Annotated in this window: 56 protein-coding genes and 1 other annotated feature (2 of these 57 running past the window's edge); of the genes, 27 read left to right on the top strand and 29 right to left on the bottom strand. The window is 54.3% G+C overall.

Annotated features, from left to right (window positions below):
• The 4 genes in view from FGI04_RS09330 to FGI04_RS09315 are tightly spaced (each overlapping or abutting the next) and all read left to right on the top strand, a layout consistent with a single transcriptional unit that may run on beyond the window.
• On the top strand, positions 1–838 hold the 3' portion of the coding sequence (locus tag FGI04_RS09330) for a baseplate assembly protein (RefSeq protein WP_407336612.1). 59 nt of this gene lie to the left of the window's left edge; only the last 838 of its 897 coding nucleotides appear in the window; the start codon falls outside the window, past its left edge; its stop codon occupies positions 836–838.
• Positions 831–1439: a phage tail protein I gene (locus FGI04_RS09325; RefSeq protein ID WP_407336611.1), complete on the top strand. Its 609-nt coding sequence runs from the start codon at positions 831–833 to the stop codon at positions 1437–1439. Before FGI04_RS09330 ends, FGI04_RS09325 begins: the two co-directional genes overlap by 8 nt.
• Positions 1436–3160, top strand: coding sequence for a phage tail-collar fiber domain-containing protein (locus FGI04_RS09320; protein ID WP_407336609.1), 1725 nt, complete (start codon positions 1436–1438; stop codon positions 3158–3160). Before FGI04_RS09325 ends, FGI04_RS09320 begins: the two co-directional genes overlap by 4 nt.
• A complete protein-coding gene (locus tag FGI04_RS09315) occupies positions 3160–3783 on the top strand; it encodes a tail fiber assembly protein (protein WP_407336608.1) in 624 nt (207 codons plus the stop codon). The genes FGI04_RS09320 and FGI04_RS09315 overlap by 1 nt, the downstream gene beginning before the upstream one ends.
• Positions 3784–3811: 28 nt before the next feature.
• Here the strand turns inward: FGI04_RS09315 and FGI04_RS09310 are convergent, their stop codons facing one another.
• From FGI04_RS09310 to FGI04_RS09285, 6 genes are read right to left on the bottom strand one after another with little or no spacing between them, the layout of a single operon-like run.
• Positions 3812–4321: a phage tail protein gene (locus tag FGI04_RS09310; RefSeq protein WP_042871410.1), complete on the bottom strand. Its 510-nt coding sequence runs from the start codon at positions 4319–4321 to the stop codon at positions 3812–3814.
• A gap of 12 nt (positions 4322–4333) precedes the next feature.
• On the bottom strand, positions 4334–7309 hold the full coding sequence (locus FGI04_RS09305) for a phage tail tape measure protein (protein ID WP_407336607.1): 2976 nt from the start codon (positions 7307–7309) through the stop codon (positions 4334–4336).
• Positions 7296–7454 carry a GpE family phage tail protein gene (locus FGI04_RS09300; RefSeq protein ID WP_016940976.1) on the bottom strand — a complete coding sequence of 53 codons (159 nt, stop codon included), beginning with the start codon at positions 7452–7454 and terminating at the stop codon, positions 7296–7298. The genes FGI04_RS09305 and FGI04_RS09300 overlap by 14 nt, the downstream gene beginning before the upstream one ends.
• 5 nt (positions 7455–7459) lie before the next feature.
• Positions 7460–7777 carry a phage tail assembly protein gene (locus tag FGI04_RS09295; protein ID WP_407336605.1) on the bottom strand — a complete coding sequence of 106 codons (318 nt, stop codon included), beginning with the start codon at positions 7775–7777 and terminating at the stop codon, positions 7460–7462.
• Between the two features lie 47 nt (positions 7778–7824).
• A complete protein-coding gene (locus FGI04_RS09290) occupies positions 7825–8340 on the bottom strand; it encodes a phage major tail tube protein (RefSeq protein WP_350312929.1) in 516 nt (171 codons plus the stop codon).
• Entirely contained in the window at positions 8341–9519 is a 1179-nt protein-coding gene (locus tag FGI04_RS09285; RefSeq protein ID WP_216284212.1) for a phage tail sheath subtilisin-like domain-containing protein, read from the bottom strand.
• Positions 9520–9672: 153 nt separating this feature from the next.
• Between FGI04_RS09285 and FGI04_RS09280 the strand changes: the two genes are divergently transcribed.
• Positions 9673–10812 carry a phage late control D family tail protein gene (locus FGI04_RS09280; RefSeq protein WP_407336604.1) on the top strand — a complete coding sequence of 380 codons (1140 nt, stop codon included), beginning with the start codon at positions 9673–9675 and terminating at the stop codon, positions 10810–10812.
• Between the two features lie 36 nt (positions 10813–10848).
• On the top strand, positions 10849–11097 hold the full coding sequence (locus tag FGI04_RS09275; RefSeq protein WP_026357823.1) for an ogr/Delta-like zinc finger family protein: 249 nt from the start codon (positions 10849–10851) through the stop codon (positions 11095–11097).
• Between the two features lie 46 nt (positions 11098–11143).
• Here FGI04_RS09275 and yidD read toward each other — a convergent pair whose 3' ends face one another.
• From yidD to ycaO, 6 genes are all read right to left on the bottom strand, one after another.
• Complete coding sequence (yidD, locus tag FGI04_RS09270; RefSeq protein WP_193744846.1) at positions 11144–11356, bottom strand: membrane protein insertion efficiency factor YidD; 213 nt, start codon at positions 11354–11356, stop codon at positions 11144–11146.
• A gap of 1 nt (position 11357) precedes the next feature.
• Positions 11358–11603, bottom strand: coding sequence for a hypothetical protein (locus FGI04_RS09265; RefSeq protein WP_038904544.1), 246 nt, complete (start codon positions 11601–11603; stop codon positions 11358–11360).
• 287 nt (positions 11604–11890) lie between these two features.
• Positions 11891–12280 carry a hypothetical protein gene (locus FGI04_RS09260; RefSeq protein WP_220177877.1) on the bottom strand — a complete coding sequence of 130 codons (390 nt, stop codon included), beginning with the start codon at positions 12278–12280 and terminating at the stop codon, positions 11891–11893.
• 508 nt (positions 12281–12788) lie between these two features.
• Positions 12789–15071 (bottom strand): formate C-acetyltransferase, encoded by a 2283-nt coding sequence (gene pflB / locus FGI04_RS09255; RefSeq protein WP_342700643.1) that lies wholly within the window; start codon positions 15069–15071, stop codon positions 12789–12791.
• A gap of 56 nt (positions 15072–15127) precedes the next feature.
• Positions 15128–15985 (bottom strand): formate transporter FocA, encoded by an 858-nt coding sequence (gene focA / locus FGI04_RS09250; protein ID WP_342700644.1) that lies wholly within the window; start codon positions 15983–15985, stop codon positions 15128–15130.
• A 635-nt stretch (positions 15986–16620) separates the two neighbouring features.
• Positions 16621–18384, bottom strand: a complete 1764-nt coding sequence (gene ycaO / locus FGI04_RS09245) for a 30S ribosomal protein S12 methylthiotransferase accessory factor YcaO (RefSeq protein ID WP_342700645.1) — start codon at positions 18382–18384, stop codon at positions 16621–16623.
• A gap of 264 nt (positions 18385–18648) precedes the next feature.
• Between ycaO and serC the strand changes: the two genes are divergently transcribed.
• The 5 genes from serC to ihfB all read left to right on the top strand — a co-directional run bounded on the left by serC (position 18649) and on the right by ihfB (position 24175).
• Positions 18649–19734, top strand: a complete 1086-nt coding sequence (gene serC, locus FGI04_RS09240) for a 3-phosphoserine/phosphohydroxythreonine transaminase (RefSeq protein ID WP_407336603.1) — start codon at positions 18649–18651, stop codon at positions 19732–19734.
• A gap of 99 nt (positions 19735–19833) precedes the next feature.
• Positions 19834–21123: a 3-phosphoshikimate 1-carboxyvinyltransferase gene (gene aroA / locus FGI04_RS09235; protein WP_407273539.1), complete on the top strand. Its 1290-nt coding sequence runs from the start codon at positions 19834–19836 to the stop codon at positions 21121–21123.
• A 213-nt stretch (positions 21124–21336) separates the two neighbouring features.
• On the top strand, positions 21337–22023 hold the full coding sequence (cmk, locus tag FGI04_RS09230) for a (d)CMP kinase (RefSeq protein WP_342700648.1): 687 nt from the start codon (positions 21337–21339) through the stop codon (positions 22021–22023).
• 68 nt (positions 22024–22091) lie between these two features.
• On the top strand, positions 22092–23801 hold the full coding sequence (rpsA, locus tag FGI04_RS09225; RefSeq protein ID WP_019846574.1) for a 30S ribosomal protein S1: 1710 nt from the start codon (positions 22092–22094) through the stop codon (positions 23799–23801).
• An 89-nt stretch (positions 23802–23890) separates the two neighbouring features.
• A complete protein-coding gene (gene ihfB / locus FGI04_RS09220; RefSeq protein WP_012884945.1) occupies positions 23891–24175 on the top strand; it encodes an integration host factor subunit beta in 285 nt (94 codons plus the stop codon).
• A gap of 188 nt (positions 24176–24363) precedes the next feature.
• On the opposite strand, the gene FGI04_RS09215 is transcribed toward ihfB, so the two are convergent.
• From FGI04_RS09215 to hisL, 10 genes are all read right to left on the bottom strand, one after another.
• Complete coding sequence (locus tag FGI04_RS09215; RefSeq protein WP_407336601.1) at positions 24364–25014, bottom strand: hypothetical protein; 651 nt, start codon at positions 25012–25014, stop codon at positions 24364–24366.
• Positions 25015–25230: 216 nt separating this feature from the next.
• Complete coding sequence (gene hisIE, locus FGI04_RS09210) at positions 25231–25845, bottom strand: bifunctional phosphoribosyl-AMP cyclohydrolase/phosphoribosyl-ATP diphosphatase HisIE (protein WP_342700650.1); 615 nt, start codon at positions 25843–25845, stop codon at positions 25231–25233.
• A complete protein-coding gene (gene hisF / locus FGI04_RS09205) occupies positions 25839–26615 on the bottom strand; it encodes an imidazole glycerol phosphate synthase subunit HisF (RefSeq protein ID WP_342700651.1) in 777 nt (258 codons plus the stop codon). Before hisF ends, hisIE begins: the two co-directional genes overlap by 7 nt.
• Positions 26597–27334, bottom strand: coding sequence for a 1-(5-phosphoribosyl)-5-[(5-phosphoribosylamino)methylideneamino]imidazole-4-carboxamide isomerase (hisA, locus tag FGI04_RS09200; RefSeq protein WP_342700652.1), 738 nt, complete (start codon positions 27332–27334; stop codon positions 26597–26599). The genes hisF and hisA overlap by 19 nt, the downstream gene beginning before the upstream one ends.
• Positions 27335–27340: 6 nt before the next feature.
• Positions 27341–27931 carry an imidazole glycerol phosphate synthase subunit HisH gene (gene hisH / locus FGI04_RS09195; RefSeq protein WP_342700653.1) on the bottom strand — a complete coding sequence of 197 codons (591 nt, stop codon included), beginning with the start codon at positions 27929–27931 and terminating at the stop codon, positions 27341–27343.
• Entirely contained in the window at positions 27931–28998 is a 1068-nt protein-coding gene (gene hisB, locus FGI04_RS09190; RefSeq protein ID WP_038926416.1) for a bifunctional histidinol-phosphatase/imidazoleglycerol-phosphate dehydratase HisB, read from the bottom strand. The genes hisH and hisB overlap by 1 nt, the downstream gene beginning before the upstream one ends.
• Before the next feature lie 14 nt (positions 28999–29012).
• Positions 29013–30083, bottom strand: a complete 1071-nt coding sequence (gene hisC / locus FGI04_RS09185) for a histidinol-phosphate transaminase (protein WP_407321336.1) — start codon at positions 30081–30083, stop codon at positions 29013–29015.
• Entirely contained in the window at positions 30080–31390 is a 1311-nt protein-coding gene (gene hisD, locus FGI04_RS09180) for a histidinol dehydrogenase (RefSeq protein ID WP_407273536.1), read from the bottom strand. The genes hisC and hisD overlap by 4 nt, the downstream gene beginning before the upstream one ends.
• 4 nt (positions 31391–31394) lie before the next feature.
• Complete coding sequence (gene hisG / locus FGI04_RS09175; RefSeq protein ID WP_407336600.1) at positions 31395–32294, bottom strand: ATP phosphoribosyltransferase; 900 nt, start codon at positions 32292–32294, stop codon at positions 31395–31397.
• Between the two features lie 63 nt (positions 32295–32357).
• Positions 32358–32478 (bottom strand) — a sequence feature (His leader region).
• On the bottom strand, positions 32454–32501 hold the full coding sequence (gene hisL / locus FGI04_RS09170; RefSeq protein ID WP_107768459.1) for a his operon leader peptide: 48 nt from the start codon (positions 32499–32501) through the stop codon (positions 32454–32456). (Overlaps the previous feature by 25 nt.)
• Before the next feature lie 195 nt (positions 32502–32696).
• Here hisL and FGI04_RS09165 point away from each other — a divergent pair, with 195 nt between their 5' ends.
• Complete coding sequence (locus FGI04_RS09165; RefSeq protein ID WP_342700670.1) at positions 32697–33518, top strand: SDR family oxidoreductase; 822 nt, start codon at positions 32697–32699, stop codon at positions 33516–33518.
• Positions 33519–33658: 140 nt separating this feature from the next.
• Here the strand turns inward: FGI04_RS09165 and FGI04_RS09160 are convergent, their stop codons facing one another.
• From FGI04_RS09160 to FGI04_RS09145, 4 genes are all read right to left on the bottom strand, one after another.
• The gene (locus FGI04_RS09160; protein ID WP_342700656.1) at positions 33659–35620 is read right to left on the bottom strand and encodes a methyl-accepting chemotaxis protein; all 1962 of its coding nucleotides are present in this window, start codon (positions 35618–35620) and stop codon (positions 33659–33661) included.
• 319 nt (positions 35621–35939) lie between these two features.
• Entirely contained in the window at positions 35940–36062 is a 123-nt protein-coding gene (locus FGI04_RS09155; RefSeq protein WP_434964885.1) for a hypothetical protein, read from the bottom strand.
• Between the two features lie 16 nt (positions 36063–36078).
• A complete protein-coding gene (locus FGI04_RS09150; RefSeq protein ID WP_342700658.1) occupies positions 36079–36804 on the bottom strand; it encodes a response regulator in 726 nt (241 codons plus the stop codon).
• A gap of 18 nt (positions 36805–36822) precedes the next feature.
• The gene (locus tag FGI04_RS09145) at positions 36823–38424 is read right to left on the bottom strand and encodes an ATP-binding protein (RefSeq protein WP_342700659.1); all 1602 of its coding nucleotides are present in this window, start codon (positions 38422–38424) and stop codon (positions 36823–36825) included.
• Positions 38425–38850: 426 nt separating this feature from the next.
• On the opposite strand from FGI04_RS09145, the gene FGI04_RS09140 reads away from it, so the two are divergent.
• From FGI04_RS09140 to FGI04_RS09090, 11 genes are all read left to right on the top strand, one after another.
• Complete coding sequence (locus tag FGI04_RS09140) at positions 38851–40218, top strand: 2-hydroxycarboxylate transporter family protein (RefSeq protein ID WP_342700660.1); 1368 nt, start codon at positions 38851–38853, stop codon at positions 40216–40218.
• 65 nt (positions 40219–40283) lie between these two features.
• On the top strand, positions 40284–41168 hold the full coding sequence (locus tag FGI04_RS09135) for a fumarylacetoacetate hydrolase family protein (RefSeq protein WP_012885224.1): 885 nt from the start codon (positions 40284–40286) through the stop codon (positions 41166–41168).
• A 75-nt stretch (positions 41169–41243) separates the two neighbouring features.
• Positions 41244–42293: a [citrate (pro-3S)-lyase] ligase gene (citC, locus tag FGI04_RS09130; protein ID WP_407273534.1), complete on the top strand. Its 1050-nt coding sequence runs from the start codon at positions 41244–41246 to the stop codon at positions 42291–42293.
• 33 nt (positions 42294–42326) lie between these two features.
• Positions 42327–42617 (top strand): citrate lyase acyl carrier protein, encoded by a 291-nt coding sequence (gene citD / locus FGI04_RS09125; protein ID WP_342701320.1) that lies wholly within the window; start codon positions 42327–42329, stop codon positions 42615–42617.
• A complete protein-coding gene (citE, locus tag FGI04_RS09120) occupies positions 42617–43507 on the top strand; it encodes a citrate (pro-3S)-lyase subunit beta (protein WP_407273533.1) in 891 nt (296 codons plus the stop codon). The genes citD and citE overlap by 1 nt, the downstream gene beginning before the upstream one ends.
• A gap of 88 nt (positions 43508–43595) precedes the next feature.
• Complete coding sequence (gene citF, locus FGI04_RS09115) at positions 43596–45125, top strand: citrate lyase subunit alpha (RefSeq protein WP_407321226.1); 1530 nt, start codon at positions 43596–43598, stop codon at positions 45123–45125.
• Positions 45122–45664 (top strand): citrate lyase holo-[acyl-carrier protein] synthase, encoded by a 543-nt coding sequence (gene citX / locus FGI04_RS09110; protein ID WP_407336598.1) that lies wholly within the window; start codon positions 45122–45124, stop codon positions 45662–45664. Before citF ends, citX begins: the two co-directional genes overlap by 4 nt.
• The gene (gene citG, locus FGI04_RS09105) at positions 45642–46571 is read left to right on the top strand and encodes a triphosphoribosyl-dephospho-CoA synthase CitG (RefSeq protein WP_407273530.1); all 930 of its coding nucleotides are present in this window, start codon (positions 45642–45644) and stop codon (positions 46569–46571) included. The genes citX and citG overlap by 23 nt, the downstream gene beginning before the upstream one ends.
• A gap of 334 nt (positions 46572–46905) precedes the next feature.
• Complete coding sequence (locus FGI04_RS09100) at positions 46906–47736, top strand: flagellar regulator YcgR PilZN domain-containing protein (protein WP_496111673.1); 831 nt, start codon at positions 46906–46908, stop codon at positions 47734–47736.
• A gap of 231 nt (positions 47737–47967) precedes the next feature.
• Positions 47968–48216: a hypothetical protein gene (locus FGI04_RS09095; RefSeq protein WP_407336597.1), complete on the top strand. Its 249-nt coding sequence runs from the start codon at positions 47968–47970 to the stop codon at positions 48214–48216.
• The gene (locus FGI04_RS09090) at positions 48206–49567 is read left to right on the top strand and encodes an APC family permease (protein WP_012884921.1); all 1362 of its coding nucleotides are present in this window, start codon (positions 48206–48208) and stop codon (positions 49565–49567) included. The genes FGI04_RS09095 and FGI04_RS09090 overlap by 11 nt, the downstream gene beginning before the upstream one ends.
• Before the next feature lie 63 nt (positions 49568–49630).
• Here the strand turns inward: FGI04_RS09090 and FGI04_RS09085 are convergent, their stop codons facing one another.
• Positions 49631–50227, bottom strand: a complete 597-nt coding sequence (locus tag FGI04_RS09085) for a hypothetical protein (RefSeq protein WP_342700704.1) — start codon at positions 50225–50227, stop codon at positions 49631–49633.
• Between the two features lie 21 nt (positions 50228–50248).
• A complete protein-coding gene (gene sbcB / locus FGI04_RS09080) occupies positions 50249–51679 on the bottom strand; it encodes an exodeoxyribonuclease I (RefSeq protein ID WP_407321342.1) in 1431 nt (476 codons plus the stop codon).
• A gap of 403 nt (positions 51680–52082) precedes the next feature.
• Between sbcB and FGI04_RS09075 the strand changes: the two genes are divergently transcribed.
• Positions 52083–52421, top strand: coding sequence for a DUF496 family protein (locus tag FGI04_RS09075; RefSeq protein WP_012884919.1), 339 nt, complete (start codon positions 52083–52085; stop codon positions 52419–52421).
• Between the two features lie 82 nt (positions 52422–52503).
• On the opposite strand, the gene FGI04_RS09070 is transcribed toward FGI04_RS09075, so the two are convergent.
• Positions 52504–52881: a hypothetical protein gene (locus tag FGI04_RS09070; protein ID WP_407336596.1), complete on the bottom strand. Its 378-nt coding sequence runs from the start codon at positions 52879–52881 to the stop codon at positions 52504–52506.
• Positions 52882–53301: 420 nt separating this feature from the next.
• Here FGI04_RS09070 and FGI04_RS09065 point away from each other — a divergent pair, with 420 nt between their 5' ends.
• The 3 genes in view from FGI04_RS09065 to lpxK are tightly spaced (at most 38 nt apart) and all read left to right on the top strand, a layout consistent with a single transcriptional unit that may run on beyond the window.
• Positions 53302–55497, top strand: a complete 2196-nt coding sequence (locus tag FGI04_RS09065) for a ComEC family protein (protein ID WP_407337403.1) — start codon at positions 53302–53304, stop codon at positions 55495–55497.
• Between the two features lie 38 nt (positions 55498–55535).
• Positions 55536–57284 carry a lipid A ABC transporter ATP-binding protein/permease MsbA gene (msbA, locus tag FGI04_RS09060; RefSeq protein WP_342700707.1) on the top strand — a complete coding sequence of 583 codons (1749 nt, stop codon included), beginning with the start codon at positions 55536–55538 and terminating at the stop codon, positions 57282–57284.
• On the top strand, positions 57281–57671 hold the 5' portion of the coding sequence (gene lpxK, locus FGI04_RS09055; protein WP_407336595.1) for a tetraacyldisaccharide 4'-kinase. 626 nt of this gene lie beyond the right edge of the window; only the first 391 of its 1017 coding nucleotides appear in the window; the start codon lies at positions 57281–57283; its stop codon lies off the right edge, out of view. Before msbA ends, lpxK begins: the two co-directional genes overlap by 4 nt.

Raw genomic sequence — 57671 nt, 5'->3', positions numbered from 1 at the left:
CGAAGTCATCCTTCAGGACGTGAAGGCGGTGATGATTGCCGCCTTTCCGGCCGTTCAGCAGGCGTCAGTGACTGCCGCGCTGGCGCTGGAATCCGAGCCGTTAACCGTGATAGCGCAGGTGATCGCCTATCGGGAAATGATGTTACGCCAGCGGATTAACGAAGGCGCGGAAGCCTGCTTGCTCAGTCATGCCGTGTCATCCGATTTGGATAATCTGGCGGCCAACCTGAACACCGCCCGGCTGACCATCATCGAAGCAACCGACACCGCCGACGCGGTGATGGAAAGCGACAGCGCGCTACGGTTGCGAACGCAGGCGGCCTTTGAAGGGTTGAGCGTGGCCGGGCCAACCGGCGCGTATGAGTATTTCGCCAAAAGTGCCAGCGGCAAGGTAGCGGATGCCAAAGCGATCAGCCCGTCCCCGGCGGCGGTGGTGGTGTCGGTGTTATCCGCCGAGGGTGACGGCAGCGCCTCGGCTGACCTGCTGGCGGCGGTTGATGCTGCGCTGTCTGCTGACGATAAACGCCCGGTCGGTGACCGCCTGACGGTGCAAAGTGCCGAAATTGTACGTTATGCCATTACAGCGGTGTTGTACCGCTATCCGGGGCCGGAGTCAGAACCGATCCAGCAGGCAGCGCAGCAGGCGTTACGGTCATGGCTCAGTGTGCAGGGGCGCATCGGGCGTGATGTGGCTCGCTCGGCCATCATGGCGGCGTTGCATGTTCAAGGGGTGCAACGTGTCGAGCTGCTGGAACCGGCGCAAGACATCGTGATCAGCGACACGCAGGCAGCGTACTGCACCGGGTTCACTGTCACCGAGGGCGGCAGCGATGAGTAACAGCCTGCTGCCCCCGTCAGCCAGCGACTTTATGCGCCACGTCGCCAGCTCAACCCAACACCTGAATGAGATAGCGGTCGATCTGGATACGTTATGGGACGCCGAGCGCTGCCCGACACAATTACTGCCGTACCTCGCCTGGGCGCTGTCGGTTGACCGCTGGGATAAGCGCTGGTCAGAACAGACCAAACGTCAGGTGATCAAGGCGGCATGGCTGGTACACCGCCAGAAGGGCACCATCGCGGCATTGCGCCGGGTGGTGGAGCCGTTTGGCTACCTGATCCGCATTACCGAGTGGTGGCAGACCGGCGGCACGCCCGGTACCTTCCGGCTGGATATCGGCGTGCAGGATGCTGGCATCACCGCCGAAACGTATCTGGAGCTGGAGCGGCTGATCGCCGATGCCAAACCGGTGAGCCGTCACCTGCTGGGGCTGGCTATCCACCTCGACAGTCAGGGTGTGATTCCAGTCCACGCCGGGCAATACAGCGGCGATGCGCTGACCGTCTACCCCTATTTCCCCGAAACTATTACCACCGCCGGTGCTGACGTGCGCGGGGCAGTGGTGCATCTATCTGACAATGTGAGCGTAAGCGCATGACAACCAAATACTATGCGATCCTGACTAACACCGGCACGGCGTTGCTGGCAAACGCCACTGCGCTCGGGCGGCAACTACCGATTACACAAATGGCGCTGGGCGATGGCGGCGGCACCCTGCCGACCCCGGATCCGGCGCAAACCAAACTGGTCAATGAGCGCCGCCGGGCGCCGCTCAATTCCCTGAGCGTTGACCCGGCAAACCCTAGTCAGATTATTGCCGAACAGGTGATACCGGAGGATGAAGGCGGCTGGTGGATTCGTGAAATCGGTCTGTATGACGCCAACGGCAATCTGATTGCCGTCGCCAACTGCCCGGAAACCTACAAGCCGCAGCTACAGGAAGGCTCTGGCCGGGTGCAGACGGTGCGCATGATCTTGATTGTCAGCAGTACCGACGCGGTAACGCTGAAAATCGACCCGTCGGTAGTGCTGGCGACGCGGGCGTACACCGACGGCAAGATCATCGAGGCGAAATCCTATGCGGATATGCAGGCGAGCGGAGCCAAAAGCGAGGCGAAAACCTATGCCGATGCACAGGTGAACGGTGTCAAAAGTGAGGTGAAGGATTATGCGGATTCGAGGGCAAGTGGTGCCAAGAGCGAGGCCGGCGCCTACACAGACAGCCTGATGACGGCGCACCTGTCCGCCGCTAATCCTCACCCGCAGTACGCGCCGATAGCCAGCCCGGCGCTGACTGGCGCGCCGACTGCGCCGACGGCGAGTTTCGGCGTAACCACAACACAGATCGCAACGATGGCCGCGCTACAGGCAGCGAAGGGGGCTATCGCCAGCGTCCATTCGGTTTCCAGTTCGAACGCGCTCACGGCCTCAGCAGCCGGCGCGCTTGTCTACATGACCGGCGGCGCGACGTTTACCACCGCGCTGCCGGGTGGTTCAACCGTTGCCCTCGGCCAGACTATCCGGCTCATTAATTACTCGACGGTAGCCCAAACGATAGCCAGCGCTGGATCAGATATTATTTATGGCGGTGCCGTCGCCGGGTCTGTATCCAGCATTTCGCTGCCGCCGGGCGCGGGCATTGAGTTGATATCGCGCGGAAATGGCGAATGGGATGTCATTGGGGGATCGCTCTCGATTCAGTACGCCTCTGGGTTGACGCTGGTTTCGCCAGCGCTGTCAGGGGCGCCGACGGCTCCCACTGCCGCCTCTGGGACAAACACAACTCAAATTGCGACTACCGCGTTTGTGCGGTCTGAAATCAATAGTGTGGTGACAGGCATACCGCTACCCTGGCCGCAGGCTACGGCGCCGGCGGGCTGGCTTAAATGCAACGGTCAGTCGTTTGACAAATCGCTCTATCCGAAACTGGCGGCGGCGTATCCATCGGGCGCGCTGCCGGATTTGCGCGGCGAGTTTCTTCGTGGCTGGGATGACGATCGCGGTGTAGATGGTGGTCGAGGTATTGCCAGTAAGCAGGCGGCGACCGGATTACGAACGGGGGCAATGGACTACAACGGCAGCGATGCAGACAGCGCTGGGGTATACGTGGGCATCGGCTATGCCGATGCTGACAGTTCAGTAAACACCGTAAATTTTACTAACCAGGGTTACCCCAATGGCACGCTAATGGCTGGTGGCGCCGGCAGAGACAACGGGGTTTCAGGTACGGCGAGCAATACCGTATTTTCGGGCGGCGTGAACTGGATAACGGTACGCCCCCGCAACGTCGCATTTAACTACATCGTGAGAGCTGCATAATGAATGAGAAATATTCTGTTGCTGTAAAAGGCGCCGCGCTGGGTCAGAACGGACTGGCTGAGCGTGCGGGTTGGCTGACTGTTTACCATGTTGATCCGCTGACGCGCGAGTATACGGGCGCGAGCTATGAATACCTGATGGTCGGCACAGGGTTACCCGCTGATAGTTACGCCGACGCGCCCGACCTGCCGCCGGCGGGTCAGGCATTGCGGCGCCGCGTTGACGGCGAGGAATGGGAGCATGTGCCGGATTATCGCGGGCAGACGGTGTATCGCACGGCGGACGGGCAGCAACAAACAGTGACAACGCTCGGTGAGTTGCCGGATGAGCTGACGCTGTTGGCGCCGGCAACAGCGTACGATACGTGGGACGGCGCCGCATGGGTAACAGACACCGCCGCGAAACAGGCAGCGGCAACAGCAGCGGCGCAGCGGGAACTGTCAGCACGTAAAGCGACGGCGACGGCGCGAATTGCTGAATTGAGTTACGCGGTTGATCTGGCTATGGCGACCGAGGCGGAGCGGGCAGTGCTGACTGAATGGAAAACCTATCTGGTGCAGTTGTCACGCATCGACACCGGCGCCGCGCCGGATATCGACTGGCCGGAAATTCCCTCATCCTGACTTATTCGGCCCTGTTTAGACAGGGCCGTTAAACCAGCCCTTTCAACGTGTTGACAGTGTCCGTCATGGCCGTGCTGACGGTATTCATCGCTTTGGTTGCACTGCTGCGCGCATTGTCCATCATGTCGCTAAAGGATGAGGATTGCAGTTTCTCCCGCAGGTCTTCATCACAGCGCTGAAAACTCAGCGAAAACTCAATCTTCTTTGCCTTTCCGTAGCGATTCAGCTCTGTGCGCGTGGTCTGCATACCGGTTAGCACGTACATACCGTAAATCTGCCCGGTGCCGTCAATCAACGGCCAGGGGCGGCCGCTGTAGGCTTGCGTGGTCAACGCGGTTAACGACACCTCGCCGCCGGTAATTTCCGGATACAACACACCGCTTAGCGTGATCTGATCTTCCCCGGCGCCGATGTATTGCCATTTCGCGGAGCGGTTAATCCGCTCATTCTTCACATGCCGCCAGGCGCGCGACTGCTGAAGCTGCTGGTAAGGCAGCGTTTGCAGCTCAAACACAAACAACCCGTACACCATCATCATCGATTTTTCCCCTTACTCTCTGTCTCTGAAACTGCCGCGCTGAAGCCGATCACGGCGGGCCAGCTCGGCACTGACCGCATCGGCCACAATGCGGCCCAGCTCGCGGGCGTCCTGACGTTCAACGCCGTGCAGGTGTATATGGATTTCCCCATTGAAACCACCCGCCGCCGGTGTTCTGGCCGCCGGACGACTGACCGGGGAGGCGTCGGCCTGTTTGACGGGCTGCGTCGCCGCGACCACGGCGGGGCGGTCGCTGAGCGCCTGCATGGTCTGGGCTGGCTGTGAAGGGGCAGAAGGTGTGCCGCCAGTAAGCCGGGCTTCCTGCCATTCGCCACGCACAGCCAGCGCTTTCGGCAGGTTTTTGAAAACGATATCGCCGGGGCCGATGCGTTTTTTGGTTTCTTCCAGCACGCCGCCGGTGTTGTCGGCAATCTTCTGCAAACGGCGCTGGGTGCCGCTGTCCCCGGTCAGGGGTGGCTTGGGCGCAGGTGGTGGTGCCGTGGTGGCCCCTTTCAGGTCGCCGGTCAGGTTAGCAACCAGACCTTGCAACCGGTCTTTCCCTTCCGGCGTCAGTTCGCCTTTCAACTGATCGGCTTTTTTCTGTGCCGCATCCAGCCCGGATGGGATTAAACCGAGCTTTTCCAGCACCCAGCCGACCCCCTCCATCAGCTTTTGCAGCGGCAATAACAGCATTTCCAGCGCCGAACCCAGCACCTTTCCGAATCCATAGCCTGCGATCGCGCAGTCATCCAGCGTCTTCTTTGTGGTCTGGATAGGGTCAAAGAGCTGCTTAAATCGATCCCACAGGCGAGACACGGCCGACACAATCACATCAAAGACGGGAGCAAGGCCCGTAAACGCCTGCCGAATGGGGCCAAGGCTGATAACAATGCCGGTAAACATCCCGCTGAAAAACGCTTTGATAGGCTCCCAGAATCGCCAGATAAGCAGCCCTGCCGCCACAAACGCCGTACCAATCAACCCGATCGGGCTTAACAGCAGCGACAGCACGCCGCCTAACACCGAGACAGCGCCGGTGATCAGGCTCCATAGCGCAGGCAGGCCGCTCAGCCGCAACAACAGCCCGCCTACGCCCCTGACCAGTGAACCCAATACCGACACCGGCGAGGTAAACACGGCCAGTAACATGCCACGCAGCGGGGTCAGTGTCGCGGTCAGTCGGCCTGTGCTGCCAGAGAAAAGCTGTAGCCAGCCACCTATGCGTGCCATCGGCCCGCCGAGCAGGCTGCTTAACCCGGAAAACAGCGACACCGCGCCACCGACGCCCCGTGCGCCCAGCAGCAGTGAAAAGCCGAGCTGGAGCTTAGCCAGCGGCCCCATCAGCAGGCCGATTGCCAGCGAGGTGCCACCGATCGCCACCGCGAATGCCGCCGCACCGCCGACAGCCAGTAACAGCGTCTGCGTCAGCCTGGGGTTTTCTTTCACCCAGGCGCTCACGTTGGTGATCACGTCACTTAACCCCTGCGTCAGGCTGCGCAGCGGCCCGTCTGCCGTCTCCTCAACCTGAATTCGAAACCCTTCCCAGGCACTGTCGAGGTTTTTCAAATCGCCACCCAGGTTATCCGCCATCTTTTTACCGACGGCCGTGGACTCACCTTTGGCTTTTAACAGCTCCTGGAATAACTTATCCAGCTTGCCACTGCCTGCCGCCTGTACCAGTGTTTGCAGGCCGACAAAGGCCTCCTCCCCAGCAATATCCTTGAAGAAAGACACCTGATCGACCTGGCCGTATTTTTGGGTCGCCTTGTACAGATCACGTAATACGTCTTGCATCGGCCGCATCTTGCCTTTGGCGTCAGCTACCGACACGCCCAGCTCTTTTAACGCCTCCGCTGCCGCTTTCGGTGGTGAAGCCAGACGGGCCAGACTGGCACGCATGGCGGTACCGGCATCACTGCCGCGAATACCGTTATTCGCCAGCATACCGGCCATCGCCGCCGCATATTCCAGGCTAATCCCCAGCGATGCCGCCACTGGCCCGGCGTATTTCATGGTTTCGCCGAGGCTGAACAGGTCGGTGTTGGTGCGAGTAAACGCACCGGTCAGCACGTCACTGACGCGATCCATCTGGCTGGCATCCAGATTGAACTGTGAAAGAATGTTTGACCCGATATCGGCGGTTTCGCCCAGTTCCATGCCACCGGCCAGCGCCATATTCAGCACGCCCGGCAATGCCGCCTGAATGGCCTGCGGCGTAAACCCGGCCATCGCCAGAAACGCCTGCCCGCTGGCCGCATCGCGGGTGGTGAACGCCGTTTCCGCACCGAGTTTTTTGGCCTGCGCCCGCAGGGCCGCCAGTTGCTGATCGCCTTTATCCAGCCGGGTCAGCGCCTGAACGCGTGACATCTCTTCATCAAACCCGACCGCCGGGGCCAGAAACTGCCCGCCGGCGTATCCGGCTGCCGCACCGCCCGCCACTGCCATCGTGCCGCTGCCGCGCAGTTTGCCTGCCGTCTGTTGCATGCGTTCATAACGGGCGCGTGCCTGTGTAACGGCGGCCAGTTGCCGCCGCTCTCGCTCCAGTGTCTGGGTATATTGTTCGGTGCGCCGGATGGCGCTCTGAATAGTGGCATTGCTGCCGATAAGCGACACACCGTGACCGCGTAGCGCCTGCGATACGGCGCGTAGTTTCACCATTTCCTGATCGCGGGTGATGTTCAGCCGCTCCAGTTTGGCAGCCAGTGCAGCCATGTGCTCCCGTTGCTTATCGGTCAGCACGGTGCCGCTTTGCTGGGCCTTTTTCATCCCGTCCAGGCTGCGACTGGCTTCATCAATCTTGCGTGAGGTCTTTTGTACGCTGTCGCGCAGGCGGTTGAAGGTCTTGGACTGATTGTCCAGATCCTTAATCGCGGCCTGGGTGCGTTTGAGGGATTCAGACAAACCGCCCGCACTCTGGCGGGCGGCGTTGACCGGGCGGGTCAGCCGGTCGATAGCACTGAAGGCTACGCGGATATCAAGGCTTTTCATCGGCTTCACTGGCTCCACTTCGGATAGCCGCCCGCGCGCGCCAGGCTATCACGTCGCCCAGATCCATGCTGAACAGTTCAGAGGGCGGCCAGTTAAAAACAACGGCGATATCAGCGACCAGATCATCTATCTGGTCGAACTGCAAGACGGTTACGCTTCCTCCGTCGCCTCCGCGTTCGGCTCGCCAGGCTCCGCATGCACTAAAAAAGGCGTGATGGCCTCCGCCAGTCGCATGAAATCGCGGGTATCCATCGCGTTAATCTCAGCCAGCTTCAGCTTTGGCGAGGTAACGCGTGTTAACAGGGTGGTGATGGAATCCACATCCATATTCAGGACGTTGACCAGTCGCAGGCCACGCAATGAGCCAGCCTGTTTGATATCGTCGGTAATGGTCACCTGGCTGATAGTGTTGTCGCCACGCACGATAGGCGTCGCCAGGGTTACGGTGTTGTTGTTCGGTGTGTTCATGGTGACAGGCTCCGGGCGGCTGGTATGGCCGCCATGATTCAGGTTGTTCAGTTACCCAGCCCCAGCGCAGACGTGATGCGATCCGGGTAGATGTTTTTGCCGTTTTTCTTGTAGATGAAATTCAGCAGGTCAATTTCCAGCACCGATTGATCGTCAATCGACAGCTTGTAATAGGTGTTTTTCAGCGCATAGGTAACGGACGTGTCTTCGCCCTGCTTGGACTCGCCGCCGTCAATCTCGGTAATACGCCCGCGCATTTCCACTTCGACAAGCTGGCTGTCGCCGTCGGTGTAGTATTCCCCCGCAAAGCGCAGGCGAACGTTATCGATATCGCCGCCGTATTCCAGCAACAGCTTTTTCTCCATGCCGCCGACGACCATCTGTGCTTCCAGCGCGCCAGAATCCATACCGAGATCGACGGCCACCGAGCCAATCATGCCTGCGCCCTGAAAGTCCTCTGTCTTGCGGGTCAATTTTGGCAGCGTGACGGACGTGACCTTGCCGATCTGGTTGTTACCGTTCACAAAGCAGGTGAACAGGCGCAATTTATGCGGAACGGACATTTACACACCTCCCAGCGACGAGAACGCGGAGTCAAAATAGTCATCGGTGAAGGTCTGATATAGCGTCAGGTCTTCCAGCGGCGGCACCGGCGTGTACTTGTAACGCACGCGCACCTGGCCCTGCCGCAGGCCGGTTGTGGGGTTATCCTGAATATCAAACCAGCATTCCCCGCCGATCAGCCTGCCCGCCGTGACCAGCGCGCTCAGCTTGCCGTTGATGCCGTTCACCACGTCTTTCACGTTGGCCGGGGTCAGTGGTTCGTCCACGGCTTCAAACTGCGCCTCCGCGATACTGTCGGCGAGGATTTGTGCGGTACGGGTGTACACCTCAAACAGGTAATCATGGGTGTCGGTGGTGCGGTTGCCCCAGAAGCGGAACCCGTTACGCTTAATCAGCGTGGTGATCTCCTGGTTGTTGAGTTCATTGGCGTCGCTGTCTTCGGCCTGAAGTGACCAGAACACGTCCCGCGAGATGCCCAACACGTTATTCACTGCCACGTTCGACAGCGACTTATGCCAGCCCTGATCGTTATCAATCGCTGCGCGCAGGCCGCAGGCATACGCCGGCGCCGGGAACGTTTCATTGCTGCCGGCCTGCGGGTTGTAGGCGATGAAATCCGGCCAGATCAGCATCAGCTCACGGTAGGCAAACTGCGCGCGGTAGGTGATGGCCTCCGCCATCGTGATGCAGCCGTGACAACCGGCGTAGACAAACGCCCGCAGGTTCTGCGCAATCACACACAGCGCTGACGTCACTTCGGCGGTGTCATAGTCTGGCACCGCCAGAATGCGCGGCCGGTAATTGACCTTCGCTTCCGCCGTCAGCAAGGCATACATGCCGGTGTAACTGCCGTCCGCCGCCGTCCCGCCAATAATCAGTTGGGACTGGGTTTTGTCGCCGCCTTCGGTTGCTGCTGCCACCCGTACCACGATCACTTTCGGGCTGGTCTGGTCAGCAATTGCTTTCAGCGTCTTGTAGAGCGAGCCGGTTTTACCCGCTTTGCCCAGCACGCTATTCACCCGTGTGATCAACACCGGCGTATTCAGGGGAAAGGTGTCTGCGTCCGCATCATCCGCCACGGCCACCACGCCAATCACATTTGAATCAATGTCATTGATTGCGGTTACCAGGTCGGTATTTTCACGAACGCGCACACCGTGGAAACGTGTCTCGGACATGTTCGCCACCATTACGTTATTGAGTTCATGGCGATAATCCCTGATATCCGTCGCGTACTCACGCGCTGACGGGTCTGGCCGCCCGGCGACAACAAAAAGCCATTTTTCCCCACGCGTGCGCGTGAAATCATGCGGCAAAAACAGGGGGAAACGATGGCTATCACCGAACTGGCTGACTCACTTATCGGCGCAGCGAAGCGCTACGATGACGCACTGACCGAGGCGGTAAAAAGCCCGGCCTTCAGCATTACGCTGGGCGGCAAATCACTGAAGGAACTGAGCGACCGGCTGATCTCGCTGTCGCTGACCGACAACCGTGGCTTTGAGGCCGACCAGCTCACGCTGTCGATAGACGACAGTGACGGGCGTGTAGAACTGCCGCCGCGTGGCGCCCAGATTGCACTGTCCATCGGCTGGCAGGGGGAAGCGCTGACTTACAAAGGGCTGTACACCGTGGATGAGATTTCCCACGAAGGCCCGCCCGATGTGCTGGGCGTGACGGCCAGAAGCGCGGATTTTCGGGAAGAGTTCAACGTGAAACGGGAGGTTTCCTGGCATGACGTGACGGTAGAGCGTGTCGTATCGGCGATTGCGCACCGCTACGGGATGAAGGCGCAAATCAGCGACATGCTGATGAATATTGACATCGATCACGCTGACCAGACCGAAGAGAGCGATATGTCATTCCTGACCCGGATGGCTGAGCAACTGGGGGCGATTGCCACCATAAAAAATGGCACATTGCTGTTTATCCTGCCCGGCGGCGGTGTGACGGCGTCCGGCAAGGCGCTGCCGTCGGCCAGCCTTACCCGCAGCAGCGGCGACGGCCACCGCTTCCGCATTGCGGATCGGGATGCCTATACCGGCGTGCGCGCCTACTGGCTGGACTTGAAATTCGGTAAAAAGAAAAAGGTCAGCGTGAAGCGCCGCCGGACAAAGCCCAAACCCAAAAAAGAGAAGAGCAGCAGCCGCGAAGGTGATTACATCACCGGCGCAGAAGGTAACGTGTTCGTGCTGCGCAAAACCTACCAGAATGAAGAGGTCGCCAAGCGGGCCGCGGCGGCTAAATGGCGCCAGTTGCAACGCGGCGCCGCTGAATTTTCGATTACCCTGGCACGTGGCCGTGCTGAGCTGTATCCCGAAATGCACCTGACAGTAAGCGGCTTTAAACCGGATATCGACAATCAGGACTGGATTATCGCCCGCGCGGAACACGTTATTGATGGCAACGGCTTTACCACCCGTCTGGAGCTGGAAGCAAAAATCCCTGACTGGATAGCAGAAAGTGAATAAAATGGCGGCGAGTTCAACTCCCACAGGGGAGCCATTATGTTCAGATGTCCTTTCTGCGGGGCAATGGCCCGCACCCGTACCAGTCGCCGCCTGAGCGATATCACCATCCGGCAGTATCACCAGTGCCAAAACCTGGAATGTAGCGAGACATTTACCACCCTCAACACGGTAGAACGGCGCGTATCAAAGCGTACACGGGAAGACCCGCTACCGCCTGACTTTATCCCACAGGACGCCTTTCCGGCTTCGCATTACGGACGGGATCAATTGAATCTGGCGTTGTAAAACAAAAGCCCCGCAGGATGATTGCGGGGCTTTTGGCTATTAGAGATTATAAGGGCGGTAAATCCCGGCCCCCGTAAGGCGGCCTACACCTGCTGATCCTCTCCAACGCCAGTTTCCACCCTTTTAAGAAACCATGACGTCTAATCACAGAAATAGCATACGCTGAGCATGTCGGCTTATATCTGCATCTCCCCCTAATGGAATCAGGCGCAAGACTACGATAAAGCCCAATCATCTTTATACTCAGCCAGGCCAACATGCTATGCCTCTTTGCGAAATGTGATTACATAGTAATTAACGGGCCCGTTTTTTTTGCCAAAAAGGAGTGAGGCACAGCCGGGTTGTTCTTCAACGCCAATGGTGTCAATCCGCTGAAACTCCCATCCGTCTTCAGCCTTTTCGTTTACGACCTGCTCCAGATAATGTGCGGCGGCATTGTCTTTATCGACTTTTCTAGCGTTGACAATAATATTCGGTGGAATTTGAACCATTTTGTATTTATACACAGTGTTCTCCTTATTTTGTGATAATCGTGCCAGATGGCAGGTAAGTATTAATTACAAAGAAGCTATATGTAAATAATGGATTTTTGGTGGTGTGATGGGGCTTATTGATTTGAGTGCTATATATTTCATTGGAATAAATCATCAACTGCAATCATAGGAAACCCCGTCACCGTCTGACTTTATTCCGAAGACGTTTTCCCCGCATCGCGTTATGGGCCGGAACAGTTGAATATGGCGTTGTAAAACAGAAGCCCCACAGAATGATTGCGGGGCTTGGCAAAGTTGTTTTAATTGCTGTGTGTATGGGCAGCGATAACGATCTTACCTCCGTCACCTTTTGCTTGGCCAACTTCTTCACAAGAAGATTTCGGGTTTTCAAAAATAAACCCAGAGCGGTTATTTCGGTTTAATACATGTATCTCTTTTATTTTGTTGAGATATGCAGTTTTCTTTGCCTCAAACCATAGCGGGGTGCATACCCCCATTGATATGACCGATTCATAGATCTCATTGTTTACACGGTCTTCGTTCATTGTTAGCCGGATGACACCACCATTTTCCGAAAAGATTATTGGGTGCCACGGCTTGAGCGATTTTTGCAGGACTGAGTGATTTATTGACTGGGCAGAAGCGCAGAATGAAGCTAATAACAACAGTGCGCATGTGCACTTTTTCATGAGGTATCTCCTGATTTATTAATCCTTTTATTTTTGCTCTGTGCATTGGTTGCACAGAGTGGTTAAAGATAGGGGACAATACTTATAACAACAAGCCCCGTAAAACGGGGCTTGTTGTTGATGTGGTCAATGTGTGGACACTGAAAGAAATAAATCCTTTTATTTCAATTAATTAATGCTTATTTCAAGTCACCAATAACTGACATGCGAGGTTTCTCCAGGTTGGGCCGGGAAATAACGGCCTGCAATGAGCGCAGTAACAACAGGGTAGCACGGAGGGCTACACCACGGTGTTCGGCGTCGAATCTGTTTTGTCAGCCTGCCAGCCGATGAGAGCAGGCTGACAAAACAGGTTCTGATTTATTTCGGCAGGAGTGGTGAAAAAATTTCCGGAAGAAATCTTTAGCGCCGCTGGGCGGCCCACAAAGAAAACGGACTGGATACCCGTTATAAAAAGGCCCCACCGATGTGGAGCCTTTAGTTTACGCCTTTTCAGACAGACATGTAATTACATGGACTGAGTGAAAGTACGGGTAATAACGTCTTGCTGCTGTTCTTTAGTCAGCGAGTTAAAGCGAACGGCGTAACCTGATACACGGATGGTCAACTGCGGATATTTTTCCGGGTTTTCCATCGCGTCGAGCAGCATTTCGCGGTTCATTACGTTGACGTTCAGGTGCTGACCACCTTCGATAGACGCTTCGTGGTGGAAGTAACCATCCATCAAACCTGCCAGGTTGGTTTTACGCACGTCATCGTCTTTACCCAGTGCATTCGGCACGATAGAGAAGGTATAAGAGATACCATCTTTTGCGTAGGCGAACGGCAGTTTAGCGACGGAGGTCAGAGAGGCAACGGCACCTTTCTGGTCACGACCGTGCATCGGGTTGGCACCCGGTCCGAACGGTGCACCAGCGCGACGACCATCCGGAGTGTTACCAGTTTTCTTACCGTATACCACGTTGGAGGTGATGGTCAGTACGGACTGAGTCGGGGTAGCACCACGGTAGGTATTCAGTTTCTGAATTTTCTTCATGAAACGTTCAACCAGGTCACAAGCCAGGTCATCAACACGCGGGTCGTTGTTACCGAACTGCGGGTATTCACCTTCGATGTTAAAGTCTACAGCCAGACCATTTTCGTCACGAACCGGTTTGACTTTGGCATATTTGATAGCAGACAGAGAGTCAGCTGCAACAGACAGACCTGCGATACCACATGCCATAGTACGGAACACATCGCGGTCATGCAGAGCCATCAGCGATGCTTCGTAGCTGTATTTGTCGTGCATGTAGTGGATGATGTTCAGTGCGGTGACGTACTGTTTAGCCAGCCAGTCCATGAAGTGATCCATACGTTCCATCACTTCGTCAAAGTTCAGTACATCGCCTTTGATCGGTTCGGATTTCGGGCCGACCTGCATTTTCAGTTTTTCGTCCACACCACCGTTGATAGCGTACAGCATGGTTTTCGCCAGGTTAGCGCGGGCACCGAAGAACTGCATTTGTTTACCGACAACCATCGGGCTTACACAGCAAGCGATAGCATAGTCGTCGTTGTTGAAGTCCGGACGCATCAGGTCATCGTTCTCGTACTGCAGAGAAGAGGTATCGATAGACACTTTAGCGGCGAATTTCTTGAAGTTCAGCGGCAGTTTTTCAGACCACAGGATGGTCATGTTCGGTTCCGGAGACGGCCCCATGGTGTACAGGGTGTTCAGGAAACGGAAGCTGTTTTTGGTAACCAGCGTACGGCCATCCAGACCCATACCAGCCAGGGATTCAGTTGCCCAAATCGGGTCGCCGGAGAACAGTTCGTCGTATTCCGGGGTACGTAGGAAACGCACCATACGCAGTTTCATCACCAGGTGGTCGATCAGTTCCTGGGCTTCCTGTTCGGTGATTTTACCCGCTTTCAGATCGCGCTCGATGTAGACATCCAGGAATGTGGATACACGACCGAAGGACATTGCTGCGCCGTTCTGAGATTTAACCGCAGCCAGATAGCCGAAGTAGGTCCACTGTACGGCTTCCTGAGCGGTTGTTGCCGGACCAGAAATGTCGCAACCGTATTTGGCAGCCATTTCTTTGATCTGACCCAGCGCACGGTGCTGGTCGGCAATTTCTTCACGCAGACGGATGGTCGCTTCCAGATCTTCGCCGTTTTCCAGTTTGGATTGCAGAGAAGTGAACTGGGCAAATTTGTCTGCCATCAGGTAGTCGATACCGTACAGCGCAACACGGCGATAGTCACCGATGATACGACCACGGCCGTATGCGTCAGGCAGACCAGTCAACACACCAGATTTACGGCAGCGCAGGATGTCCGGAGTATAAACGTCGAACACACCCTGGTTGTGGGTTTTGCGGTAGTCAGTGAAGATTTTTTTCAGCTGCGGATCCAGTTTACGACCGTAAACTTCACAGGAACCTTCAACCATTTTGATACCACCGAACGGGATAATCGCACGTTTCAGCGGAGCATCAGTCTGCAGACCAACGATTTTTTCCAAGCTCTTGTTGATATAGCCGGCATCGTGGGAAGTGATGGTAGCTGCAACGTCGGTATCGAAATCAACCGGCGCATGGGTACGGTTTTCCTGTTTGATGCCTTCCATCACCTTATCCCACAGGGAACTGGTTGCCTGGGTAGCACCGGCCAGGAAGGTTTCGTCACCTTCATACGGCGTGTAGTTTTTCTGAATGAAGTCACGTACGTTGACGCCATTCTGCCATTCGCCTTTGCTAAAACCTTCCCAAGCCTGGGCGAGTTTCTGATTAAGTTCGGTCATATTACACCTACCTTTGATTTGGATTTTTATAACCCGACGTTGCGGCCGACAGCAGCTTAGTGCTGATCCCCACCGCGCAAATAAATGACCCAATAGGTCAAGCCTACCAGCAGTCCACCACCAATAATGTTGCCGATCGTGACAGGAATCAGGTTATCGACAATAAAGTTGCTGATGGTCAAGTGTTCAAACTGGCCCGGCGTCATGCTGATGGCGTGCCAGAAAGTTTCTGGAGCGAAATTCTTAACCACAATCCCCATCGGGATCATGAACATGTTGGCGATACTGTGCTCGAAGCCGCTGGCGACGAACATCGCGACAGGCAGAATCATTGCCAGCATTTTGTCAGTCAGTGTACGGCCAGAATAGCTCATCCAAACAGCCAGACAGACCATCAGGTTTGCCAGTATCCCAAGACATAACGCTTCAACAAACGTATGTTCCAGTTTGTGATTAGCCGTTTGCAGCACATTCAGGCCCCAGGCACCATTCGCCACCATGTGCTCACCGGAAAACCAGATTAACGCGACGAAAAACAACGCGCCAATCAGGTTGCCGACATACACATTGAGCCAGTTTAATCCTAGCTGTTTCCAGGTAATACGCCCGCTAGCTTTAGCGATAACAATCAGCACTGTCGATGTGAACAAATCAGCACCACAGACAACCACCAGCATCAACCCCAGGGAGAAGCAGATACCCCCAACCAGTTTAGCCATCCCATACGGCATGGATGAGGAACCGGTGGTAGCGGTGATATAAAAAACGAATGCGATTGAAATAAATACGCCAGCAGTGATCGCCAGAAAAAACGTAGTAAGCGGTTGTTTTGTTGCTTTATAGACACCGGCATCTTCTGCGACTTTCGCCATCGCCGATGGTAATAACAAGGTGAAGGGGTTGTCAGCTTTCACACTAACTCTCTCTTAAAGTTTATCTACGGTGAGATACTAACAAAGGGTTATTCGCCATAATTTGACGTGGATCATACCGCTGGAATTTATTAGGCTGATCAGGAGGAGGATTTTGGGTGATTTTACATATATCCTATTGTTTTATATATAGAAAATTTTTTTTAAAAATTATCAAAACAGTTGAATGGTGGGCTGAAATTAGCCCGTATGACGTTAAATAAAATAAGTCTTTGTAGTGATATCATATTTCAAATTTATATTATTTAATTTGCTGTTTACCATTCGATAACAATGGCGAATTTATAAAAGTCATTCCGGTGCGCTTTAAATTAACCATAAAAAATATGTGGTTAATCGATATATTGGGCGACTATAGATCGGCTGGGCTGATGAGTCAGTATAAAAATAGGTTATATCCCTGCCATTCTTCACGTTGCACCGATGTTGGCGTTCTTACTTGACTATCAATAGGCTTCGATCTGTGTGCCAGCATGTGGTGGTGTTCAAAATGTGGGCGCGTTGTTCTGCAAGTCAAATTGTGGGTGTAAGCGTATAAGCCCGCCTGATACATCGTGGTCTGTGTCGCAAACAGCAACCGGATAACGATAGCGTCATCCGGTCTGCTGAGATAACGCTTACTTCACCTGCCAGTGTGCACGTTTAGCACGCTGCAATTTTTCATAGGCTGCCAACAAGGACTGATGCGCGGGCAGTGCTTTCAAATCGGCATCAACGGTGAACAAGCCATAGAAGCATTGCTCACCGGCAATCGCCGCGCTGGCGGCATCGACGGCATCCTGGCCGTACATACGCACAAAGGCATCGTAGTACTGAGCAGGGTCGCGTTCAGGTTCCAGCGCCAGTTGCAGCAATGTTTGCAGACAACGGTAATAATTACCGCGTGCCGCAGAGAAGACTGACTGGTTGAAATCCAGTGACCATTCGGCCCAGCTCAGCGCCTGATCCAGATCGCCGCCCGCCAGTGCCAGCATGGATTTCAGCTCGCCAATACGCAATGTGAACCAGCCGTTGTCTTTACCGGTTGCTATCCCCAGCAATTCGCGCACTCGGGTAAAATCATCCAGGCCTTCATCGTCCAGTTGCTGTAGCAATGCCAGATAGTCTTCTTTTTCCCACTGGCTATCCGGCAGGGACAGTAGTGTTTCGCGCAGATGTGCTCCCATACTGTTGTTTGCCAACAGCAGGTCTTCTGCCGGATAGATATCCGACATGCCCGGCACCAGAATACGGCAGGCATACACCGCGAGATGTTCATAATCCGCGATGTAAACTTCTTTATCTTCTTTATTGAAGATGGCCATCAGTGTCGCGAATTCTTGCTCGGTAGTGCCGCTGAAATCCCAATCGGCGAAGTCATAATCTGACTGGGTTTTGAACAAATCCCAGGAGATAAGGCCGCTGGAATCGATAAAATGGGTTTCCAGATTAGTGTGCTCAGCAACTTCCTCATTATCGAATGTCGGCGGTGTGAACACGTCCAGATCTTTCAGCCCACGGCCCTGAAGCAATTCGGTCACCGTTCTCTCAAGTGCTACGCCAAAATCTGGATGCGCACCGAACGATGCAAAACAGGTGCCATTAGCCGGGTTGAACAGCACGACGCAGATAACCGGGTACTGACCACCGAGCGAAGCGTCATAGGCAAATATTGGAAACCCTTCTTGCTCCAGTGTGGCAATGGCTTCCACCACGCCTGGATAACGTGATAACACCTCGGCCGGGATCGACGGCAGGCTGATGGACTCGGCGATGATCCGGTTTTTCACATAACGCTCGAATACTTCTGACAGCCCCTGAACACGCGCTTCATTGCGGGTATTGCCTGCCGACATGCCGTTCGACACGTATAAATTACCGATAATGTTCATCGGGATGTAAACCGTCTGCTGGTCAGACTGGCGAGTAAACGGCAGGGCGCAGATGCCGCGTTCGTGGTTGCCAGATTGCAGATCGATAAGATCGCTGGCGACCAGTTGCTGCTCCGGGTCGTAGAAAGCATGCAGACGAGCATCCAGAATGCCTTCCGGCAGGCTGTCATCTTCAGGAAGCGGGAACCACTTCTCGTCAGGGTAATGCACGAAGTCACCTTCGGCGATGTGTTGTCCCAGATAGAAGTCGGCAAAAAAGTAGTTGGTGGACAGACGTTCGAAGTACTCACCCAATGCGGAAGCCAGCGCCGCTTTGCGGGTCGCGCCTTTACCATTGGTGAAACACAGTGCGCAGTCGCGGTCGCGGATATGTACCGACCAGACGTTGGGCACCGGGTTTAGCCAGGAGGCTTCTTCGATGTTAAACCCCAGGTCGAGGAGTTGTTGTTGAAAACGGGCGATGGAATCTTCCAGGGCGGCGTCTTTGCCTGGGATAAACGTTTGGGTCATGGTTCGAACCTGAATGTGTGATGAGAAGGCTGCATCATACGTGGTTTTGTGTACTGACTCTATCCCGCATGTTGTGTATTGCGCAGCGCTTCCCGATGACGATGCAACAATGAGGTAACAGAAACCGTAACAGGCGGGGGAGTACGCAAGTTTTCAGACATCAGGGCAATAAGCGTTGCAGGCAAGAAAGACGAATGATAAAACCGATAGCAAGGTAAACTGATGCGACGTAGACAGGTCGCTATTGATATGTGGTGAAGGGAAATGACTCAGGTTTTTAATTTTAGTGCTGGTCCGGCCATGTTACCGGTAGAAGTATTACGTCGAGCAGAACAAGAACTGTGCAACTGGCACGGGTTGGGTACTTCGGTGATGGAAATCAGCCATCGCAGCAAAGAATTCATGCAGGTGGCCAGCGAATCTGAACAGGATTTGCGTGATTTGCTGAAAATTCCTTCGAATTACAAGGTGTTGTTCTGTCATGGTGGTGCCCGTGCCCAGTTTGCTGCGGTTCCGCTCAATTTGCTGGGGGAGAAGACCCATGCGGATTATATTGATGGCGGGTACTGGGCGCACAGCGCGGTTAAAGAAGCTGAGAAATATCTCACACCTACCGTTATTGACGTGAAAACCCGCGTTGATGGTCTGCGTGGTGTGAAGCCGATGCGTGAGTGGGGGCTGTCAGATGACGCCGCTTACGTACATTACTGTCCGAATGAAACCATCGACGGTCTGGCAATCGAAGAAGAGCCGGATTTCGGCGATAAAATTGTGGTGGCGGACTACTCTTCCAGTATTTTGTCTCGTCCTCTGGATGTGAGCCGTTACGGTGTCATTTATGCTGGTGCACAGAAAAACGTAGGACCTGCTGGCCTGACGCTGGTGATTGTGCGGGATGACCTGCTTGGCAAGGCTCGCCGTGAATTGCCGTCGATTCTGGATTACAAAATTCTGGCTGATAACGACTCCATGTTTAACACGCCGCCGACATTTGCCTGGTATCTGTCCGGCATGGTGTTCAAGTGGCTGAAAGAGCAGGGCGGCCTGCTGGAGATGGAAAAACGCAATCAGGCGAAGGCCGATCTGCTGTATTCCGCCATTGATGGCAGCGATTTTTATCGCAATGACGTTGTCCCGGGCAGCCGTTCGCGTATGAACGTGCCGTTCCAGTTGACCGATGCCGCTTTGGATCCGGTATTCCTGCAGGAAGCTCAGGCTGCTGGGTTGCATGCGCTGAAAGGCCATCGTGTTGTGGGCGGGATGCGCGCATCTATCTATAATGCTATGCCGCTCAGTGGTGTAAAAGCACTGACGGAGTTCATGACAGACTTCGAACGTCGCCACGGCTGATAACGTGATAAATAGAGCGCAATAGCGTGCTGTTTTTTATTTAAAACCCCGGTTATCTGGCCGGGGTTTTTATGTAAACTTTTGGAGAACATGTTTCACATGCAGGAATCCCTGACCCTACAACCGATCTCATTAATTGACGGCACCATTAATTTGCCGGGTTCTAAAAGCGTGTCTAACCGCGCTTTGCTGTTAGCGGCGTTGGCGAAAGGGACAACGCGGCTGACTAATCTGCTGGATAGTGATGATGTGCGCCATATGCTCAATGCCCTGAGTGCTCTGGGGGTTGAATATCACTTGTCTGCCAGTCGTACGGAGTGTGACATTGTGGGACTGGGCGGTACGTTCACTGCGTCTGCGCCACTGGAGTTGTTTTTGGGAAATGCCGGAACGGCGATGCGTCCACTGGCGGCAGCGCTATGCCTGACAGAGGGCGATATCGTGTTGACCGGTGAGCCACGCATGAAAGAGCGACCAATCGGCCATTTGGTGGATGCGTTACGTCAGGGTGGCGCTCGTATCGATTATCTGGAGCAGGAAAACTACCCGCCATTGCGTTTGCGGGGGGGCTTTCAGGGAGGCGAAATTAGCGTAGATGGTTCCGTATCAAGCCAGTTTCTTACCGCACTGCTGATGACCGCGCCGTTGGCAGCACAGGATACGCAGATCACCATCAAGGGCGATCTGGTTTCCAAGCCTTATATCGACATTACCCTGCACATGATGCAAACCTTTGGTATTACGGTTACCAATAATAATTACCAGACTTTTGTGGTTGCAGGTAATCAGCATTATCAGTCACCAGGGCATTATCTGGTGGAAGGCGATGCCTCGTCGGCTTCCTATTTCCTGGCAGCTGCCGCTATTCGGGGCGGAACGGTGCGTGTGACTGGCGTTGGTCGCAACAGCGTGCAAGGGGATATCCGTTTTGCTGATGTGCTGGAGAAAATGGGCGCGCAGGTTTGTTGGGGTGATGACTATATCGAATGCCAGCGCGGTGAGTTGCATGCAATTGATATGGACATGAACCATATTCCTGATGCGGCGATGACTATTGCTACCGCCGCGTTGTTCGCTGAAGGGGGATCGACGACGCTGCGTAATATCTACAACTGGCGCGTAAAAGAAACCGATCGTCTGGCTGCAATGGCGACAGAACTGCGTAAAGTCGGTGCTGAAGTGGAAGAAGGACATGATTACATTCGTATTACGCCGCCGAAGCAGCTAAAGGCCGCGGAAATCGGGACCTATAATGACCACCGTATGGCGATGTGTTTCTCTCTGGTGGCGTTATCAGATACGCCTGTCACCATCCTTGACCCTAAATGTACTGCCAAAACGTTCCCGGATTATTTCCAGCAACTGGAACGTCTGAGCCAGCACGGCTAACGCACGGAGTGGCTGGACTGATCTGCCGGTAGAACTCTGTGCGTCATTATTTAGCGTTATACTCTGGGTATCACAATATTTGCCTTATTTTCTGCAGTAATAAGCCTTTAATCTCACGCTTGCTGCCACAGCAAGGTATAATGGCGACATGTATTATCTGTATGAATATTGTCTGCAATGACAGGCGATTTCCCGGTTTTAAAGGAGTGAGAAATGGCGGTGACTGCACCGGTAATTACGGTCGACGGGCCCGGTGGCGCAGGCAAGGGGACCTTGTGTAAAGCGCTGGCTAATGCACTGCAATGGAATCTGCTGGATTCCGGCGCGATTTATCGCGTGCTGGCGTTGGCGGCGTTACACCATCAGGTTGATATCACGTCTGAAGAGGCGTTAGTGCCGATAGCATCGCACCTGGATGTGCAGTTTGTGCCGGAAGATGGGCAACTCAAAGTGATTCTTGAAGGCGAAGATGTCAGCAATGAAATCCGCACTCAGGAGGTTGGCAATACCGCGTCACAGGCAGCGGTGTTCCCACGGGTACGTGAAGCGTTATTGCGCCGCCAGCGTGCGTTTCGCGATGCGCCAGGGTTGATTGCCGATGGCCGCGACATGGGAACGGTGGTTTTCCCCGATGCGCCGGTGAAGATATTTCTGGATGCCAGTGCAGAGGAACGCGCTAAACGTCGCATGCTCCAGTTGCAGACGAAAGGCTTTAATGTTAACTTTGAACGTCTTTTGTCCGAGATTAAAGAGCGTGACGATCGCGATCGTAACCGTTCGGTTGCACCACTGGTGCCAGCACCGGATGCACTGGTTCTCGATTCCACGCACATGACGTTGGACGAAGTGGTCGAGCGAGCTCTGGCGTATGTTCGTCAGGTATTGCCGCAATCGGCCTGATTATATTTCTTACCCCGCCGCAAGGATGCCTCGGGGATGTGAAACAACCCCATCGGGCAGGAAGTCAGATGGACGTTAAATTTGAAAACCCAAAGATTATCAACATGACTGAATCTTTTGCTCAACTCTTTGAAGAATCCCTGAAAGAAATCGAAACCCGCCCGGGTTCCATCGTTCGTGGCGTTGTCGTTGCTATTGACAAGGACGTAGTCCTGGTTGATGCCGGCCTGAAATCTGAATCTGCCATTCCGGTAGAACAGTTTAAAAACGCCCAGGGTGAAATTGAAATCCAGGTTGGTGATGAAGTTGACGTAGCTCTGGATGCGGTAGAAGACGGCTTCGGTGAAACCCTGCTGTCCCGTGAAAAAGCTAAACGTCACGAAGCATGGCTGATGCTGGAAAAAGCTTACGAAGAATCTGCTACTGTTACCGGTGTTATCAACGGTAAAGTAAAAGGTGGTTTCACCGTCGAGCTGAACGGTATTCGTGCGTTCCTGCCAGGTTCTCTGGTTGATGTTCGTCCGGTACGTGACACCCTGCATCTGGAAGGCAAAGAGCTTGAGTTCAAAGTGATCAAGCTGGACCAGAAACGCAATAACGTCGTCGTTTCCCGTCGTGCTGTTATCGAATCCGAAAACAGTGCTGAGCGTGATCAGCTGCTGGAAAACCTGCAGGAAGGCATGGAAGTCAAAGGTATCGTTAAGAACCTCACTGACTACGGCGCATTCGTTGACCTGGGCGGCGTTGATGGCCTGCTGCACATCACCGATATGGCGTGGAAACGCGTTAAGCACCCGAGCGAAATCGTCAATGTTGGCGATGAAATCACTGTTAAAGTGCTGAAGTTCGACCGCGAACGTACCCGTGTTTCTCTGGGCCTGAAACAGCTGGGCGAAGATCCGTGGGTAGCTATCGCTAAACGTTATCCGGAAGGCACCAAGCTGACCGGTCGTGTAACCAACCTGACTGATTACGGCTGCTTCGTAGAAATCGAAGAAGGCGTTGAAGGTCTGGTACACGTATCCGAAATGGATTGGACCAACAAGAACATCCATCCGTCCAAAGTGGTTAACGTGGGCGACGTGGTGGAAGTTATGGTTCTGGATATCGACGAAGAACGTCGTCGTATCTCTCTGGGCCTGAAACAGTGCAAAGCCAACCCGTGGCAGCAGTTCGCTGAAACCCACAACAAGGGTGACCGCGTAGAAGGCAAGATCAAGTCCATCACTGATTTCGGTATCTTCATCGGTCTGGATGGCGGCATCGATGGTCTGGTGCACCTGTCTGACATTTCCTGGAACGTGGCTGGCGAAGAAGCCGTTCGCGAATACAAGAAAGGTGACGAAATCGCCGCTGTTGTTCTGCAGGTTGATGCAGAGCGTGAGCGTATCTCCCTGGGCGTGAAACAACTGGCTGAAGACCCGTTCAACAACTACCTGTCTGTTAACAAGAAAGGTGCGATTGTTACAGGTAAAGTCACTGCAGTTGATGCCAAAGGTGCTACAGTTGAATTAGCTGACGGCGTTGAAGGTTACCTGCGTGCTTCTGAAGCCTCTCGTGACCGTATCGAAGACGCTACTCTGGTTCTGAACGTGGGTGATGAGATCGAAGCCAAATACACTGGCGTTGATCGTAAAAACCGCGTTGTTAGCCTGTCCATCCGTGCTAAGGATGAAGCTGACGAGAAAGATGCCATCGCTTCTGTTAACAACAAACAGGAAGAAGGTAACTTCTCTAACGCCATGGCTGAAGCGTTCAAAGCTGCAAAAGGCGAGTAATGACGGTGGGTTGGGCAGCGTACTTGCTGCCTGACCTCAAACGGTAGTAAGTTAACGTGGCATTTACTGACCACATGCTTGGAGGAATCATGACCAAGTCTGAACTTATCGAAAGACTTGCTGGACAGCAATCTCATATCCCGGCCAAGGTGGTTGAGGATGCCGTGAAGGAGATGCTGGAACAGATGGCCACAACACTGGCTAGCGGTGATCGCATCGAAATCCGTGGGTTTGGCAGTTTTTCACTCCACTACCGTGCACCGCGTGTGGGGCGTAATCCGAAAACGGGTGAGAAAGTGGAACTGGAAGGCAAATATGTTCCTCATTTCAAACCGGGTAAGGAATTGCGCGATCGCGCTAACATTTATGGCTGATTAGTCAGCCATGACGCCTGTTTGATAGATAGCACCCAATCAATCGGGTGCTATTTTTTTGCCTAATGAAACAGCCTATTGTTGTTATTTGCGCATGTAGCCTGAAGAGGAATACAAAGGCTCTTTCTGACTACTATGGACGGAATACGGGACGGTGCTTTTCCCTCAGGAAATAAGCTTGATATACCTTATTTCGTCAGTAATACATAAGCGATAATCGGGGTTACGCTTTTTTGTTTCAGGTAATTGTTGAACACATTACCCAGCCCCATACCACGGTATTCCTTGTCACATTCTCCGCTGGCTACGGCTGCCTTACCTTTTTCACCTAAAATAAAGCTACCGCCACCTTCTTGTTTGACAGGGCAATGATGGCGTGTGACAAAGTCTTCATAGAGCCATCCTTCTTTCGGTGTACTGAATTGAATCAGAATACCGACTTTTTCTTTGGATAACGATTTCTGGGTATAAGAGTACTCCAGCGTCAGCTTGCAATCCGTATATTGCTGTGTGCAAGGTAACGCGGTTAATCCGTTGGCTTCAAAGGTGCGATATTCCGCCAGTGGCATGGCGTGATACCAGTATTTGGTATTCCGGGTTGTGCTCTGTGGCGTCTCGACTACCGCCTTATTGACCAGTGTCAGTGTGTGAAGCTGTGTATCTTCTTTTACGCTTAACTCACCATTACGGTAAAGCGTCATAATTTGTGTATTGTCTAATCCGTTGCGTTTAAGTACGTTTTCCACCTCAGATGAAGTTGCCTGTGACGGCTGAGAGAAAAGCACTACTGTTGTCGCCAGAATACTTAACGGTCTAACGCGGCTATTGGTAAATTCCATCGTTTGCCCTTATGAGTCATTGATATAAAAAGAAGAATCCTCACAGCACAAGGCTTGTCATCATCGCCTTGTGCTGTGAAGTGCACATTAAGGGCAGGGTAAATAAAGTGAGCTTGATGATACTTGGCTGAAATGCGGGTAGATGCCGTCAGAAGCGGCAATGCCAGAAGAATGAGGAGAAGCCCGTTTTAATAACGTTAAAACGGGCTGGGAAGATTATTTGGTATGACGCTCTTTCAAGCGCTGGATAATGGTCCCTAAATCCAGCTCCTGATCCTGTAACAGCACCAGCAGGTGATAGATCAGATCAGAGGCTTCGTTGGTCAGTTCTTCGCGGTCGTGCACTGTCGCGGCGAGTGCGGTTTCCAGACCTTCCTCGCCAACCTTCTGGGCGATGCGCTTAGTGCCGCTGGCGTACAATCTGGCGGTATAGGAGCTGGTCGGGTCTGCGTGCTTACGCTCTGCCAACAACTGCTCCAACTGGTACAAGAATTGCCACTGAGTTTCAGCCGGATGGAAGCAACTGGTATTGCCGAGATGGCACGTCGGACCGACCGGATTGACCAGAACTAACAGCGTGTCGTTGTCGCAGTCCGGCGTGATCGAAACCACGTTGAGAAAGTGGCCGGAGGATTCCCCTTTGGTCCACAAACGCTGCTTGGTGCGGGAGTAGAAGGTGACGTGACCGGTCTCTTGCGTAACCTGCAACGCATCCTGAGTCATGTAACCCAGCATCAGTACTTCGCCTGAAACGGCATGCTGTACGATGGCAGGCATCATGCCATCGGTTTTTTGCCAGTCGAGCTGGCTTCGTTGTTGTTCGGTTAACACACCCGGATCTCCACGCCTTGTTGCTTAAGGAACTGCTTGAGTTCACCAATATTGATAATTTGTTTATGGAATACCGATGCTGCCAATGCACCGTCCACCCCGGCATCCTGAAATGCATCAAGGAAATGCTGCATAGTGCCAGCACCGCCGGAGGCGATTAACGGTACCTGGCAGACATCGCGCACTTGCCGCAGTTGCGCCAGATCATAGCCGTTGCGCACGCCATCCTGATTCATCATATTCAGCACGATCTCACCGGCACCGCGTTTCTGCACTTCCTGCACCCAGTCAAGGGTTTCCCATTGCGTGACGCGGGTACGCTTTTCATCGCCGGTATATTGGTTGACATGATAACGGCCGGTTTCGGCATCATGCCAGGTATCGATGCCAACAACGATGCATTGTACGCCATAACGATCAGCCAGACGTGAAATTAGCGCTGGGTCAGCCAGTGCTGGTGAGTTGATAGAGATTTTATCCGCACCAAAAGATAGAATTTGCCCGGCATCTTCGACACTTTTGATGCCACCCGCGACGCAAAACGGAATATCGATCACTTCCGCTACGCGAGAAACCCAGCTTTTATCCACCACCCGGCCGTCGGATGACGCGGTGATATCATAAAATACCAGTTCATCTGCGCCTTCTTGTGCGTAGCGTTGAGCCAGGGGCACGATATCACCAATAATCTCATGATTGCGAAACTGTACGCCTTTTACGACCTGGCCGTCACGCACGTCCAGACAGGGAATTATCCGTTTTGCCAGCATGAAATCGCCTCCGTCACGTTGAATTTACCTTCCAGCAAGGCGCGGCCGACAATAACACCACGCACGCCACTATCGCGCAGCGCAGCAATATCTGACAGTGAACCAATGCCGCCAGACGCCTGAAAAGCGACCTGGGGATAGCGAGCACTGATTTCGCGATACAGCTCGACGTTAGAGCCCTGCAATGTGCCATCGCGGGAGATATCGGTACAGAGCACGTGTTTCAGACCGAAGGGCAGGAAGCGTTCCACCGTTTGCTCCAGCGTGATGCCGGAATTTTCCTGCCAGCCGCTGATGGCGATGTTTTTCACACCCTCGGCGTCAATACGCACATCCAGCGCCAGTACCAGTGCGCCAGCGCCGTAGCGGGCGAACCATTGCTGCACTAGCTCAGGCTGCTTTACCGCCGTTGAGCCGATAACTACACGACTGGCACCTGCCGCCAACAGCGCTTCCACATCGTGTTCGGTACGAATGCCACCACCGACTTGTACCGGTACAGAAACCCCGGCCAGCAGTGTTTTCAGCAGTGGGATCTGGCGTGCTGCTGGGTCTTTGGCCCCGGTCAAGTCCACCAGATGTAATACCTGCGCCCCGTGCTGTTGATAGTCTTGCAGCCGTGGAAGCGGGTCGCTGCCGTATTGACGCTGCTGACCATAATCACCCTGATGCAAACGGACCACCTGTCCATCAATCAGGTCTAATGCGGGAATAATCATGTCCGTTTACATCTCCAGAAAATTCTTCAGTAGCTGGGCACCTGCTGCACCAGAGCGTTCCGGGTGGAACTGGACGCCGTAGAAGTTATCCTTCTGTACTGCTGCGGTGAAGGCATCGCCATAATGCGATTGGGCAATGGTACTGGCGCAAACCGGCATGGCGTAACTGTGTACAAAATAAAAGTACGAGCCATCTGGAATATCGTGGAACAGGCGGTGGCCAGCCTGCGATGTCACCTGATTCCAGCCCATATGCGGTAAAGGCAGACCACGGTCCGCCATCTGCACCACGGGGGTATCGATAATGCCTAGCGTATCGATGCCGCCGGTTTCGTCGCTACGGCTGCCCAGTAACTGCATGCCGAGACAGATGCCCAATACCGGTTGGCTACAGGCTTTAATCAGGGCAATCAATTGGCGTTCAGCCAGTTGGTCCATTGCCGCTTGCGCGGTGCCGACCCCCGGCAGAAACAGCTTATCGGCGCGTAATACCACTTCCGGCTCGCGGCTGACCTGCGGCTCATACCCCAGGCGTTTAACCGCATACATCACGGATGACAGGTTGGCGCAGCCGGTATCCAGGATCACCACGTTCATCACAGCACTCCTTTGGAGCTGGGCAGGGTATCACCCTCCACCCGAATAGCCTGGCGCAGCGCACGGCCAAAGACTTTGAACAGGCTTTCGACGCGGTGGTGATCGTTACGACCTTTGGTTTTCAGATGCAGGGTGCAGCCCATCGCGTAAGAGAGCGAGCGGAAGAAGTGCTCGACCATTTCGGTACTCAGGTCGCCGACGCGTTGGTAGTTAAACTCTGCTTTATACTCCAGATGCGGACGGCCAGAGATATCAAGCGCACAGCGTGCCAGGCATTCATCCATCGGCAACACAAACCCGAAACGGCCAATGCCGCGCTTGTCACCCAGCGCTTTGTTCAGTGCTTCGCCTAATGCCAGCCCGGTATCTTCCACGGTATGGTGATCGTCAATATACAGGTCACCTTTTACATCGATATTCAGACGAAAACCGCCGTGGGTGGCAATCTGATCCAGCATGTGGTCGAAGAAGCCGACACCGGTATGGATCTTGCTGCCGCCTTCGCGATCCAGCCACACGTTGACATCAATAGCGGTTTCACGGGTGACCCGGTTCACGTGAGCGTGACGGTCACGTTTGGTCAACTGGGCGGTGATCGCCTGCCAGTTGAGGCCATCGCGTTGATAACGCAGGCCAGTGATGCCCATGTTGTGCGCCAGTTGAACATCGGTTTCACGGTCGCCAATCACAAAGCTGTTGGCGCTATCCATCACGTTGTCTTTCAAAAACGCATCAACCAGCGCGGTTTTCGGTTTCCGGCAGTCACAGTTGTCGCCAGGGAAGTGTGGGCAAATCAACACCCGTTCGAAGCGAATACCTTGTGAGGTGAAAATTTGCATCATCAGGTTGTGCGGCGGATCGAAATCTTCCTGCGGGAAGCTGCTGGTACCCAGGCCATCCTGATTAGTGATCATCACCAGTTTGAACCCGGCTTTTTGCAAGGTGAGCAGTGACGGAATAACATCCGGTTCTAAAGCCAGCTTATCCAGCCGATCAACCTGATAATCCTCGGGCGGCTCGGCAATCAGCGTGCCGTCACGGTCGATGAAAAGATACTTTAATCCCACGGTGCTTCCTCAAATTATGCTGTTGTGCCCGACAATGCCTGCAACGCGCTAATTACGCGCTCGCATTCGTAGCGGGTGCCGATAGAAATACGCAGACAACCCGCCAGACCCGGCTGTTTGTTCTGGTCACGTAAAATAATGCCCTGATCCCATAAGGATTTGAAGACGGCGGGTGAATCGGTGAAACGCACCAGCAGATAGTTACTTTCACTGGCGTATACCGTTTCCACGTTTGGCAGCGTTTTCAACGAGTCGCTTAGCCAGCGGCGATTTTCACTGAGTTCGGCCACGTTGCGTCGCATGGTTGTGATACCGTCTTCACTCAGTGCCTGTGCGGCGATATCCGCAACCGGTAACGCCAGCGGGTAGGGGGCGATCACTTTCAACAGCAGTTGGATAACCTCGGCACTGGCGAGAGTAAAACCGCAGCGCAGACCAGCCAACGCGAAAGCCTTGGACAGGGTACGTAACACTACCTGATGGGGATAGTGGGCCAGCCAGCCAGCTGTTGTCGCTTGCGGGCAAAATTCGATATAGGCTTCGTCGATAGCGACGATAGCGCGGCCACGTGCCAGTTCCAGCAACTGACGTAAATCGTCCGGGTTGACAAGATTGCCGGTCGGATTGTTAGGCGAACAGACGTAAATCACCTTGACGTTATCCAACGCACCTTCAATAGCGGCTAAATCCAGTTGCCAGTCGGTGGTTGCTGGCACGATACGACGTTCCACCCCCAGCGTTTCTGCGCTGACAGCGTACATGCCGTACGTCGGCGGACAGAACAATACTGCGTCTTTACCCGGTTCGCAGAACGCACGGATTAACAGCTCAATACCTTCATCAGCCCCACGGCTAACCAGCACTTGCTCCGGTGCAACACCAGCGTACGCCGCATAACGTTCGATGACTTGTGCCGGCTGGCATTCTGGATAACGGTTGAGCGTCTGCAAGGTAAGCTGATAGTTCGGCGCTTGTGGATACTCATTGGCATTGAGCCACACGTCGCCTTTTCCCCCCAGGCGGCGAGCGGACTGATATGGGGTCAGGCGGCGGACGTTATCGCGGGCCAGATTCTCAATACTCATGCTTGCTCCTTGAGGGCGTTGACGCGCAGGGTAACGGCGTTCTTGTGGGCGGTCAGTTGTTCGGCCTGCGCCATGATCTCAATGGTTGAGGCCAGTCCCAGTAAACCTTGCGGTGACAGCTGTTGTACCGTCATTCGCTTTTGAAAGTCCGCCAGCCCCAAGCTGGAGTAGGTGGCAGTGTAACCGTAGGTCGGCAGTACATGATTGGTACCGGAGGCATAATCACCGGCAGACTCTGGTGACCAGTCACCTAAAAACACCGACCCGGCGCTGGTGATGCGATCGACCAGCGTTTCGGCGTTGCGCGTCTGAATAATCAGGTGCTCTGGGCCGTACTGATTACTGATGTCGATACACTGGTCCAGATCGCGCGCGATAATCACCCGGCTGCTGGCCAGCGCCTGACGGGCAATATCAGCGCGGGAGAGCGTTGCCAACTGACGCTCTACCGCGTCGATCACCGCTTGTGCCATATCGGCATCAGGCGTCAATAGAATCACTTGTGAATCGGGGCCATGCTCGGCTTGCGACAGTAGGTCGGAGGCAACGAAATCCGGCGTGGCACCGCTGTCGGCAATCACCAACACTTCGGACGGACCTGCCGGCATATCAATGGCCGCACCATCGAGCAACTGGCTAATCTGACGTTTGGCTTCGGTGACATAAGCGTTGCCCGGGCCAAAAATTTTATCGACCTTCGGTACGCTATCGGTGCCGAACGCCATCGCTGCGATCGCTTGTGCACCACCCAGTTGAAACACTTCCTGCACGCCGCACAGTTTTGCCGCATACAAAATCTCATCGGCAATCGGTGGTGGAGAGCACAGAATCACACGCTGGCACCCGGCGATGCGAGCAGGGGTTGCCAGCATCAGTACCGTGGAGAGCAGCGGGGCAGACCCACCCGGGATATACAACCCGACGCTGGCAATGGGGCGGGTTACTTGTTGGCAACGTACGCCGGGTTGGGTTTCTACGCTGATTGGCGGAAGCTTTTGTGCGTTATGAAAGGTTTCAATGTTGCGCACGGCGGCTGCCATCGCCTGTTTAATATCGTCGCCCAATCGTGCAACGGCGGCATCAATCGCCTCGGCGGATACGCGCAGGCTGTCGATCTGAACTTTGTCGAAACGGGCACTGTAGTCGCGCAGCGCAGTGTCGCCATCCTTACGCACGGCAGCCAGAATCTCGCCCACAATCGTGCTGATACGGTCAGAGGCAGATATTGCCGGGCGAGTCAGTAACCGGCGCTGTTCCTCTTGCGTGCAGGCTTGCCAGTCAATCAAGGTATCGAAGCGGTTGCTCATGGCATTACTCCATCATCTTCTCAATCGGCAATACCAGAATAGAGCTGGCACCCAGCACTTTCAGTTTTTCCATGGTTTCCCAGAACAGCGTTTCGCTACTGACCATGTGCATGGCGACACGGTTCTGGTCACCTGCCAGTGGCAGAATGGTGGGGCGCTCGGCACCCGGCAGCAGTGCGATCACTTCATCCAGACGTTCGCTGGGCGCGTGCAGCATGATGTATTTGGATTCACGAGCCTGAATAACACCTTGCATGCGGGTTAACAGTTTGTCGATCAACTGCTGTTTCTCCGCTGGCATCTCCCCGTCGCGCTGAATCAGACAGGCCTTGGAGCGATAAATCACTTCCACTTCACGCAGACCGTTGGCTTCGAGCGTTGCACCCGTGGACACCAGGTCACAGATGGCGTCAGCCAGACCTGCGCGCGGCGCGACTTCTACCGAACCATTCAGCAGACAGGATTTGAAGTTAACGCCTTGTTTATCCAGGTATTGCTTGAGCAAGTGCGGATAAGAGGTGGCGATACGCTTGTTTTGCAGACATTGCGGATCGGTGTATTCCTCATCAAGCGGCATCGCCAGTGACAGGCGGCAACCACCGAAATCCAGACGGCGCAGGGTGAAATAGCGTGGGTCTTCCCCCTGAGCACGGCGATTGAGCAACTCTTCTTCCAGCACGTTTTCGCCGATAATCCCCAGGTCAACCACGCCATCCATCACCAGCCCGGGAATGTCGTCGTCGCGTACACGCAAAATATCGATAGGCATGTTTTCGGCAAAGGCGATCAGGCGTTGCTGATGCAGATTGATTTTGATACCGCAGCGGGCCAGTAATTCTCGGGAATCATCGCTCAGGCGGCCTGATTTCTGCATCGCAATACGCAAACGTGTTTTATCCAGCATGTGAACCTCAATTTATCCTGTCTGTGATGCCTGTTAAGCAGGCTTTTTTAAAAAATTCCGGCCAAAAAAAAGCCCCCGGAATCGATCTTCCGGGGGCTTTTTACGCGTTCACCGCCACTGGAAGATCTGAATGTCTTCCAGCACCTATCGCCTGAAAGACTAGTCAGGGTGATGGTGATGATGGTGGTTGAAATTAACGCGTAACATAAATTCGTCTCTATTTTTGTAAACGTAGAGTGGTGTTGTCTGTTGGTTAACCTAAACCATGTTGATGTGATAGCGCAACATTTTTTTACCTGCAGCGTATAAATCACATTGCCGCCAGATGGGCAATAAGGGTACATAATGAAAAACGCAGAGTATTCATCCGAAGAACAATGCCGGGAAGTCAGGAGAACGACGATGAAAAAGATAGCGATAATCGGGCTTGGCTGGCTGGGTATGCCGTTGGCGCTGGCGCTACAGAGCCGGGGATATCGGGTGGTCGGGAGCAAAAGCACCGATGATGGTGTAACAGCGGTGCGTCTGTCCGGTGTGGAGTGTTATCGCCTGTGCCTGACGCCAGATCTGGTGTGTGAGCCGGACGAGCTGGACGCACTGTTGAATGTGGACGCACTGATCATTACCTTGCCGCCGGGCCGGGTTGAACGTGCGGGTGGCGCGTATTTGCAGGCGGTGCAGCAGGTGGTCGATAGCGCTCTGGCACATGGCGTACCACGCATTATGTATACCAGCTCTATTTCTGTTTACGGCGCGGTTAGCGGTAGGGTGAGAGAAAGCAGTCCATTACAGCCAGAAACTGGAACCGGTAAGGTGCTACAGGAACTGGAGCAATGGTTGCATGCGTTGCCTCACACCGAAGTGGACATTTTACGATTGGCTGGATTGGTGGGGAATAATCGCCATCCTGGGCGGTTCCTTGCCGGTCGGCATGATCTGCCAGATGGCAGTCACGGAGTCAATCTGGTCCATCTGGAGGATGTCATTGGGGCAATCATGCTGCTGTTGCAGCGCCCGCATGGTGGACATCTCTATAACCTGTGTGCACCGGGACATCCGGCGAAGCAGGATTTCTACCCGGAACAGGCGCGTTGCATGGGGCTGGAGCCGCCGGAATTTTTATCAGGCGATCCGCTGAAAGCGAGACTGATCGACGGACAACGAATTTGCAGTGAACTGGGATTTGAATATCAATATCCAGACCCGATGACGATGGTGTTTTGATTTAAGCCGGACTATTTTTTCCTGACAATAAATGGTTAGCGGTTGTCGAACGGTATCAACGTCCTATCGTAAAAAAAGCGGCCCGCCAGCGGCGGGCCGTTTGTGTTCATCAGCGTAAATGGCGTCAGAACGTGAGGCGCTTAGAAAGAAGTCCAGTCATCCTGGTGATTTTTAGCGGCAGGTTTTGCTGAGGCTTTAGCAGTAGCAGGCAGCGCCTGCAACGGACGACGTGGATTATTCAGCGCAGGTGCAGGGCGTGATGACGGTGCTGCGGCGTTGGATAACCGGAAGGTGGCCATCAGTTTTTCCAGCAACATGGCTTGCTCTTCCAGCGCATTGGCCGCGGAAGACGACTGCGAAACCAGTGCAGCGTTTTGCTGAGTCGTGCTATCCAGCTCGGTAATGGCTCGGGAGATTTGTTCAATACCCCGGCTTTGCTCTTCCGACGCGGAAGAGATTTCACCCATAATATCGTTAACACGAGATACCGATTTAACGATGCTATCCATGGTTTGTCCTGCTTCGGCGACCAGTGTACTGCCCGCGTTTGTGCGCTCTACAGACTCGGCAATCAGGGCGGCGATATCTTTAGCGGCCTGAGAGCTGCGCTGAGAAAGGCTACGCACTTCGCCAGCCACGACAGCAAAGCCACGGCCTTGTTCACCGGCACGGGCGGCTTCCACCGCTGCGTTTAATGCCAGAATATTGGTCTGGAATGCAATGCTGTTGATGACGGCGGTAATATCGGCAATTTTCCGTGAACTGGCAGCGATATCATCCATCGTTTTCACTACGTTTTGCACCACCTCGCCGCCTTTATGCGCATTTTGGGAGGCATCAGACGCAATCTGGCTGGCATGGCGGGCGTTTTCCGTATTGTTCTTCACCGTTGACGTCAATTCTTCCATGCTGGCGGCGGTTTGCACCACTGCAGCAGATTGCTGCTCAGTTCGGGAGGCAAGATCACTGTTGCCAGCGGCGATATCAGCAGCTGAATGGGTTACATGCGCCACACTGTCACGCACATCGGAAATCATGTGGCGCAGACGATCATTCATGGCCGCCATCGCAGCGGTTAACTTGCCCAGTTCGTCGTGACGATCCACCTCAATGGTGGCTGTCAGGTCACCACTGGCGATACGCTCTGCCAGAGTCAGGTTATGCAAGACTGGGCGGGTAATCTGGCGAATGATATAAACGGCGATCAAAATTCCGATGATGACGGCTATTACGCCAATCAGTAATGTCGCGCTGGCCGAGCCATACGCCAATGCATCATTTTGGTTTTTCACGACCGTAATCAGGGATTTGATCACCGCGCTGCTTTTATCCCCGCCGGTTTTCACCGCATTTTCCGCTTTTTTCAAATCACCCCAGACACGGGCATAGTCTTGATTCAGCGTGGCGTATTGCGAGGTGTATTTCCAGAGCGACTCCGCCAGTTTCTGTGTGTCACCGGTTAATGTTGGCTGTAGGTCTTGATACGTTTTTTGTACTTCCGCATAGCGGCTGGCAAAGGCTTTAGCCGCATCATCGGTGCCAGCAAGTTGTAATTCGTAAGAGAGGTTTTTCAGTGCTTCAGTGGCGTACGCCAGTTCCTCGATACGCTGGTATAACGTGTTATCCAGTTGCTGGCTTTGCAGGCCGTCACGGAAACTTTTAACCGCGTTTTGTGTATTCATCGCACCAATTTGTTTTCTCAGTGCGACAACCTGTTGTGTGGAGGTCGACATATCGGCGACTGATTTCTGGAAATCTACCATGATCTTGTCCAGATCATTGATATAAGCCAATTCGTCGGCGCGCCATGACAGTGTATGTGCGCTTTGAGTCAGTTCGGCCGCGTGTTTAACGAAACCGGTTAACACAGTCTGTGTGCTGTCATCCGGTGTATAGAAATATTTGAGGCGGTTAATTTTGGCCTGAAAAACCTCAATATTGATGTTGTAAATCAGGTTGGTTTTTTCGTAGATATCGCGGATGTCACGAAAACGCATGGCGCTGAGCGTTGAAGCAATTGCTACCAGCAATAACACTACGCCGAATCCCAGGTAGAGTTTGTGAGAGATTTTTGTGTTTTTTATTGCGCTGCTGAACCCCATTGCCATGCTCCTTAAAAGAAATTACCTGAGTGTTGTTATTGATTGGGTGCGGTGAAGGTTGGTGGTTTATCAGAGTCTGCGATTTGCAGTACCAAGTAGTGTGTTATCGGCGGTTGCAGTATGAAGGTTTAGTTGTACTTGCACTGTGTGACCGTTTTTGTGACATCAGGCTATTCATCTGGTGAATTGCCAAAAGAAAGCCAGGCAGTTGACTAAATTAAACGGATTTAATACTGAGGTATTGACGGAGGGATACGGCATGCCAGTGTGTAATGGCCTTGGGGAAACGCCTGTCTGCCTTGGAGTATGAGCTTTATTTTCAAGTCATACTGGTCAACGGCAACGGCAACGGCAACGGCAACGGCAACGGCAACGGCAACGGCAACGGCGACAATGATGATGCCATACCCGCGAAAGGCGGGTACAGGCGCGAGTACGGCATAAGCAAACCACAAGTCTCAATCGAGGTGCTTTTTACGATAGAGACGCCGCGGGTGACCAATCTTGCCATAACGCATTTCTACATCCAGAAACTGGTTTTCCAGCCCATATTCAAGATAGCGTCGGGCTGTCGTTTTGCTGAGACCGGTTTTTTCCACGACCTCATCAACGGAGAATAAGGTCTCCGGCTGATCCTGAAAGATCTGTTTGACCAGATTGAGGGTATTCTCTTCAATGCCTTTGCTGCCAGGTCCATTAGGTACGGTCGATGCCTGTAACTGGTAGAGGACGTCCACATTCTGCTGATCGACGACTTTGTAAGTATGCTGCGTTTTGACGAACTGGATGAATCGCTCAAGCGACGAGCGTAGTCGTGGGTAGGACACCGGTTTGATAATGTAATCAAAAGCGCCGCAGCGAATAGCCTGTGCGCAGGTGTTCATATCGCTGGCGGCGGTAATAAAAATCACTGAGCAGTTGATGCTGCGCATCAGTTCACTTTCAATAAGCTGGACGCCTTCGCCGTCTGGCAGATAATTATCCAGCAACATCAGCCGGGGTTTGTATTGCAGCAGCATACGCCGGGCTTCGTTCAGGGTTGACGCCGTACCTACCACTCGCAGCGCGAAATTCTTTTCGATAAATTCCGCGTGGATATTTGCCAGCTTTCTCTCGTCTTCAACGATCAGTACATCGAAATTTTCAATCGTTCGTTCAGTTGGCATGGTGCTCGCAATCGGCATGGTACTTGTTTTCCCCGGTTATTGGTTATTGATTATTTTTGGAATGAAGATAGAAAAAATAGCGCCGTGAGGCGAATTGTCAGAAACTTCGATCACACCCTGTGCCTGACTGACATAGCTGGCAACCAGATGCAGACCCAGACCGTGATCGCCTTCTTTTTTACTGGTGACACCCATCTCAAATACCCGATCTGCAATTGTGGGGTCAATACCTGTCCCTTGGTCAGCCACTTCAATGACTAATTCCTGCTCACCGTCGTAGATATACACTTCGACAGGGTCGTAACTCGAGGTACAGGCCAGTGTAGCTTCCACCGCATTATCAATTAAATTCCCAATAATTGACATCAGCTCTGTTTCATTGAGTGATGCAGGGATACTGTTAAGCTGGCAGCGTGGGTCAAAACGTAGCTCAATGCCTTTCTCGCGTGCGCTGGCGAATTTACCCAGCAACAGCCCGCAAAGCGCCGGCGAACAGAAACGACTGGAGATAAAATCCAGCACCACCTGCGCCCCTTCCGACTGGGCTTCAATGTAACGCACGGCTTCATCATAACGGCGCAAATGCAACAATCCGGCCAGCGTGGCCGTCCAATTCAATTGCTCATGGCGCAGAATACGCAGGCTGTTGGCATAACGTTTGACCTGACTGAGTTGCATGCTTAGGGTGTGGATATCATTTTTGTCACGAAAACTGATTACCCAGCCTTGCAGTTCATCTTCCAGCATAATGCGCACACGGCTGGCGATAACCGTGGTCTGATTGAAACGGCAAATCTCATCATGAGTATCGGTTATCCAAATATCTTCATTAGAGAAAAATGGCACGGGGGTAATGATGTCGTCGATCGGTTTGCCGCGTAATTGATACGAAGGCATCGTCAGACTCAGCAAATCTTTGGCGGCATGGTTGATCACCGCAATATTGCGTTGCTTGTCGATGGCGATCACACCTTCATAAATAGATTCCAACAATGCCTTTTGTTGCCTGACCAGCAGCCGGATTTCCAGCGGCTCCAGCCCGAACATCTGCTTCTTCAGGTTGCGGGAGAACCACCAGGAAAAGAAAAACAACGCAACCAGCATCGCGACGATAGGCAGCCCGATATGCGCTACTTTGCTGAATGTCAGGTTATCGATGCGCTTTTTCAAATACCCGACCGACACGATGCCGATGACCTGATCTCCATCCATGATCGGCGCTTTGCTACGCAGTGAAATACCAATCGCACCGCGCCGCAGCGTGATAGAGCTTTGTCCTTCCAGCACTTCTTTATTGTCGCCGCCTATCATTTCTGTGCCGAGCAGTGACGGTTCTTCAGAATGATACAAGTGGGTCGCGTTGCGATCGCCGATGACGATAAAGCTGGCGTCGCTGCGTGCTTTGATTTGATCGACCAGATTGTCGATGGTGGCGGTATCTTTATATTTCACCGCCTCGATTAGCGAGGGAATAATCGCGATTTCTCGTGCCTGAATCTGCGCCCGGCTGCCCAACTCGTCATAGAGCTGGCGATCGACGGCCCGATAGTAATAAAGCCCTGCGGTGATCAACAACAGAGAAAAAAAGATCATCAGGTAGATGAACAGCTTGAGATGGAATGGGAGCCTGACCGTCATAATGTGCTAATCACCGAGAAACGCGCAAACGAAGGTGGCTAATTTATCATGAAAGGCGTAAAAGAAAGGGACTAAAAAATAGTCTTGTGAAGCGTTTCGCGCAGATTGTGAAAATGGTATTTTTGTTTCAGTTGTTTTAAATAAGACGTAAATTGCTTGTCACTAAGAATGGACATTTTAATTACTTTTTCACAACATATTATTTCTTTCTCGAAATAAGGACCATTTGAACCATACAAACCATAAAAACCACGTCAAAACTCCCCGTAATCTAAAAATTCAATTCATTGATTTTTAATGGAAAAATAATAAAAACCATAAAATCCATAAGTACCATTAAAACTCATTTTTTAATTTGATGATTATCACATAATAACCTGTGTTGACCTCTTAAGATGCACGGGAAAATAACAAGGGGAGAAGGTTATGAGTACCACTGATGATTCTTATATCGTTGTAAAAGATGAGGCCTCTGGGAAGGTTTCATTAAAAGAAAAATGGTGGCACATTCTGGATAACTACAAAATTGGTGTTATTCCGGTGCCGCTGTTTATCCTGGCTGGGCTATTAATTGCGTTGGATTGCCTGGACGGCAAGTTGCCCAGTGACATCGTGGTGATGGTTGCCACGCTGGCGTTTTTCGGTTTCGCCTGTGGGGAGTTCGGTAAGCGCTTACCTTTTATCGGTAAGATGGGAGCAGCGGCGATTTGCGCCACGTTTATTCCGTCTGCACTGGTTTACTACGGCTTGTTGCCGCATGTGGTTGTGGATGCCACCACCAAGTTCTACAAATCCACCAACATTCTGTACCTCTATATCTGCTGCATCATTGTCGGCAGCATCATGAGCATGAACCGCCAGACGTTGATTCAGGGCTTCCTGCGCATTTTCTTCCCCATGCTGTGCGGTGAAATTGTGGGCATGCTGGTTGGTATGGGCGTGGGTATTATGCTGGGCCTGGATCCGTTCCAGATCTTCTTCTTCCTGGTACTGCCGATTATGGCTGGCGGTGTGGGTGAAGGGGCGATTCCTCTTTCTATCGGTTATGCCACCTTGCTGCACATGGAGCAGGGCGTTGCACTGGGTCGTATCCTGCCTATCGTTATGCTAGGTAGCCTGACTGCCATCGTCCTGGCCGGTGTGCTGAACCAACTAGGCAAGCGTTACCCGCACCTGACCGGTGAAGGTGACCTGATGCCGAATAAAGCAAATACCACTGAAACGGCACCGACTTCGCTGACCAGCTCTTTAAGCGGCAAGATGGATCCAACCAATCTGGCTGCAGGCGCACTGCTGGCTATCCTGCTGTATATGATCGGGATGCTGGGCTACAAACTGATTGGTTTACCGGCTCCGGTGGGCATGTTGTTTGCCGCGGTGATCGTGAAGTTGATTAATGGCGCGTCTCCGCGTTTGCTCGAAGGTTCTCAGGTTGTTTACAAATTCTTCCAGACTTCTGTGACCTATCCGATTCTGTTTGCTGTTGGCGTGGCGATCACCCCTTGGGAAGAGCTGGTACACGCTTTCACAATAACCAACCTGCTGGTGATTGTGTCCACTGTTGTGGCACTGGTTACCACTGGTTTCTTCGTTGGCAAGAAAATCGGTATGCACCCGATTGACGTTGCCATCATCTCCTGCTGCCAGAGCGGGCAGGGCGGTACCGGTGACGTGGCGATTCTCACTGCTGGTAACCGTATGGTGCTGATGCCGTTCGCTCAGATTGCTACCCGCATCGGTGGTGCAATCAACGTCTCCGTGGCCTTGCTGGTACTCGGCAAGTTCCTGGTGTGACGGTTGTATGACAAAAAACAAATAACGCCGCGATAGCTCGCGGCCTTATTTAAACGGGAAAGATTATGAAACTTGCAAGTTATCGCCATCAGGGCAAAAACAGTTACGGGATCCACACACCGGCGGGGCTGATCGATTTGGGCAGCCGCCTCGGTGACCGCTACGCCGACCTGAAAGCCCTGCTGGCCGGCCAGGCGCTCCACGAAGCCGCCGCCTTCCAGACCGACACGCCGGATGTCGCCGTCGCCGACGTCACCTTCCTGCCGGTCATCGTCGCGCCGTCCAAAATCCTCTGTGTCGGCATGAACTACGCCGACAAGCGCAAGGAGTTCAACGAGCTGAACCCCGCACCGACCCTGTTCGTGCGCTTCGCCGACTCCCAGACCGGCCACGGCACCCCGGTGCTCAAGCCCCACTACTCCAGCGAGTTCGACTATGAAGGCGAGCTGGCGGTCATCATCGGCAAAAACGGCCAGAACATCCACCGTGACGACGCGCTGTCCTTTGTCGCCGGGTACAGCTGCTACATGGACGGCTCTGCCCGCGACTGGCAGCACAGCTGGTTCACCGCCGGCAAGAACTGGCAGAAGACCGGCGCCTTCGGCCCCTATCTCACCACCCGGGACGAAATCCCCGACCCGCACGCCCTGGCCATCCGCACCTTCCTCAACGGCCGCATGGTGCAGGACGACAACACCGCCAGCATGATCCACAAGGTGGCGGACCTGATTGAATACATCAGCACCTTCACCGCGCTCAGCGCCGGTGACGTCATCATCACCGGCTCGCCGGGCGGTGTCGGCAAGAAACGCACCCCGCCGCTGTTCCTCAAGCCGGGCGACAGCATCGAGGTGGAAATCGAGAAGGTCGGCCACCTGCGCAACACCATCGGCGAGGCCGTCCGGCCGGTGACCGCCCCGCGTGCCGCGTCCGTGGCGGCCGGGCACTGAATCGTTCCCGCCGCCGGGTGACCGGCGGCGTCAGCCCCGCGGTGACGGGGCCTAGCAACAAGCAGGATAACCGTTATGTACGCCGATGACGACGAGAGTGTTACGTTTGCCACGCTGGATGCGCGCGTCCCGTCCCCTGAACTGGCGGAGATCACCGCGCTGCTGGCGCGCTGCCAGCTGGACCGGGACCAGGACGTCGAGTTTTTTGTGGCCGGCACGCATCACGGGCGGCTGGTGGCCTGTGCCGGGCTGTGCGCCAGCACCATCAAGTGCGTGGCGGTGGACCCCGACTTTCGCGAACTCAGCCTGGGGGCGAAGGTGGTGAACGAGGTGGTGCAGCTGGCGGCCGAGCGCGGCCTGTTCCACCTGTTTCTCTACACCCGTCCCTGCAACATCACGGCGTTTCGCGGCTGCGGCTTCTACCCGATTGCCTGCTATGACGACCAGGCGGTGCTGATGGAGAACACGCCGCTCGGCATCAGGCAGTACTGCCAGTCGCTGGCGGCCGAGGCCAGACCGGGGCGGGACATCGGCGCCATCGTGATGAACGCCAACCCGTTCACGCTGGGGCACCGCTACCTGGCCGAGCAGGCCGCGCAGGCCTGTGACTGGCTGCACATCTTCGTGGTGCGCGAGGACGTCTCCTTCTTCCCGTTCGCCGAGCGGCTGGAGATGGTGCGCCAGGGGGTGGCGGACATCCCCAACCTGACGGTGCACGCCGGGTCGGCATACCTGATTTCCAAGGCCACCTTTCCGGGCTATTTCCTGAAGGAAGACCAACTGATAAGTCAGGCGCACGCGGCGCTGGACCTGATTATCTTCCGCCAGTACATCGCCCCGGCGCTCGGCATCACCCGGCGCTTTGTCGGCACCGAGCCGTTCTGCCCGGTGACGCACCAGTACAACCAGGACATGCACCACTGGCTGGAGCAGGACGGGCGGGTGCCCGCCCCGGCCCTGACGGTGGTGGAAATCGAACGCACGCGCGAGCACGACGGTCAGGCGATATCCGCCTCGGCGGTCCGGCGGCTGCTGCGGCAGCGCCAGTTCGACGCCATCCGCCAGATTGTGCCGGCGACGACGTTTGCGCATTTACAACGCTATGGCGAACTCGCCTGCGCGTGACGTGTTTTTAATGTATCAGGCAGGAAAACCAACATGAAAATTATCAAGGAGGCCCTGGCGGGCACCTTTGAATCCAGCGACCTGCTGGTCAAGGTAGCGCCGGCGCAAGGCCAGCTGACCGTGGTGATAAACAGTGAAGTCATCAAACAGTTCGGCGACCAGATCACCCGGGTGGTGAACGACACGCTGAGCGCGCTGGGCGTCGAGTCCGGCACCATCGTGGTGGACGACAAGGGGGCGCTGGACTGCGTCATCCGGGCCCGGGTGCAGAGCGCCGTGCTGCGTGCCGCCGAGATTGATCAGATTGACTGGGAGACACTGTGATGAGCACCACGCAACCGAAAAAACTGCGCCGCAGCATGCTGTTCCTGCCGGGCGCCAATGCCGCCATGCTGTCCAACGCCTTCATCTACCAGCCGGACTCCATCATGTTCGACCTGGAGGATGCGGTGTCGCTGCGCGAGAAAGATACCGCGCGCCTGCTGGTCTACCATGCGCTGCAGCACCCGATGTACCGGGATATCGAGACGGTGGTGCGCATCAACCAGCTCAACACCCCGTTCGGGCTCAAGGACCTGGAAGCGGCGGTGCGTGGCGGGGTGGATGTCATCCGCCTGCCGAAGACCGACTCCACCGACGACGTCGACGAGCTGGAGCACCACCTGGCGCGCATCGAGAAGGCCTGCGGCCGTGCCGTCGGCTCCACCCGCATCATGGCGGCCATCGAGTCGGCGGTCGGGGTGATCAACGCGGTGTCCATCGCCCGCTCGTCCGAGCGCATGATTGGTATCGCGCTGGCGGCGTTCGACTACGTGATGGACATGCAGACCGAGCGCGGGGACGGCACCGAGCTGTTCTACGCCCGCTGTGCGGTGCTGCATGCCGCCCGTGCCGCCGGTATCGACGCGTTTGACGTGGTGTACTCCAACGTCAACGACGAGGACGGGTTCCTGAAGGAAGTGGAGCTGATCCGCAAACTGGGCTTCAACGGCAAGTCGCTGATCAACCCGCGCCAGATTGAACTGCTGCACAACGCCTACGCGCCGACCCAGGACGAGGTGGACTACGCCCACCTGGTGATCAGGGCGGCGGAAGAGGGCGAGCGCGCCGGGCTGGGGGTCATCTCGCTGAACGGAAAAATGATCGACGGCCCGATTATCAACCACGCCCGCCAGGTGGTGGAGCGTGCGCTGGCCTCCGGCGTGCGCCAGTAGGCCCGGACCGGTTAACCGACAGTTTCCGCACTGGCCGGCTGGCGGCGTGACAGCGCGCTGGCGGGCCTCGCAATGACAGGATTGGATCATGAGTAACTTTATTGAAGCACTGCAGAAGCAATACCCGGAAAACAGCCCGCTGCAACCGTTCGTCAGTGCCAACCACAGCACCCCCTGGCTGAATGACGTCACCGAAAAACACCAGCGCAAGCTGTGCGCCGACCTGGAGGAGGCCATTCGCAAGAGCGGGCTGCAGGACGGCATGACGATTTCGTTCCATCACGCGTTCCGTGAAGGGGACAAGGTGATCAACCACGTGGTGGACACGCTGGCCCGGCTGGGTTTTAAGGACCTGACGCTGGCGTCCAGTTCGCTGATGACCTGCAACGCGCCGCTGATCGAGCATATCCGCAACGGGGTGATCAGCCGTATCTACACCTCCGGCATGCGCGGCAAGCTGGCGGACGCGATTTCGCACGGGCTGATGAAAGAGCCGGTGCAAATCCACTCGCACGGCGGGCGGGTGCACCTGCTGCAGAGCGGCGAGCTGACGATAGACGTGGCGTTCCTCGGGGTGCCGAGCAGCGACGAATTCGGCAACGCCAACGGCACGTCGGGGAAATCGCGCTGCGGGTCGCTGGGCTACGCGATGGTGGACGCGCACTACGCGAAGACGGTGGTGCTGCTGACGGAAAGCCTGGTGCCGTTCCCGAACATGCCGGCCAGCATCGTGCAGGACCAGGTGGACTTCGTGGTGCCGGTGGAGGAAGTGGGCGACCCGGCGAAAATCAGTGTGGGGGCGGCGCGGGTGACCAGCAACCCGCGTGAACTGCTGATAGCCCGCCGGGCGGCGGACGTGATAGCCCATTCCGGCTACTTCAAACCGGGCTTTTCCATCCAGACCGGCTCCGGCGCGGCCTCGACCGCCTGTACCCGTTTTCTGGAAGACCGGATGCACAAGCAGGGGGTGACGGCGCGCTTTGCACTCGGGGGCATTACCGGCAGCATCGTCGACCTGCACGAGAAGGGGCTGATAGAGACGCTGCTGGACACCCAGTGCTTTGACGCCAACGCGGCGGCGTCGCTGGCGAAAAACCCGCAACACGTGGAAATCTCGACCAACGTGTACGCCAACCCGAGCGCCAAGGCGGCGTGCTGCGACCAGCTGGACGTGGTGATTTTGAGTGCGCTGGAAATCGACACCCAGTTCAACGTGAACGTGATAACCGGGTCGGACGGGGTGATGCGCGGGGCATCGGGCGGGCACTGCGACGTGGCGACGGCGGCGAACCTGACCATCGTGGTGGCGCCGCTGATCCGCAGCCGTATCCCGACGGTGGTGCGTCAGGTGACCACCTGCGTGACGCCGGGCAGCGCGATAGACGTGCTGGTGACGGACCACGGTATCGCGGTGAACCCGTCGCGCCCGGACGTGGCGGAACGCCTGACCGAGGCCGGGCTGAGCGTGATGTCTATCGAAGACCTGTACCAGCGGGCGATAGCGCTGGTGGGCGAGCCGAAGGCGATTGAGTTTCACGACCGTATCGTGGGGGTGATCCGCTACCGTGACGGCAGCGTGATCGACGTGGTGCGTCAGGTGAAAGAGGACAAGGCGTGAGCGAGGCAGCGACAGGCGCCGCGGTCAGCGTTTCACTGGACAGCCTGCTGGCGGCGAAGGAGCGCCGCCATGCACGCCAGCAGCAGCTGCTGGCGTTGCACCGGTCGACGGTGGTGTCGCTGACGCTGGTGACGCCCGGTGCGGTGAAGGACTCGGCGCTGTACCGTCGGGCGATGACAGAAGCCGTGGCGGCGTTCAATGACCTGTGTCTGGCCCGGGGATGGGAGGTGCGGGAGCAGCAGCTGCACTGGCTGGAGACGGGGTCGGAGGCGTTCTGGGCGATAACCAAGGATGCGCTGAGCGTGAAGGCGGCGGCGATTGCGCTGGAAGAGCAGCATGCGCTGGGGCGGCTGTGGGATTTTGACGTGTTCTGCCCGCAGGAAGGGTCAGTCAGTCGAACGTTGCTGGCGCACGATCGCCGTCGGTGTATACTCTGTGAGGAATCGGCGCATGCCTGCGCGCGTTCGCGCCGCCATGCGTTACCGGACGTGATTGAAAAAATCGAGAGTATCCTCCATGCCTGGTTTGACGCACACTGAATCGGTTGTTGCTTCTCCATTACTGACGACGTTATTTCCTGATGCCACCGGCGTGCTGGTGGCTTTACCTGATATTCACCAACGTGTAGTGGCCGCGTTGACGGTTGAAGTGATGCTGACGCCAAAACCCGGTCTGGTGGATAGGGATAATAATGGCGCGCATCGCGATATGGATGTGCCGTTATTTCAGGCCAGTATCGCCGCGCTGACCCCGTGGTTTGCCCGTTTTACCGAAGCTGGTATGACGCACAGCCTGTTGCCGATAACCCAGCTATTGTCGCAGGTGCGGCCGATTGGTATTGCTGCGGAACAAGCGATGCTGGCAGCAACAGGCGGCGTCAATACCCACAAAGGCGGTATCTTTGCCTTTGGGCTGCTGTGTAGTGCTGCAGGCTGGCTGGCAGGACGCCGACAGCCATTGACACAAGATAGCCTATGTCAGTGCGTGGCGCAGATGAGTGCCGATTTGGTTCGCAATGAGCTGGAGAATAGTCAGCATACAGCGACAGCAGGTGAGCTTTTGTTTCGACGCCATGGCTTGACTGGTGCACGGGGCGAGGCTGCCAGCGGGTTTGCTACCGCACGCCTGTATGCGTTACCTGCCTACCTCAGTGCTCGTGCACAGGGTAACGACGATGAATCCGCTTTATTGCAGGCACTGGTGGTTTTAATGGCCAACAACCCGGATACTAATGTCGTTTCCCGGGGCGGGATAGACGGGTTGGCGTTCGTACAAGCATATGCACGTAATTTACTGTCCGATGGTGTGACGCATCAGGGTTTACAGGAAATGAATCGTGCACTGGTTGAACGTAATATCAGCCCTGGCGGTAGCGCCGACCTGCTCGCACTGACCTGGTTACTTTCACACTATCCTGCCGCTGAAACCTCGTCTATTATTGACTAACAGCCCTTCCTGTTTTTCATGAATGTTTGCCTCTCATGAAATGTGCCTCGCGCTGGCGGGGCATTGTGCGTGCCGAAGATTCCGTGTGCGCCATATATTTCTACTATTCACGTTTCAGGACATTGGCGGGTTTGGCAGAAATTGAACAACGGATAAGTAATAACAGGTTTTAAATAACGGCTTGTTGAATAGCTGATTATTGAATGACTGTGTGCGTTGGCCCCTTAGCAGGTTTATGGAAAAACGTGAGAAACCGGATTGGCGTATTGGCAACGCGATAGAGGGTGGGTATATAAGCTAATGAATTGATAAAGCACTAAAGTTGACGAGAACCATGTCGATACTAGTGCCATGTCGTATCCAGGGGGCTGGGACACTGAATAACGGATTAACCATTCAATTGACGGTGGGGATGGATGTAGTGGATGACAATATGAAAGAACAGTACGCCAGGCGCGGCAAGATGGCTATTTGCGCCACATTGCGCGGACTGCAAAAGCAGGACGCCACTGTAATGGTGTATCACACACATGGCCAATTCATCAGTAAGATCCTTGAGGTCGATTCGGACGAGGAAGAGTTCCTGTTTGACCTTGGCGCGCTGGAGCGTGAAAACAGCCGGGCGCTGTTTGCTGGCGAACTTGGTTTTGTGGCGGAAACGGCGGGTGCCAAAGTTGAATTTCGTACTGAGATTATCCGCACGGTTGAACATGACAACTTGCCTGCTTTCTGTGCGGCGATACCTGACGTGCTGTACTATATCCAGCGCCGTAATTTTTTCCGCATTAATTCGCCTGCCTGGCCACCGATGGTTTGCCGTGGGGAATTACCTGACAGTACCTATTTTGAATTTAACCTGAAGGATCTGTCATTGGGTGGCTTGTGCATGTACACCGATGATCAAAACTTGGCAGGGCTGTTTGAGCCGGGAATGATATTGAAAAATGTCGATGTCGACCTCGCCAGTTATGGGCAGTTTTGTTTGGACATGGAGTTTGTCAACCATGCCACCACGAAAGTGGTCGACAGTAAGGGCGAAGTCAAACAGATAGAGCGCCTGAGCTTCAAATTCCCGACGTTAAGTGCGGTGCAGGAGCGTGGATTACAGCAGGTTATTACTGAACTGGAGTTGGATCAGAACGAAAAGCGCAAACGCCTGCGTTGATTAATTAACATCAAGCTTGATAAGTGTGCGTAAGTCGCACTCGATTGAGATAACAGGTCTTGTCTCAAATTGCTAGCTGGGGCAAAATACGCGCCCTGAAAAACCGACGCACCGTTATCGCGTCGGTTATTTTTTTGTATTTCATCAAGAGGCCGGCGCTGTTGATGGTTCCGGATAGATATCAGTAACACGCATGCCGTGCAGGCTGCGCAGAGTGAATAGAGAGAGACAATGGGGCAATCAGTTGTTTTTGAGCCGGTGCCCGCCGGCTGGTGCTGTAAACGCAGCGGCAAAGATGCTATCTGGGCAGACTTTGCACCGGGCGGCGTGTCTGCTGCTCATGCTCACCTCGGTTACAGCGACCTCGTTCGCACGACCACTTCCAGTTACCTGAAACATCGTTGTGCTACGTTGCCATTGGCGATGAATTCATGGGTGATGGCGGCTATCGATAAAGGAGGTTTGCGTAATGACAACTGATTCCACGGTTTCCACATCGCGCGTACAACTGCGTAAGACCCTGACGCTGGTGCCAGTGGTAATGATGGGGCTGGCTTACATGCAACCGATGACGCTGTTTGATACTTTCGGCATCGTTTCTGGGTTGACGGATGGACATGTCGCGACGGCCTATGCCTTTGCGTTGATTGCTATCCTGTTTACCGCCCTCAGCTACGGCAAACTGGTGCGTCGTTTCCCGTCGGCCGGTTCGGCCTATACCTATGCGCAAAAAGCCATTAGCCCAACGGTGGGCTTCATGGTGGGCTGGTCATCGTTGCTGGACTATCTGTTTATGCCGATGATCAATATCCTGCTGGCAAAAATCTATTTTGAAACGTTGATCCCCAGTATCCCATCATGGATCTTTGTCGTTTTGCTGGTAGGGTTCATGACGTTATCCAACCTGCGTGGCATCAAAACCGTCGCCAACTTCAACAGCCTGATAGTGGTACTGCAGGTTGCCGTGATGGTGGTTATCACCGGGATGGTGATTTACGGTGTGTCTCAGGGGGAAGGGGCCGGTACGCTGGCCAGCAGCCGTCCGTTCTGGTCTGATAATGCCCACGTAGTACCAATGATTACGGGGGCGACGATTCTGTGTTTTTCATTCCTCGGCTTCGATGGGATCAGCTCGTTGTCTGAAGAAACCAAAGATGCCGGTCGCGTGATTCCGAAAGCGATTTTCCTGACAGCCCTGCTGGGTGGGGTGATCTTTGTTGTGGTGTCTTACTTCCTGCAACTCTACTTTCCGGATATCTCGCGTTTTCAGCACCCGGATGCTTCACAGCCTGAAATCATGCTATATGTGGCAGGCAAAGCCTTCCAGTTCGGTATTCTGATTTTCTCCTGCGTGACTGTACTGGCGTCTGGCATGGCAGCACATGCTGGTGTTTCACGCCTGATGTACGTGATGGGACGCGATGGCGTGTTTCCGGAGCGTTTCTTCGGTTATGTGCATCCCCGTTGGCGTACACCGTCATTGAACGTACTGCTGGTTGGCGTGATTGCACTGTCGGCGATTTCGTTTGATCTGGTTACCGCGACGGCGTTGATCAACTTCGGCGCGCTGGTAGCGTTTACCTTTGTGAACCTGTCGGTGATTTCCCAATTCTATATCCGTGAGCGCCGTAATAAGACGCTGAAGGATACGGTGAACTATCTGGTTCTGCCGGTTATGGGCGCGCTGACAGTAGGCGCGTTGTGGTTGAATCTGGAGCGTACATCCATGACGTTGGGACTGGTGTGGGCAGCGATTGGTCTGCTTTATCTGGCCTTTGTGACGCGCCGTTTCAGCCAGCCGGTACCGCAGTACAACGAAGATCTGGCGTAATTCCTGGTAATGAAACCGGGCTCCCGCGGGAGCCCGGTTTTTTTACATGAACAGGTATACCGGTTATAGTGGCGCCGCGGCAAACAAATTAGTACCACCCTGCCAGACGCGAATAAATCGAATATTATTCAGCACCACTACTGCAGGCGACGTCTTTGCGTTCAGAAGCTGTTTAATGGTTGGTGATACGATTTTTATCCCATCCCCTCCATCCACTAAAGCACCATAAGCAGCGACAACCGCGCTCAGATTATCCACCCCAGATTGTTCCGTTCCATCGCCAGCAACCATCAACTTCAATAATGTTACTTTCCCTGTGGTCGGAGAAACGTCATTTATGAGTTTGATGTGTGAATGCGTATCTGAAGATGTTGTACTACTGAGTGAATTGCGCTCCGCAATGAAGTGAAAAGTGCAATGCAGGCTGAGCAGATTGGTATTAGCACGAGTAATAAGTGTCTCTGGCGTGACTGAAAAAGATTTTTCTGTCACCTGTTGGTACGGCGATGTCACCAAGGCACCGATAGAAACTGGCTGAGTCACCGCTATGGCACTGGCTATCGGTGAGGTGATGGCCGACAAAACAGCAAGCAGTAGGATACCGGGGCTGCAGCGGAGAGCCCGAGGTAACTGCAGTAGTAAGTGCGATGGTGCGTGCATGATGGTTGCCTATTTTATCTTTTAGGCCACAAGTCGTTGGGCATAAGCGACCAGTGCTTTTAGTAGTGTGGTTTTCTGCTCATCATCGGCATATTGCTGGTACAAACTCTCCAGTAGATCTGAATAAGACTGTAACCGCTCGGTGGTAAATACCTCACGCCGATGTGCCAGCCAGCGTTGTTGCTCCTGTTCGTCCAGCGTACCGGGGAAGTTGCGTGCCCGATAGCGAAACAGTAACTCCTCCACCCGACGATCGGCAAATTGGAGATTCAGTGCAGGGAGATGTTGAGCATCGGTTTTACGGATAATTGCCATCGCAGCGCGATCGGCGTCACTAAAAAAACCATCGTAAAGTTGCAGGTCGACATCCTTAGCTGCCTCAAACGGCGGTGCATCGGCAAATAGCGCCACAACTTTCTCTCGCACGCTACTATTCTGACGCAACAACTGTAAATTATTCAGGCAATGCTGGCGGTCGATACCCAGCCGTTCCGCGTCTTCTGGTCGCAGTGTACTGGCAGGCGCCAGTACTGGGCATTTGTTGATATGCACCAGTTTGATAGGGACGGGCGATTCATCTTCAGCCAGTAAGTTTCGGCGGGTATAAAGCCGGGTACGCAATTCATCCGCATCCAGCGCCAGTAGAGGCTGAATATCCCCCGCCAGATCGCAAACAATGACCGCGTTGCGATTATCCGGGTGCCAGGCCAGCGGTACGATCCAACTGGTATTACCCCGTGCGGCACCAAACATACCGGAAACATGTACCAGTGGTTTCATTTGCGGGATATCGATTAACGCGCTGACTTTATTCTTGTTCCGTAACGTATAGAGATAATCAAACAGTTTGGGTTGCGCCTGTTTAAGCAGCCGCGCCATCGCAATAGTGGCATAGACATCGGACATCGCATCATGCGCCTGCGTATGCTCAACACCATTGGCACGAGTCAGATGCTCCAGCCTGAAACTGGGAAAACCGTCGTCGTTTTCCGGCCAGACAATGCCATCAGGGCGTAAGGCATAGCATGCCCGCAACATGTCCAGCAAATCCCAGCGAGAATTGCCCTGTTGCCAACTGTAGGCATAAGGGTCGAAGAAGTTGCGGTAGAACAGGTTACGGCTGACTTCGTCATCAAAGCGGATATTGTTGTATCCCATGATGCAGGTGCCTGGCACACTGAACGCCTCATGGATGTGGCTGGCAAACTCGGCTTCGCGTACTCCTCGTTTTTGTGCCACCTGCGGTGTGATACCGGTAATCATTACCGCTTCCGGGTCGGGCAGGTAGTCATCGGCTGGCAGACAGTAGATCACGACCGGCTCGCCAATCACGTTAAAATTCAAATCAGTACGGACGCCAGCGAACTGTGCCGGGCGATCTTTGGCTGGATGTTTGCCAAAAGTCTCATAATCGTGGATGAAAAAAGTGGGTTCGATGTGTTGGTTTTGCACGGTTTCTCTCTGTTCAGCCTGATGTCGGCGTGCGTTATAAAATACTCATACCGCCGCGAAGCGTGTTTGTCATCGCCGGTTTTCGCTGGCCTTAGAACCATGCGCAATGGTTCGCCAGCGTAACGGCAACGTATTACTCTTTCAGTAAAAAGGGTGACGGACAACACAAAGCTGCCATGGTAAACCATCCTGTCGTCTGACTAAAGCTGACCGCAGCGATGTTATGCTGTGTTGAATCGAGTCAGGTGCAATCCGCTCGCGGGAGTGATAGGGTGCACAGAAAGGCAACGATTGCATCAGCGATGTGGGTAAACCACCTTGTCGACGATAGCGGCTAACCTGTATGGTTAACGCAGAGCGGTTTCCGCGTGACGAATCTTAATCGTTAAGTAAGGGTAGAGAAATGGATAAGGGTAACACTAAGCCATGTTTCCAGGATGTACTGGAATTCGTGCGTATGTTCCGTCGTAAAAACAAGCTGCAGCGTGAAATTGCAGATAACGAAAAGAAAATCCGCGATAACCAGAAGCGTGTACTGCTGCTGGATAACCTGAGTGAGTACATCAAACCGGGTATGTCGATTGAAGACATCCAGAACATTATTGCTAACATGCGTAGCGACTATGAAGACCGTGTTGATGAATACATCATCAAGAACGCGGAACTGTCGAAAGAGCGTCGTGAGCTGTCCCGCAAAATCAAAGAAATGGGTGAAATCAAACCACCAGTAGAGGCGAAGTAATTTCACTGATTCAGGGCCGGTTTCCGGCCCTGATGCGTTTGGGCTGAGCACTGCATCCGATGGGGTAAGCCGTTTGTCAGGCTTATGACTGACTCATCACAATTTCCGGTGCCAGCGCGTTTTTCCCCTTCATGCAATCGTGCCAGGCCCTGCCAGGGTCGCCGTTATCTAAGGATGTGGCATTGATGGCAGGAAGCTCTCGTACCTGCGTATCGACAACCCTGCCGCCGTTTATCTCAATCGTCTGATTTTTAATGTAGTATCGGGTTAGTACCTGATATCTCCCACCAAGGCGCTTCACCTGTGCCAGTATATCGCTAGTACATTCGTTGGCGGCGTTTGCCACCCGTTGAATCGGGTTATCACCAGGCGAACTCTGGGGAGTAACCGTGCAGGCTGATAACGTCAACGAGCCGAGCAGTAAAGCCCCTACTGAAGAAATGCCATGCCTGTCAGCCATAGGTGAGTTCTCCCTTTTTAATCGTTATCCCTGACACGCGTCGTGTATGCCGATGGACGTGCACAATTTTTTACATAATCTCCCGCTATTTACGCAACCTGCATATCTAAACGGTGGTGCGACCGCGATAGACGATTGATCGGGGTGCTGTTGATTGTCAACAGCGGTGCCTGAGGCGTGTTGGTACATTCATAGCGTCTCGCAGTCTCAATGTAATGGTGTGCAACTATTGCGGTTGTTTGCGTAACACATTCCTGATGTGCCATTTCGGTCTACTACCGGGGATGATGGGGTGGCAGACTGCAGCCGGAAAGGAGGATTGCCGGAACATCGGCGATAACGGGTAAGGGAATCGCCATCAGAATTTCATTGAACCAATTGGCAACAACATTGAGTGTGGGGCCGTTGCTGTTGCTGATAATGCCAGAGATGCCGGATACCCGAGTGCTGTGGTGGGGGCTTCCCGCATTGTGGCTATTGAGATCACGTTTTTGTCTCCTCGGATTGGTGGTGATTGGCGTTCTCTGGAGCTTCTACAGTGGGCGTTTGATGCTGGACCAGGTGGAACGGTATACCCGACAGCCGCTGGCCGCGAAGGTCAGTGTGAGCAGTGTCCGATTTGCACAAGCGGATGCCGATCAGGTTGTGGTGCGCTTGTTACAGATTAACGGGCGTTGGGTATTTCCGCCGCTCTATGCAAGGCTGGATGCACAACCGCAGATGAGTAACTGGTGCGGTGGGCAGTTGTGGAGTCTTCGGTTGCGGCTACGTCCTGTTCATAGCCGATTGAATGAAGGAGGATTTGATCGCCAGCGCTGGGCACTGGCGAAAGCCCAACCGTTTACCGGTCGGATCATGGCTGCTGAGGTTGAGGCATCAGCATGCGGGTTGCGTCAGCGACTGGTTGATGTACTGGAACAGCAAACTCTGTCGTTGCCGTGGCGCTCAATCATAATGGCACTGGCGGTTGGGGAAATGGCCACTGTGGAAAACGCGGTGCTCGACGTGCTTCGACAGACAGGGATTATGCACTTGATGGCGATATCGGGGTTGCATATTGCACTGGCAGCACTGCTTGGCTGGAGTCTGGTACGTGCAGTGCAATATCTGCTGCCAGCCCATCTGGTTGGGCATCGCATCCCGTTGTGGTGTGGTCTGTGTTTTGCCTGGGTGTATGTCTGGCTGGCTGGAGGAAACCCGCCTGCAGTAAGGGCGGCGCTGGCCTTGTCGTGCTGGACACTGATCAGATTGCGAGGTCTGTCAGTGTCATCATGGCAGGTGTGGTTGTGGTGTGTGGCCGTAATTCTGGTCAGTGATCCACTGAGTGTTCTCTCAGACAGTTTCTGGCTTTCGGTACTGGCGGTCGCGGCCTTGATTTTCTGGTATCAATGGGCACCTTTGCCGCCGCACATGCAACACGCATGGCGATGGGTATGGCTGCGTGGATTACACATGCAGACAGGTGTCATACTGCTGCTGATGCCACTGCAGGTGTTGATCTTTCATGGCGTTAGCCTGAGTTCTCTACCCGCCAACTTGTGGGCGGTACCGCTGGTTTCATTTGTGACGACGCCGTTGATTCTGCTGGCGTTACCGCTAATGGGGATTCCGGTGATGGCACAAGGTCTCTGGTGGCTGGCTGATCGATCGCTGGCACTGGTTTTCCTGCCGTTGCAGGCCATGCCGCCGGGCTGGTTACCACTTGGAGAACATCTCGTGCCATACAGCGTAGCAGGATGGCTGGCGGTTGTCGTCTGGCGCTTTGGCTGGTGGAGAACATACCCGTTCAGCTTGATGGCGTTGGTTCTCTTCATGGTGCTGCGTCCTAAACCACCGGCACCGTTGTGGCGTATCGATATGCTGGATGTCGGGCATGGGCTAGCGGTAGTGATTGAACGGCAAGGTAAAGCCTGGCTGTACGATACCGGACCTGGCTGGGAAGGTGGTAATAGCGCTGAGCGTGAAATCCTGCCTTATCTTGCATGGCGAGGGCTACAGCTGGAGGGCATTATCCTTAGCCACAGCCATTTGGATCACCGCGGTGGGCTGGAGACATTGCAGCGCGCGTTTCCATCGGTGCCAATATACAGTTCGTTGCTTGAGCCGAGCTACCATCCTTGTGTTCAGGGGGAACAGTGGCATTGGCAGGGACTGACGTTTAGCGTTATCTGGCCGCCGTTACGGGTTCGTGAAGCTGGCAATCACGATTCCTGTGTGGTTCGGGTCGATGATGGGCATTATCGGGTATTGCTGACAGGCGATGTAGAGCGCGAAGATGAGGCCGCACTATTGCGCACACAACCGGGCGAATTAGCGGCGGATATTCTGCAAGTGCCGCATCATGGCAGCACCACATCGTCATCACCACCGTTTTTACGGGCTGTGGGGGCGAAAGCCGTATTGTCGTCTAATTCCCGATACAATCCGTGGCGCTTGCCAGCGGTCAGCGTGGTAAGGCGTTACCGTCAAATGGGGTATCGCTGGCGTGATACAGCCAGCAGCGGGCAATTGAGTGTGCATTTTTTCGACGAAAGCATCGAAATGTTGCGCTACCGGGGTGAAATATCACCTCGCTGGTATCATCAGTGGTTTGGCGCTGGCCGGGATAATGAGTAATAATAGACGGCTATTTATCAAAGGCTCAGGTTTATTGCATGATTAATGATAAAGATCTCTCCACATGGCAGACGTTTCGTCGCCTATGGCCGATGATCTCCCCCTATAAAGCCGGGCTGGCCGTTGCGGCAGTGGCGCTGGTGGTCAACGCCGCAGGCGATACGCTGATGCTGTCCCTGCTTAAGCCGTTGCTGGATGACGGATTCGGCAAGGCTGATCGCAGTGTGCTGGTGTGGATGCCGTTGGCTATCATCGGGTTGATGATTATGCGTGGCATCTCCAGTTACGTGTCCAGCTATTGTGTGGCCTGGGTATCGGGCAAGGTGGTGATGAACATGCGTCGTCGGCTGTTCAGCCACATCATGGGGATGCCGGTGTCCTTCTTTGATCAGCAATCTACCGGTACATTGCTATCGCGCATCACCTATGATTCCGAGCAGGTAGCATCCTCATCGTCGAACGCGCTGGTAACCGTAGTACGTGAAGGGGCGTCTATCATCGGCCTGTTTGTGCTGATGTTCTGGTACAGCTGGCAGTTATCGCTGATTTTGGTGCTGATTGCACCGATCGTTTCCTACAGTATGCGGGTGGTGTCAAAGCGTTTTCGTAGTATCAGCAAAAATATGCAAAACACCATGGGACAGGTCACGACCAGCGCTGAGCAGATGCTGAAAGGGCACAAAGAAGTGCTGATTTTTGGCGGGCAGTCCGTCGAAGCAGAGCGTTTCGATGCCGTCAGCAATCGCATGCGTCAGCAGGGCATGAAAATGGTATCCGCATCTTCCATTTCTGATCCGGTAGTGCAGTTAATCGCCTCGCTGGCGCTGGCATTCGTGTTATATGCCGCCAGTTTCCCATCGGTGATGGAAACGTTGACGGCTGGTACCATCACAGTAGTGTTCTCCTCCATGTTTACGTTGATGCGGCCATTGAAGTCGCTCACGAACGTCAATGCGCAGTTTCAGCGCGGTATGGCGGCTTGCCAGACCCTGTTTACCATTTTGGATATGGAGCAGGAGAAAGACACCGGTACCCGTGTACTGGAGCGCGCTAAAGGCAATATCGAATTCCGTGATGTTAACTTCGCGTATCCCGGTAAAGAAACGCTGGCGCTGAAAAATATTAGCCTGCATATCCCGCCCGGAAAAACCGTGGCGCTGGTAGGGCGTTCAGGTTCTGGCAAATCGACTATCGCCAATCTCATTACCCGTTTTTACGATATCCAGTCTGGCGAAATTCTGCTGGATGGATGCGACTTACGCGATTATACGCTGCCATCATTACGCAACCAGGTAGCGTTGGTATCACAGAATGTGCACCTGTTTAACGATACCATTGCCAACAATATCGCCTATGCCTGCGGCGATCGCTACAACCGTGAGGATATCGAGCGGGCGGCCAAAATGGCCCACGCGATGGATTTCATCGGCAAACTGGATCAGGGGTTGGATACCGTCATCGGTGAGAACGGGGTGTTGTTGTCTGGCGGTCAGCGTCAGCGCATCGCTATTGCCCGGGCGCTGTTGCGGGATTGCCCGATTCTGGTTCTGGATGAGGCGACATCGGCGCTGGATACTGAATCGGAGCGCGCTATTCAGGCGGCATTGGACGAGTTGCAAAAGAACCGTACTGCACTGGTCATTGCCCACCGGTTGTCCACAATTGAAAATGCGGATGAAATTCTGGTGGTAGAGGACGGACAGATCATCGAGCGTGGTCAGCATGATGAGTTGCTGGCGCGAAACGGGGCCTATGCCCAGCTCCACAAATTGCAGTTTGGCGCATGATTGAACGCATCTGGTCAGGGCGCTCGGCGCTGTATCTGGTGTTGCTGCCGCTGTCGTTGCTTTATGGGCTGGTCAGCCATCTTATACGGCTGAGCTACCAGTATGGCTGGCGTAAGGTATGGCGTGCACCAGTGCCAGTGGTGGTCGTTGGTAATTTGACGGCGGGCGGCAATGGTAAGACACCTGTGGTTATCTGGCTGGTGGAGCAATTGCAGCAACGGGGTTATCGCGTTGGTGTGGTATCGCGTGGTTATGGCGGTAAAGCGGAGCAGTATCCGCTACAGGTTACTAATAAGGTGACGACCGCACAGGCCGGTGATGAGCCGCTACTGATTTACCAGCGTACCGGTGCACCCGTTGCTGTGGCCCCTAAACGTTGTGAAGCGG

It is taken from the genome of Dickeya ananatis, from assembly GCF_019464615.1.
GTDB lineage: Bacteria > Pseudomonadota > Gammaproteobacteria > Enterobacterales > Enterobacteriaceae > Dickeya > Dickeya oryzae.
The sequence above is the reverse complement of the archived record's forward strand: the minus strand, read 5'-3'. Positions and strand labels throughout refer to the sequence as shown.

Coding starts and splice junctions, on each gene's coding strand:
- FGI04_RS09325 (WP_407336611.1), top strand. CDS start 831: ATGAGTAACAGCCTGCTGCCCCCGTCAGCCAGCGACTTTATGCGCCAC.
- FGI04_RS09320 (WP_407336609.1), top strand. CDS start 1,436: ATGACAACCAAATACTATGCGATCCTGACTAACACCGGCACGGCGTTG.
- FGI04_RS09315 (WP_407336608.1), top strand. CDS start 3,160: ATGAATGAGAAATATTCTGTTGCTGTAAAAGGCGCCGCGCTGGGTCAG.
- FGI04_RS09310 (WP_042871410.1), bottom strand. CDS start 4,321: ATGATGATGGTGTACGGGTTGTTTGTGTTTGAGCTGCAAACGCTGCCT.
- FGI04_RS09305 (WP_407336607.1), bottom strand. CDS start 7,309: ATGAAAAGCCTTGATATCCGCGTAGCCTTCAGTGCTATCGACCGGCTG.
- FGI04_RS09295 (WP_407336605.1), bottom strand. CDS start 7,777: ATGAACACACCGAACAACAACACCGTAACCCTGGCGACGCCTATCGTG.
- FGI04_RS09290 (WP_350312929.1), bottom strand. CDS start 8,340: ATGTCCGTTCCGCATAAATTGCGCCTGTTCACCTGCTTTGTGAACGGT.
- FGI04_RS09285 (WP_216284212.1), bottom strand. CDS start 9,519: ATGTCCGAGACACGTTTCCACGGTGTGCGCGTTCGTGAAAATACCGAC.
- FGI04_RS09280 (WP_407336604.1), top strand. CDS start 9,673: ATGGCTATCACCGAACTGGCTGACTCACTTATCGGCGCAGCGAAGCGC.
- FGI04_RS09275 (WP_026357823.1), top strand. CDS start 10,849: ATGTTCAGATGTCCTTTCTGCGGGGCAATGGCCCGCACCCGTACCAGT.
- yidD (WP_193744846.1), bottom strand. CDS start 11,356: ATGTTGGCCTGGCTGAGTATAAAGATGATTGGGCTTTATCGTAGTCTT.
- FGI04_RS09260 (WP_220177877.1), bottom strand. CDS start 12,280: ATGAAAAAGTGCACATGCGCACTGTTGTTATTAGCTTCATTCTGCGCT.
- pflB (WP_342700643.1), bottom strand. CDS start 15,071: ATGACCGAACTTAATCAGAAACTCGCCCAGGCTTGGGAAGGTTTTAGC.
- ycaO (WP_342700645.1), bottom strand. CDS start 18,384: ATGACCCAAACGTTTATCCCAGGCAAAGACGCCGCCCTGGAAGATTCC.
- serC (WP_407336603.1), top strand. CDS start 18,649: ATGACTCAGGTTTTTAATTTTAGTGCTGGTCCGGCCATGTTACCGGTA.
- aroA (WP_407273539.1), top strand. CDS start 19,834: ATGCAGGAATCCCTGACCCTACAACCGATCTCATTAATTGACGGCACC.
- cmk (WP_342700648.1), top strand. CDS start 21,337: ATGGCGGTGACTGCACCGGTAATTACGGTCGACGGGCCCGGTGGCGCA.
- rpsA (WP_019846574.1), top strand. CDS start 22,092: ATGGACGTTAAATTTGAAAACCCAAAGATTATCAACATGACTGAATCT.
- ihfB (WP_012884945.1), top strand. CDS start 23,891: ATGACCAAGTCTGAACTTATCGAAAGACTTGCTGGACAGCAATCTCAT.
- FGI04_RS09215 (WP_407336601.1), bottom strand. CDS start 25,014: ATGGAATTTACCAATAGCCGCGTTAGACCGTTAAGTATTCTGGCGACA.
- hisF (WP_342700651.1), bottom strand. CDS start 26,615: ATGCTGGCAAAACGGATAATTCCCTGTCTGGACGTGCGTGACGGCCAG.
- hisA (WP_342700652.1), bottom strand. CDS start 27,334: ATGATTATTCCCGCATTAGACCTGATTGATGGACAGGTGGTCCGTTTG.
- hisH (WP_342700653.1), bottom strand. CDS start 27,931: ATGAACGTGGTGATCCTGGATACCGGCTGCGCCAACCTGTCATCCGTG.
- hisC (WP_407321336.1), bottom strand. CDS start 30,083: ATGAGTATTGAGAATCTGGCCCGCGATAACGTCCGCCGCCTGACCCCA.
- hisD (WP_407273536.1), bottom strand. CDS start 31,390: ATGAGCAACCGCTTCGATACCTTGATTGACTGGCAAGCCTGCACGCAA.
- hisG (WP_407336600.1), bottom strand. CDS start 32,294: ATGCTGGATAAAACACGTTTGCGTATTGCGATGCAGAAATCAGGCCGC.
- FGI04_RS09165 (WP_342700670.1), top strand. CDS start 32,697: ATGAAAAAGATAGCGATAATCGGGCTTGGCTGGCTGGGTATGCCGTTG.
- FGI04_RS09160 (WP_342700656.1), bottom strand. CDS start 35,620: ATGGGGTTCAGCAGCGCAATAAAAAACACAAAAATCTCTCACAAACTC.
- FGI04_RS09155 (WP_434964885.1), bottom strand. CDS start 36,062: ATGCCGTACTCGCGCCTGTACCCGCCTTTCGCGGGTATGGCATCATCA.
- FGI04_RS09150 (WP_342700658.1), bottom strand. CDS start 36,804: ATGCCGATTGCGAGCACCATGCCAACTGAACGAACGATTGAAAATTTC.
- FGI04_RS09145 (WP_342700659.1), bottom strand. CDS start 38,424: ATGACGGTCAGGCTCCCATTCCATCTCAAGCTGTTCATCTACCTGATG.
- FGI04_RS09140 (WP_342700660.1), top strand. CDS start 38,851: ATGAGTACCACTGATGATTCTTATATCGTTGTAAAAGATGAGGCCTCT.
- FGI04_RS09135 (WP_012885224.1), top strand. CDS start 40,284: ATGAAACTTGCAAGTTATCGCCATCAGGGCAAAAACAGTTACGGGATC.
- citC (WP_407273534.1), top strand. CDS start 41,244: ATGTACGCCGATGACGACGAGAGTGTTACGTTTGCCACGCTGGATGCG.
- citD (WP_342701320.1), top strand. CDS start 42,327: ATGAAAATTATCAAGGAGGCCCTGGCGGGCACCTTTGAATCCAGCGAC.
- citE (WP_407273533.1), top strand. CDS start 42,617: ATGAGCACCACGCAACCGAAAAAACTGCGCCGCAGCATGCTGTTCCTG.
- citF (WP_407321226.1), top strand. CDS start 43,596: ATGAGTAACTTTATTGAAGCACTGCAGAAGCAATACCCGGAAAACAGC.
- citG (WP_407273530.1), top strand. CDS start 45,642: ATGCCTGGTTTGACGCACACTGAATCGGTTGTTGCTTCTCCATTACTG.
- FGI04_RS09100 (WP_496111673.1), top strand. CDS start 46,906: ATGTCGATACTAGTGCCATGTCGTATCCAGGGGGCTGGGACACTGAAT.
- FGI04_RS09095 (WP_407336597.1), top strand. CDS start 47,968: ATGGGGCAATCAGTTGTTTTTGAGCCGGTGCCCGCCGGCTGGTGCTGT.
- FGI04_RS09090 (WP_012884921.1), top strand. CDS start 48,206: ATGACAACTGATTCCACGGTTTCCACATCGCGCGTACAACTGCGTAAG.
- FGI04_RS09085 (WP_342700704.1), bottom strand. CDS start 50,227: ATGCACGCACCATCGCACTTACTACTGCAGTTACCTCGGGCTCTCCGC.
- FGI04_RS09075 (WP_012884919.1), top strand. CDS start 52,083: ATGGATAAGGGTAACACTAAGCCATGTTTCCAGGATGTACTGGAATTC.
- FGI04_RS09070 (WP_407336596.1), bottom strand. CDS start 52,881: ATGGCTGACAGGCATGGCATTTCTTCAGTAGGGGCTTTACTGCTCGGC.
- FGI04_RS09065 (WP_407337403.1), top strand. CDS start 53,302: ATGCCAGAGATGCCGGATACCCGAGTGCTGTGGTGGGGGCTTCCCGCA.
- msbA (WP_342700707.1), top strand. CDS start 55,536: ATGATTAATGATAAAGATCTCTCCACATGGCAGACGTTTCGTCGCCTA.